The organism is Rhodococcus sp. WWJCD1 (genome assembly GCF_002258735.1).
Lineage (GTDB): Bacteria > Actinomycetota > Actinomycetes > Mycobacteriales > Mycobacteriaceae > Rhodococcoides.
On record NZ_NOXY01000020.1, the window covers coordinates 282,974 to 339,182 of the forward strand.

The 56,209-nt window shown below is 63.6% G+C and carries 61 protein-coding genes (2 of these 61 cut by a window edge); 36 read left to right on the forward strand and 25 right to left on the reverse strand.

Annotated features, from left to right (window positions below; all coding sequences use genetic code 11):
• From CH286_RS13620 to CH286_RS13660, 9 genes are all read left to right on the forward strand, one after another.
• On the forward strand, positions 1–280 hold the end of the coding sequence (locus CH286_RS13620) for an ABC transporter permease (protein WP_371828243.1). Its footprint begins 461 nt before the window's first position; 280 of the gene's 741 nt are visible here — the last part of the coding sequence; its start codon lies beyond the left edge, outside the window; it ends in the stop codon at positions 278–280.
• Between the two features lie 94 nt (positions 281–374).
• Positions 375–1,154, forward strand: a complete 780-nt coding sequence (locus CH286_RS13625; RefSeq protein ID WP_230592377.1) for an ABC transporter permease — start codon at positions 375–377, stop codon at positions 1,152–1,154.
• A gap of 2 nt (positions 1,155–1,156) precedes the next feature.
• The gene (locus CH286_RS13630; protein WP_094609458.1) at positions 1,157–2,194 is read left to right on the forward strand and encodes an MlaD family protein; all 1,038 of its coding nucleotides are present in this window, start codon (positions 1,157–1,159) and stop codon (positions 2,192–2,194) included.
• Positions 2,191–3,198: an MCE family protein gene (locus CH286_RS13635; protein ID WP_037148787.1), complete on the forward strand. Its 1,008-nt coding sequence runs from the start codon at positions 2,191–2,193 to the stop codon at positions 3,196–3,198. Before CH286_RS13630 ends, CH286_RS13635 begins: the two co-directional genes overlap by 4 nt.
• Complete coding sequence (locus CH286_RS13640) at positions 3,195–4,205, forward strand: MlaD family protein (RefSeq protein WP_094609459.1); 1,011 nt, start codon at positions 3,195–3,197, stop codon at positions 4,203–4,205. Before CH286_RS13635 ends, CH286_RS13640 begins: the two co-directional genes overlap by 4 nt.
• The gene (locus tag CH286_RS13645) at positions 4,205–5,314 is read left to right on the forward strand and encodes an MCE family protein (RefSeq protein ID WP_141215844.1); all 1,110 of its coding nucleotides are present in this window, start codon (positions 4,205–4,207) and stop codon (positions 5,312–5,314) included. The genes CH286_RS13640 and CH286_RS13645 overlap by 1 nt, the downstream gene beginning before the upstream one ends.
• Positions 5,311–6,342 carry an MlaD family protein gene (locus tag CH286_RS13650; protein ID WP_176458235.1) on the forward strand — a complete coding sequence of 344 codons (1,032 nt, stop codon included), beginning with the start codon at positions 5,311–5,313 and terminating at the stop codon, positions 6,340–6,342. Before CH286_RS13645 ends, CH286_RS13650 begins: the two co-directional genes overlap by 4 nt.
• Positions 6,339–7,283, forward strand: a complete 945-nt coding sequence (locus CH286_RS13655; RefSeq protein ID WP_094609462.1) for an MlaD family protein — start codon at positions 6,339–6,341, stop codon at positions 7,281–7,283. Before CH286_RS13650 ends, CH286_RS13655 begins: the two co-directional genes overlap by 4 nt.
• A gap of 16 nt (positions 7,284–7,299) precedes the next feature.
• Entirely contained in the window at positions 7,300–7,893 is a 594-nt protein-coding gene (locus CH286_RS13660; protein WP_094609463.1) for a hypothetical protein, read from the forward strand.
• A 10-nt stretch (positions 7,894–7,903) separates the two neighbouring features.
• Here CH286_RS13660 and CH286_RS13665 read toward each other — a convergent pair whose 3' ends face one another.
• Positions 7,904–9,028 carry a DUF4873 domain-containing protein gene (locus tag CH286_RS13665; protein ID WP_094609464.1) on the reverse strand — a complete coding sequence of 375 codons (1,125 nt, stop codon included), beginning with the start codon at positions 9,026–9,028 and terminating at the stop codon, positions 7,904–7,906.
• Complete coding sequence (locus CH286_RS13670) at positions 9,021–9,809, reverse strand: TetR/AcrR family transcriptional regulator (protein WP_242640209.1); 789 nt, start codon at positions 9,807–9,809, stop codon at positions 9,021–9,023. The genes CH286_RS13665 and CH286_RS13670 overlap by 8 nt, the downstream gene beginning before the upstream one ends.
• A gap of 131 nt (positions 9,810–9,940) precedes the next feature.
• Between CH286_RS13670 and CH286_RS13675 the strand changes: the two genes are divergently transcribed.
• The 4 genes from CH286_RS13675 to CH286_RS13690 are packed head-to-tail and all read left to right on the forward strand — an operon-like array spanning position 9,941 to position 14,086.
• Positions 9,941–10,897, forward strand: coding sequence for an AurF N-oxygenase family protein (locus CH286_RS13675; protein WP_052058266.1), 957 nt, complete (start codon positions 9,941–9,943; stop codon positions 10,895–10,897).
• Positions 10,894–11,757 carry a diiron oxygenase gene (locus CH286_RS13680; RefSeq protein WP_032401803.1) on the forward strand — a complete coding sequence of 288 codons (864 nt, stop codon included), beginning with the start codon at positions 10,894–10,896 and terminating at the stop codon, positions 11,755–11,757. Before CH286_RS13675 ends, CH286_RS13680 begins: the two co-directional genes overlap by 4 nt.
• Positions 11,754–13,241 carry a flavin-containing monooxygenase gene (locus CH286_RS13685; RefSeq protein ID WP_032401804.1) on the forward strand — a complete coding sequence of 496 codons (1,488 nt, stop codon included), beginning with the start codon at positions 11,754–11,756 and terminating at the stop codon, positions 13,239–13,241. Before CH286_RS13680 ends, CH286_RS13685 begins: the two co-directional genes overlap by 4 nt.
• Positions 13,238–14,086: an SDR family NAD(P)-dependent oxidoreductase gene (locus CH286_RS13690; RefSeq protein WP_032401805.1), complete on the forward strand. Its 849-nt coding sequence runs from the start codon at positions 13,238–13,240 to the stop codon at positions 14,084–14,086. The genes CH286_RS13685 and CH286_RS13690 overlap by 4 nt, the downstream gene beginning before the upstream one ends.
• 37 nt (positions 14,087–14,123) lie before the next feature.
• Here CH286_RS13690 and CH286_RS13695 read toward each other — a convergent pair whose 3' ends face one another.
• Positions 14,124–15,506, reverse strand: a complete 1,383-nt coding sequence (locus tag CH286_RS13695; RefSeq protein ID WP_094609465.1) for an ABC1 kinase family protein — start codon at positions 15,504–15,506, stop codon at positions 14,124–14,126.
• A 2-nt stretch (positions 15,507–15,508) separates the two neighbouring features.
• Positions 15,509–16,057, reverse strand: coding sequence for a carboxymuconolactone decarboxylase family protein (locus CH286_RS13700; RefSeq protein WP_094609466.1), 549 nt, complete (start codon positions 16,055–16,057; stop codon positions 15,509–15,511).
• Positions 16,058–16,148: 91 nt separating this feature from the next.
• Here CH286_RS13700 and CH286_RS13705 point away from each other — a divergent pair, with 91 nt between their 5' ends.
• Positions 16,149–17,078 carry an ABC transporter substrate-binding protein gene (locus CH286_RS13705; RefSeq protein WP_094609467.1) on the forward strand — a complete coding sequence of 310 codons (930 nt, stop codon included), beginning with the start codon at positions 16,149–16,151 and terminating at the stop codon, positions 17,076–17,078.
• A 5-nt stretch (positions 17,079–17,083) separates the two neighbouring features.
• Here the strand turns inward: CH286_RS13705 and CH286_RS13710 are convergent, their stop codons facing one another.
• From CH286_RS13710 to urtA, 6 genes are all read right to left on the reverse strand, one after another.
• A complete protein-coding gene (locus CH286_RS13710; RefSeq protein ID WP_032401809.1) occupies positions 17,084–17,752 on the reverse strand; it encodes a GntR family transcriptional regulator in 669 nt (222 codons plus the stop codon).
• A gap of 11 nt (positions 17,753–17,763) precedes the next feature.
• Positions 17,764–18,456, reverse strand: a complete 693-nt coding sequence (urtE, locus tag CH286_RS13715) for an urea ABC transporter ATP-binding subunit UrtE (RefSeq protein ID WP_032401810.1) — start codon at positions 18,454–18,456, stop codon at positions 17,764–17,766.
• Entirely contained in the window at positions 18,449–19,279 is an 831-nt protein-coding gene (gene urtD / locus CH286_RS13720; RefSeq protein WP_032380315.1) for an urea ABC transporter ATP-binding protein UrtD, read from the reverse strand. Before urtD ends, urtE begins: the two co-directional genes overlap by 8 nt.
• On the reverse strand, positions 19,276–20,367 hold the full coding sequence (urtC, locus tag CH286_RS13725; RefSeq protein ID WP_032380316.1) for an urea ABC transporter permease subunit UrtC: 1,092 nt from the start codon (positions 20,365–20,367) through the stop codon (positions 19,276–19,278). Before urtC ends, urtD begins: the two co-directional genes overlap by 4 nt.
• On the reverse strand, positions 20,364–21,248 hold the full coding sequence (urtB, locus tag CH286_RS13730; RefSeq protein WP_094609468.1) for an urea ABC transporter permease subunit UrtB: 885 nt from the start codon (positions 21,246–21,248) through the stop codon (positions 20,364–20,366). The genes urtC and urtB overlap by 4 nt, the downstream gene beginning before the upstream one ends.
• A gap of 71 nt (positions 21,249–21,319) precedes the next feature.
• A complete protein-coding gene (gene urtA / locus CH286_RS13735; protein ID WP_032401813.1) occupies positions 21,320–22,597 on the reverse strand; it encodes an urea ABC transporter substrate-binding protein in 1,278 nt (425 codons plus the stop codon).
• Between the two features lie 207 nt (positions 22,598–22,804).
• On the opposite strand from urtA, the gene CH286_RS13740 reads away from it, so the two are divergent.
• Both CH286_RS13740 and CH286_RS13745 read left to right on the forward strand, forming a co-directional pair.
• Positions 22,805–23,326, forward strand: coding sequence for a hypothetical protein (locus CH286_RS13740; protein ID WP_094609469.1), 522 nt, complete (start codon positions 22,805–22,807; stop codon positions 23,324–23,326).
• 334 nt (positions 23,327–23,660) lie between these two features.
• Positions 23,661–23,987, forward strand: a complete 327-nt coding sequence (locus CH286_RS13745; protein WP_141215845.1) for a hypothetical protein — start codon at positions 23,661–23,663, stop codon at positions 23,985–23,987.
• 19 nt (positions 23,988–24,006) lie between these two features.
• Here CH286_RS13745 and CH286_RS13750 read toward each other — a convergent pair whose 3' ends face one another.
• Entirely contained in the window at positions 24,007–25,026 is a 1,020-nt protein-coding gene (locus CH286_RS13750) for an agmatine deiminase family protein (RefSeq protein WP_094609617.1), read from the reverse strand.
• A gap of 23 nt (positions 25,027–25,049) precedes the next feature.
• Complete coding sequence (locus CH286_RS13755) at positions 25,050–26,036, reverse strand: nitrilase-related carbon-nitrogen hydrolase (RefSeq protein WP_094609471.1); 987 nt, start codon at positions 26,034–26,036, stop codon at positions 25,050–25,052.
• Positions 26,037–26,118: 82 nt separating this feature from the next.
• Between CH286_RS13755 and CH286_RS13760 the strand changes: the two genes are divergently transcribed.
• From CH286_RS13760 to CH286_RS13780, 5 genes are all read left to right on the forward strand, one after another.
• Positions 26,119–26,715: a TetR/AcrR family transcriptional regulator C-terminal domain-containing protein gene (locus CH286_RS13760; RefSeq protein WP_032401816.1), complete on the forward strand. Its 597-nt coding sequence runs from the start codon at positions 26,119–26,121 to the stop codon at positions 26,713–26,715.
• Between the two features lie 67 nt (positions 26,716–26,782).
• On the forward strand, positions 26,783–26,992 hold the full coding sequence (locus tag CH286_RS13765; protein WP_032380321.1) for a helix-turn-helix transcriptional regulator: 210 nt from the start codon (positions 26,783–26,785) through the stop codon (positions 26,990–26,992).
• A 1-nt stretch (position 26,993) separates the two neighbouring features.
• A complete protein-coding gene (locus tag CH286_RS13770) occupies positions 26,994–27,476 on the forward strand; it encodes a hypothetical protein (RefSeq protein ID WP_032401817.1) in 483 nt (160 codons plus the stop codon).
• 138 nt (positions 27,477–27,614) lie between these two features.
• The gene (locus CH286_RS13775) at positions 27,615–28,826 is read left to right on the forward strand and encodes an MFS transporter (protein WP_094609472.1); all 1,212 of its coding nucleotides are present in this window, start codon (positions 27,615–27,617) and stop codon (positions 28,824–28,826) included.
• Positions 28,827–28,844: 18 nt separating this feature from the next.
• On the forward strand, positions 28,845–29,612 hold the full coding sequence (locus CH286_RS13780) for a MerR family transcriptional regulator (RefSeq protein WP_165430231.1): 768 nt from the start codon (positions 28,845–28,847) through the stop codon (positions 29,610–29,612).
• 18 nt (positions 29,613–29,630) lie between these two features.
• Here the strand turns inward: CH286_RS13780 and CH286_RS13785 are convergent, their stop codons facing one another.
• From CH286_RS13785 to CH286_RS13805, 5 genes are all read right to left on the reverse strand, one after another.
• Positions 29,631–31,148: an APC family permease gene (locus CH286_RS13785; RefSeq protein WP_094609473.1), complete on the reverse strand. Its 1,518-nt coding sequence runs from the start codon at positions 31,146–31,148 to the stop codon at positions 29,631–29,633.
• Complete coding sequence (locus CH286_RS13790; RefSeq protein WP_032401819.1) at positions 31,141–31,995, reverse strand: universal stress protein; 855 nt, start codon at positions 31,993–31,995, stop codon at positions 31,141–31,143. Before CH286_RS13790 ends, CH286_RS13785 begins: the two co-directional genes overlap by 8 nt.
• Before the next feature lie 28 nt (positions 31,996–32,023).
• Positions 32,024–33,961, reverse strand: a complete 1,938-nt coding sequence (locus CH286_RS13795; protein ID WP_032401820.1) for a primary-amine oxidase — start codon at positions 33,959–33,961, stop codon at positions 32,024–32,026.
• Positions 33,958–35,397, reverse strand: coding sequence for a gamma-aminobutyraldehyde dehydrogenase (locus CH286_RS13800; RefSeq protein ID WP_094609474.1), 1,440 nt, complete (start codon positions 35,395–35,397; stop codon positions 33,958–33,960). The genes CH286_RS13795 and CH286_RS13800 overlap by 4 nt, the downstream gene beginning before the upstream one ends.
• Positions 35,398–35,504: 107 nt before the next feature.
• Entirely contained in the window at positions 35,505–36,167 is a 663-nt protein-coding gene (locus CH286_RS13805; RefSeq protein WP_176458236.1) for a TetR family transcriptional regulator, read from the reverse strand.
• Positions 36,168–36,237: 70 nt separating this feature from the next.
• Here CH286_RS13805 and mqo point away from each other — a divergent pair, with 70 nt between their 5' ends.
• The 4 genes from mqo (at position 36,238) to CH286_RS13825 (ending at position 40,545) form a co-directional block, all read left to right on the forward strand.
• Entirely contained in the window at positions 36,238–37,560 is a 1,323-nt protein-coding gene (gene mqo / locus CH286_RS13810) for a malate dehydrogenase (quinone) (protein ID WP_217902925.1), read from the forward strand.
• Between the two features lie 9 nt (positions 37,561–37,569).
• Positions 37,570–38,565, forward strand: a complete 996-nt coding sequence (locus CH286_RS13815) for an MBL fold metallo-hydrolase (RefSeq protein WP_242640207.1) — start codon at positions 37,570–37,572, stop codon at positions 38,563–38,565.
• Positions 38,566–38,627: 62 nt separating this feature from the next.
• A complete protein-coding gene (locus CH286_RS13820; protein ID WP_037148749.1) occupies positions 38,628–39,443 on the forward strand; it encodes an NADPH-dependent oxidoreductase in 816 nt (271 codons plus the stop codon).
• 4 nt (positions 39,444–39,447) lie between these two features.
• Positions 39,448–40,545: an LLM class flavin-dependent oxidoreductase gene (locus CH286_RS13825; RefSeq protein WP_094609477.1), complete on the forward strand. Its 1,098-nt coding sequence runs from the start codon at positions 39,448–39,450 to the stop codon at positions 40,543–40,545.
• Here CH286_RS13825 and CH286_RS13830 read toward each other — a convergent pair.
• Complete coding sequence (locus CH286_RS13830) at positions 40,532–41,305, reverse strand: LLM class flavin-dependent oxidoreductase (RefSeq protein ID WP_094609478.1); 774 nt, start codon at positions 41,303–41,305, stop codon at positions 40,532–40,534. The two genes, CH286_RS13825 and CH286_RS13830, sit on opposite strands and share 14 nt — an antisense overlap.
• A gap of 17 nt (positions 41,306–41,322) precedes the next feature.
• Complete coding sequence (gene ramB, locus CH286_RS13835; protein WP_094609479.1) at positions 41,323–42,735, reverse strand: acetate metabolism transcriptional regulator RamB; 1,413 nt, start codon at positions 42,733–42,735, stop codon at positions 41,323–41,325.
• Between the two features lie 147 nt (positions 42,736–42,882).
• Between ramB and CH286_RS13840 the strand changes: the two genes are divergently transcribed.
• Positions 42,883–43,287 (forward strand): SPW repeat domain-containing protein, encoded by a 405-nt coding sequence (locus CH286_RS13840; protein WP_032401826.1) that lies wholly within the window; start codon positions 42,883–42,885, stop codon positions 43,285–43,287.
• Positions 43,288–43,474: 187 nt separating this feature from the next.
• On the opposite strand, the gene CH286_RS13845 is transcribed toward CH286_RS13840, so the two are convergent.
• Entirely contained in the window at positions 43,475–43,798 is a 324-nt protein-coding gene (locus tag CH286_RS13845) for an endonuclease domain-containing protein (protein ID WP_052058181.1), read from the reverse strand.
• Between the two features lie 566 nt (positions 43,799–44,364).
• Between CH286_RS13845 and aceA the strand changes: the two genes are divergently transcribed.
• The 4 genes from aceA (at position 44,365) to CH286_RS13870 (ending at position 48,171) form a co-directional block, all read left to right on the forward strand.
• A complete protein-coding gene (gene aceA, locus CH286_RS13855) occupies positions 44,365–45,654 on the forward strand; it encodes an isocitrate lyase (RefSeq protein ID WP_027498404.1) in 1,290 nt (429 codons plus the stop codon).
• A gap of 163 nt (positions 45,655–45,817) precedes the next feature.
• Positions 45,818–46,693 (forward strand): 3-hydroxybutyryl-CoA dehydrogenase, encoded by an 876-nt coding sequence (locus CH286_RS13860; protein ID WP_032401827.1) that lies wholly within the window; start codon positions 45,818–45,820, stop codon positions 46,691–46,693.
• 65 nt (positions 46,694–46,758) lie between these two features.
• A complete protein-coding gene (locus CH286_RS13865; RefSeq protein WP_032401828.1) occupies positions 46,759–47,034 on the forward strand; it encodes a hypothetical protein in 276 nt (91 codons plus the stop codon).
• Between the two features lie 96 nt (positions 47,035–47,130).
• Positions 47,131–48,171 carry an NAD(P)-dependent alcohol dehydrogenase gene (locus CH286_RS13870; RefSeq protein WP_032401829.1) on the forward strand — a complete coding sequence of 347 codons (1,041 nt, stop codon included), beginning with the start codon at positions 47,131–47,133 and terminating at the stop codon, positions 48,169–48,171.
• 66 nt (positions 48,172–48,237) lie between these two features.
• Here the strand turns inward: CH286_RS13870 and CH286_RS13875 are convergent, their stop codons facing one another.
• A complete protein-coding gene (locus CH286_RS13875) occupies positions 48,238–49,095 on the reverse strand; it encodes a polyphosphate kinase 2 family protein (protein WP_032401830.1) in 858 nt (285 codons plus the stop codon).
• Between the two features lie 33 nt (positions 49,096–49,128).
• On the opposite strand from CH286_RS13875, the gene CH286_RS13880 reads away from it, so the two are divergent.
• Positions 49,129–49,590, forward strand: coding sequence for a PPOX class F420-dependent oxidoreductase (locus CH286_RS13880; RefSeq protein WP_094609620.1), 462 nt, complete (start codon positions 49,129–49,131; stop codon positions 49,588–49,590).
• Between the two features lie 68 nt (positions 49,591–49,658).
• On the opposite strand, the gene CH286_RS13885 is transcribed toward CH286_RS13880, so the two are convergent.
• The 3 genes from CH286_RS13885 to CH286_RS13895 are packed head-to-tail and all read right to left on the reverse strand — an operon-like array spanning position 49,659 to position 51,993.
• Positions 49,659–50,648, reverse strand: a complete 990-nt coding sequence (locus CH286_RS13885; protein WP_094609481.1) for an iron-siderophore ABC transporter substrate-binding protein — start codon at positions 50,646–50,648, stop codon at positions 49,659–49,661.
• Between the two features lie 16 nt (positions 50,649–50,664).
• Positions 50,665–51,210, reverse strand: coding sequence for a type 1 glutamine amidotransferase domain-containing protein (locus tag CH286_RS13890; RefSeq protein ID WP_094609482.1), 546 nt, complete (start codon positions 51,208–51,210; stop codon positions 50,665–50,667).
• Positions 51,211–51,255: 45 nt separating this feature from the next.
• Entirely contained in the window at positions 51,256–51,993 is a 738-nt protein-coding gene (locus CH286_RS13895) for a TetR/AcrR family transcriptional regulator (protein WP_052058179.1), read from the reverse strand.
• Positions 51,994–52,066: 73 nt separating this feature from the next.
• On the opposite strand from CH286_RS13895, the gene CH286_RS13900 reads away from it, so the two are divergent.
• From CH286_RS13900 to CH286_RS13920, 5 genes are all read left to right on the forward strand, one after another.
• Complete coding sequence (locus tag CH286_RS13900; protein WP_032380340.1) at positions 52,067–53,341, forward strand: DUF445 domain-containing protein; 1,275 nt, start codon at positions 52,067–52,069, stop codon at positions 53,339–53,341.
• A 73-nt stretch (positions 53,342–53,414) separates the two neighbouring features.
• On the forward strand, positions 53,415–53,882 hold the full coding sequence (locus tag CH286_RS13905) for a helix-turn-helix domain-containing protein (protein ID WP_052058177.1): 468 nt from the start codon (positions 53,415–53,417) through the stop codon (positions 53,880–53,882).
• On the forward strand, positions 53,875–54,663 hold the full coding sequence (locus CH286_RS13910; RefSeq protein ID WP_032401833.1) for a heparin-binding hemagglutinin: 789 nt from the start codon (positions 53,875–53,877) through the stop codon (positions 54,661–54,663). The genes CH286_RS13905 and CH286_RS13910 overlap by 8 nt, the downstream gene beginning before the upstream one ends.
• A gap of 72 nt (positions 54,664–54,735) precedes the next feature.
• Complete coding sequence (locus CH286_RS13915; protein WP_371828244.1) at positions 54,736–55,023, forward strand: DUF2516 family protein; 288 nt, start codon at positions 54,736–54,738, stop codon at positions 55,021–55,023.
• A gap of 80 nt (positions 55,024–55,103) precedes the next feature.
• Positions 55,104–56,129, forward strand: a complete 1,026-nt coding sequence (locus CH286_RS13920; RefSeq protein ID WP_094609483.1) for an alpha/beta fold hydrolase — start codon at positions 55,104–55,106, stop codon at positions 56,127–56,129.
• Here the strand turns inward: CH286_RS13920 and purU are convergent.
• A protein-coding gene (purU, locus tag CH286_RS13925; RefSeq protein ID WP_032401836.1) for a formyltetrahydrofolate deformylase crosses the window boundary here: on the reverse strand, positions 56,126–56,209 show its final stretch. It continues 801 nt past the right edge of the window; only the last 84 of its 885 coding nucleotides appear in the window; its start codon lies off the right edge, out of view; the stop codon is at positions 56,126–56,128. The genes CH286_RS13920 and purU overlap by 4 nt on opposite strands.

Consider the following 56,209-nt stretch of genomic DNA (forward strand, 5'->3'; position numbering starts at 1 on the left):
CAACGTCGGCTTTCAGAGTGGGACGCCCGGCAGCTACATCAGCTCGTTTGCGTCCTTCGCTTCGGTGGCAGACCTCGTCGTAGCTCTGGTGAAGACCGAGATTTTCGGAGTCATCGTCATCATCGTCGCCTGCCACCGCGGGTTGTCCGCCGCCCACGGACCGCGAGGCGTCGCCAACGCGGTCAACGCCTCCGTGGTTCTCGGTGTGGTGTCCGCATTCACCGTCAACGTCGTCATCACTCAATTGGTTGCGATGTTCATGCCACAGAAGTTGGGCTGAGATGGCAACTCCTTCTCGGTACACAGTGCACGGCACCGCCCATCTCACGCGTGGCGTCAGATATCTCGGGCGCAAGCCGTTCGATGTCCTCGAAATGCTGGGTCATCAGCTCACGTTCTGCGTCAAGGTGCTGGCGGCCATCCCCCACACCGTTCGCTCCTACCAGCGTCAGATGCTGCTCATCCTCAGTGATATCACCTGGGGCAGTGGCAAATTGATCGTCGGTGGCGGAACGGTCTCGGTTCTGGTGGTGTTGGGTGTCGCGGTGGGTGCATCCGTGGGAATCGAAGGATTCAATTCCCTCGGCATGGTGGGCATGGAGCCGTTGACCGGTTTCATCTCGGCGTACGCCAGCACTCGCGAACTGGCCCCGATGATCGCGGCCATCGGATTCGCGACGCAGGCAGGATGTCGGATGACGGCCGAGATCGGTGCGATGCGTATCTCGGAAGAGATCGACGCCCTCGAAGCTCAAGGCATACAGTCGATGCCGTTCGTCGTCACCACCCGAGTGATCGCGGGAATCGTCACGATCGTGCCGCTCTACCTGCTGACACTCATTCTCAGCTACGTATCGTGCGCCGTGGTGGTTCGCGTGGTCGGCGGACAGTCGTCCGGCACGTACGACCACTACTTCAGTGCATTCCTGCAGCCGACGGATGTGCTGTTCTCACTGCTCAAGGCGGCTGTTTTCGTCGTGACGATCATCCTGATCCACGGTTATCAGGGGTACTACGCCTCGGGTGGTCCGGAAGGTGTGGGGCGTGCATCCGGACGTGCCATCAGAGCCAGCCTCGTCGCTGTGGTGGTGCTGGACATGATCATGACGTTGGTTCTGTGGGGATTCGACTCGGGCATAAGGATTTCGGGGTAGAGATGGCAGTGTTCGACGATCTGACCGGTCGATCGGCCGGTCCCGCTACGCTCCGTCTGCGGGGCCTGGCGGTTGCGGTTGCCGCGGCTGTTCTGGCCGGCGGCCTCACGGCGTATGCGCAGGGTGCCTTCGACTCGCCGTTCGGGCTGACTCTGGACGCAGCGTCGGTCGGGGACGGTCTGACGTCCGGGTCGGAGGTGAAGTTCCGTGGTGTGTCGATCGGAACGGTGGACAACATCGAGACCGTCGGGTTCGGACGTCAGAGACTGCAATTGGAGATCGATCCGAGTCAGGCGGGTGAGCTGACCGACACCATGCAGGCGCAGTTCTCGTCGTCGAATGTGTTCGGTTCCACTGCAATCGAATTGGTGTCGGACGGGACGGGAAGTCCCCTCGCCGCGAACTCGACGCTCGAGATATCCGGGAACCAGCGGGGTGCAACTGTCACCGGTGTGTTCCGGCGAGTCGCCGACCTCACCGCAGTTCTCGACACCGATCAAGTGCAGCACCTGCTGGACGTCATCTCCAACACCTCTGTCGAGGTGAGTCGAAATCTGAAGCCGTACTTCGATACTGCACAGATGATGGCGGACCACCAGATCGATCCGTTGGCCTGGAAGCTGCACCGAGGGGCAGAACTGGGTGATGGAATCGCGAACCTGATTCCGCCCCTGCTCGACCTGGTGGTGGGAGTGGTGGACAAGAGCGTGTACGTGGAGGCCCCCGAAGATCGGGCCAGGACCATCGCCGCCAACGACGGCCTGAGCGATCAGTTGATGGTTCCCGTGGGCGACTTGCTGAAGAAGAACAATCCGGACCTGACCCAACTGCTGTCGACGACGCTCGATCTTCTCGTGCCCATCACGGCATCGATCGGCACCTTCGCGCCCAGCTACAACCGGGTGCCACAGGTGCTCGACGGCATCTCCGACGCATTCCCCATCGTCGACGGCAAGCCGCAGTTGCAACTCGATCTGATTGTCGAGACCATGCCCAATCTGGCCGGAGCCGTTGCCGCACACGAGGAGGCGAACAGGTGAAGAACGTAGCCGGCCCAGCGATCAAACTGCTCGTCTTCTTCACGGTGACCGCGCTGTGTGCGGTGATCATCGTTGCCGCCCTTCGTACCCCGGTCACCGGGCCGCTGTCGTCCTACGGTGCCGAATTCGAAGACGTATCGGGGTTGTACGCCGGTGACGACGTGCGCATGTCCGGGGTACAGATCGGCAAGGTCTCGTCGGTCGAACTCGACGGAGGCATCGCGCGAGTCGAGTTCGAGATCGAAGGCCAGCGGCCGATCTTCGCCAACACACAAGCCGCTGTCCGCTATCAGAACCTCCTCGGGCAGCGGTATGTCGAGCTGATCCAGAAGGACGCCGCCGCAGGTGCCCCGCTGGCGGACGACGAGACGATACCGCTGGATCACTCGATTCCGTCGTTCGATATCTCCACACTGTTCAACGGTTTCAAACCGATCTTCGACACCCTCGACACCGCGCAGCTCAATCAGTTCACGGAGAATATTCTCCGCATGGTCCAGGGTGATGGTTCCGGCCTGGGGCCGGTGCTCCGGGACGTGGACCGCATCACCCAGTTCGCGGTTCAGCGCGAGTCGATCATCGGACTGCTGATCGACAATCTCGGCCAGATCTCCGATTCGATCGGTGGTCAGTCCTCTTCCGTTGCCGACCTTCTCGAACAGCTGCACGGTTTGGTGTCGAAGCTCAGCACCCAGATGGACGGGGTACTGGCCTCGTTGGACCAGGCCAACTACGGGCTCGCCCCGTTCGTCGGTCTGCTGGAGAGTTTGCAAGATGCGTACGACAACAGTTACGCACCGGTCGATGGTGCGCTGCGTCGGTTGCTTCCTCAGACCGATCAGGTCACCGAGTTGCTCGCGCTCACACCGTCCCTGTTGACGGGACTGAACGCAAGCATCCCCAAGCCGGGCAGCCGGACCTACACCTGCAGTCATGGGCAACAAGACATCCCGGGCATCGGCCAGATAGTGCTCGGCGGGCAAAATTTGGTGGTGTGCAAATGACACGGGTGGTTCGCAAGGGTGTTCGCGACGAGCAATCGGAGAACAAGACCCATTTCTTCTGGGGCACAGTCGGTGTCGCGTTCGCTGTGGTGCTCCTCCTCGCCGCGGCTGCGCTGTACACGATCCCGTTCGGTGAGCGGACCTACACTGCGGAGTTCGGTTCGGCAGCAGGGGTGAAGCCCGGTGACGAAATTCGAATCGCCGGTATCTCCGTCGGTTCGGTGCGCTCGGTCGAGCTGGCTGGTGATCATGTCGACGTCGACTTCAGCGTTCGATCGGACGTGTTCGTCGGGGATGCGTCGACGATGACCGTGAAGTTGCTGACACCGATCGGTGGTCACTACGTCATGCTCACCTCGCACGGTGACGGCGAGCTCGGCTCGACGCCGATCCCTCCGGAACGAGTCGAACTTCCGTACGAGCTGTCCGACGCGATCCAGCAAGCAACACCGCTGGTTCGAGATATCGACGGGTCGACGCTGCGCCAGACCGTGGCCGAGTTGGACGAGGCCGTCAGCACGCAGCCACAGTCGACCCGGGCCATCGTGGACAATCTGTCCTCGCTGACCGACGTGATCGCCACCCGCTCGGATCAGCTCGAACGTGGACTCGTCGTATCGGACGAGTACGTCGGCGCGTTGGCCGCCGATCGTGTGATGCTCACCGAGCTGGTACGTGAACTCGGCACCCTGACAAAGGGATTCGGTGACAAGCGCGCAGACGTCGTCAGCGCCTTCGACCTTCTGGGACGAATGTTCAAGCTCTTCCATCGACCCGTGGTCGCGTTCGAAAAGGGGCTGGAGCCGTCGATCGTCCAACTCGAAGAGATCACCCAGAAGCTCTTCGCACAGCTCGGTGACTTCGACGGAGCGATCACGACCATGCAGCAAAGCACGGACGGCCTCGCCGCCCTGATCGGCGGGGGCGAAGGTCCCGTGATCGATCAGTCACAGGACACGGTCGTCGGTGTCGGCGTGTGTATTCCATTGCCGGGGAGAGTGTGCTGATGAGACGCAGAACCGTGCGGATCGCCGTGGCGGCAGCAGTGGTGGTCACGCTCGTCGGTTCGGTCGCATCGGCGACCGCGGTCATCGACACCGCCCCGACCAGTTCCTCACTGTGTGCCGAGTTCGGCGACACGGTCGGGTTGTACGAGGGCAATTCGGTGACGATGCTCGGCGTGACCGTCGGAACGGTGAAAAATATCGAGAACACCGACGGCTCAGTGGTGGTCACGATGGATGTCGACGACGGTCTCAGGCTCCCCGCCGACGTCGGAGCCGTGACACTGTCGAGCTCGATCGTCACCGATCGGCACGTGGAATTCACGAAGCCGTACACCGACGGGCCCGAACTCGATCGTGCGAACTGTATTCCGTTGGAACGCACTCGAACCCCGCTGGGGATCAGCGACACCCTCGATGCCGTATCGGGGCTGGCGTCGGACCTGCTGGGTCCGGCAGACGCCGACGGCAAGCACGAGGAAATCCTGGGCGACACACTTCGTTCGGTCGATGGTTCGCTGCGAGGATCCGGTGCCCAGCTCAACGACAGCCTGCGCCAACTGGCCCAACTGGTCGGCGATCCGGCCGACCGTGACACGACCGTGCGGCGACTGATCGACAACCTCGACGGTCTGATCGATACGTTCGTGGTGAGCTGGCCCGAGGTGGCGAAGCTGCTCGACAACCTCAAACGAGGAATGATCACGCTGTCGGAGTTCACCCAGTCGTTCGGCACCACCGTCGCCCTCACGACCGAATTCATTCCGCCACTTGCGCGCAACGTCGCCAAGTACGACGACAAGGTCTACGCATTTCTCGACCAGGCGGCCCCCGTGGTCGATGTGCTGCTCGGACGGGTGGGCGATATCAAGGACATTCTGGAACAGGTGCCGACCATAGGGCAGAACTTGATGACGATGTACGACAACGACTCCAAGAGTGGTCGCGTGATCTATCACCCGCCGCAGTTCGAGATCGACACCAACTCGCCCAACGAGGTCTGTGCGCTGCTCAACAAGTACGCACCGACGTGTTCGGCGAACCAGCAGCGCGGCGATGTCATCGACGTCGGACTGGTGCAGCTGGTACTCGGTTCGGCGGGATGGCGATGAGGCGCGTCGCCGCCGGGCTGTGCTGTGTTGCGCTGCTGTCGGCGTGCAGCGTCGACCCGGCAGACCTTCCGATTCCCGGTAGCTACGTGTCCGGAGACAAGTACTCTCTGAAGATCGAATTCGCCAGTGTCCTCAATCTTCCCGAGAAGGCGAAGGTCATCGTCGAAGGCGTCGATGCGGGCGTTCTCGACAAGGTCGACCTCGTGGGTTCCACTGCTGTGGCGACGGTCGACCTGTCCGCCGACGTTCAGCTACCCACCGACACCGTCGCCGAGCTTCGGCAGTCGTCGATTCTGGGAGAGATCTACATCTCGCTGCAGCCACCGGCCGATCCCGCGGTGAGCTCGGGCTCGGGCTCGGAGGGACCGTACCTTGGAGATGGTGACGTGATTCCCATGGAGCGGACGGTGCCGGCCGACAACGTCGAGGACGTGCTGCGAGGACTGTCGAACATCGTGACCGGCGGTCATTACGTGCAATTGCAGGAGGCGGTCGACAACGTCAACGCCGCTGTTCCTCCGGATCCGGCCGAGGTCGACAAGATCAATCTGGCCGCTCGGACTGCGCTGACCGATATCGGTGACAACACCGGCGAGATCGATCGGATACTCGCAGCTGCGGAGGGAGTCTCGAATACCGTTGTGTCGCAGCGCGACGGTGTCGAACGCGTGCTCGAGCTCGGTCCGAAGCGATCGGAGGGCCTGTCCGAGGTCCTGTTCAGTGTTGTACACATGATCTTCATGCTGGGATACATGTCGCAGAACATCGGTGACGTTCTCGCGGGCCCATATCCGGAACTCGAGGATGCCGTCGACATCATCGCGCCGGCTCTGATCACGATCTCGAACGCCGACACCACGGTGCCGATGAACGTGGACAAGGTCAATACCCTGTTGCGAGAGCGCTTGATTCCGTACTTCGAGTCCACGCCCAACATTGCAGTTCGGTCGGTGTCGACCGACCAAGGTCCGAGCGCCCTCGCCGACAACATGATCGGGATTCTGCGCGGCATCGGGATCGTCCGATGAAGCCGGGCACAGTGGTCTCGCTCGTTGCGCTGGTGGTGATGACGGTGGCCAGCGTGGGGTACCTGGTTGTCGGTGTACTCGACATCGATCCGACCCGAACGACCGACCACGTGGTGGTCCACATGGAGACTTCCGGCGGACTGATGGATACCTCGCAGGTGACATCCCGCGGAATCCAGGTCGGCCGGGTCGAGTCGATCGCCGTGGTGCCGAGTGGTTTGGACGTCACGCTCGCGCTCGACGCCGCCCACCGCATTCCGAAGGACTCGGAGGTGGTCGTCGCAAACCTGTCTGCCGCGGGCGAGCAATACATGGATCTACGCCCACGAGGGACGGGCGGGCCGTACCTCACGGACGGGGACGTGATCGGCAGCGATCACGTACGCGCGTCCGTCACCGTCAGCGAAGCACTGAGCCTGGGTGATTCCCTTGCATCACAACTGGATACGAACGCGTTGACGGGATTGACGGAGACCGCATCGGCTGCGATCGACGGTCGTGAAGGCGATGTCGACCGTCTGGTGGAAGCCTTCCGATTCCTGGCGGCGACCCTGCGCGACAAGAGCGGCGAAATTCGACGCCTGTACGACAATGCTCAGCAGGCGGGACGCAACGCGTACGGATACGGCCCGGTGATGACCGACGCCGCACCGTACGTGGGTGCGACGGGCGCGGGTGTCGCGAATCTGCTCGAGGGCTTCAACCAGTATTCCTACGTCGGCGCGGACGTCTGGGACGATCCGCTCGGAAAGATCGGACCGAAGATCGACGAATATCTCACGCCTCTGTCGCCCGACTTGGCTCTGATCGCAACGCTTCTCAAGCCGTACACCGAACCCATCAAGCCGATGCGGGTAGATGCGGGGTCCATCGTGGACGTATTGCAGACGTTGTTTCCTCCCGGCGGCCCGGCGAAACTCTCCGTAGAAATTCCGAACTGACAGGAGTCACCCCCTCATGGTCGAAACAGAAGCATCCGAGGCGAAGGCAGCAGTGCCCGATGAGAACACGGCAATGCCCGAGGAGAAGGCGGCAGTGCCCGAGAACTCCACCCGACGCCGGCGAATTCGGTGGTCCGTGGTCGCTGCCGCGGTACCGGGCATTGCGCTCGCGGTGGTGTTCGGTGTGCTGTGGCGTTCGGCAGCAGGCGATCTGGCCGACGAGCGTACCCATGATCAGGACCGGCAGATGGCGTTGAACACGGCGACCGAATACACCGCGCGGTCGTTGACGTACGACTACCGCAATCTCGACGCCTTCTTCGAGGGTGTCGATCAGGGGGCGTCGCAGTCCCTGCAAGACAGGTACGACGGTGTCCGCGAGGCGCTCACGGCGATCATGAACGAGTCCCAGGTGGTGGCGACCGGCGAAGTTCTGTCGGCAGCAATCGATTCCGAGTCCGGAGGCGAGTACAAGGTTGCGGTGTTCGCTCAGCAGACGACGCAGAACGTGCAACAGCCCGACCCCGGCAAGGTGCCCAACCTTCTGTTGGTGACGGTCACCGATCAGGACGGGCAGTGGATCGTGAGTGACTACGGACCCAAGACTTAGGTCCGTCGGTTCAGCGGGCGTTGGTAGCGCTGTTGGTAGCGCTGACGAACTGCGCGAGGCCGCGCACCTCCTGCTCGATCTCGGTCATGCCGTGTGTCTCGAAGATCGACGTGAACTGATTCTTGTCGAACATGCGGATCCCGATGTGTCCCGACACCGCACCCAGAATCGACTTCACCGGCGCGGCACTGCGGCCGTAACTCGTCATGATTGCAATCCGGCCGCCGGGGCGAAGGACGCGGATCAGTTCATCGACGACTGTCAGCGGGTTGGGCATCAGGTAGAGAGCCGCGTAGCAGCAGACGGCGTCGAACGTGTTGTCGGCGAAGGGAAGTGATTGCGCATCACCTCGCATGTAGGCGGCGTGAGGACCGCGATTGTCGCGGACGGCACGCCTGATCATCTGCTCGGAAATGTCGAACCCGATGGCGATGCCATCACCGCTCAGGTGGTCGGAGAGGTACCTGGTGAAATTTCCCGGTCCTGATGCCACGTCCAACACACTCATGGCTCCGGACAGGCGCAGGTCTGCGACGGCCTTTGCCCGTTCGGCGGACATGGACAGTCCGCCGACTCCCATCATCGCGACGCCGGCGGGCCGCCAGAGCTTTTCGTAGATAGACGCCACCAGCGGGTTGTTCATGGCCCGGCTGGCCGCCGTGGGTGACGGTGCAGGCGTGCCGCCGAGCAGTTCCACATAGCCGTCGGTGGTGACGGCACCCGCGCGAAATTCGGGTTCGAGCAGCGCCGCGGCGCGTTCGAGAGCCCGACTCTCGAGTTTCGGCGCAACGACGCCGTCGGCCCCGCTGTCCGGGTCTTCTTCCTCGGGTTCGAGCGGATACGGCGGCATCCCGTTGCCCTGCAAGCGGTATCGGCCCCATGGGTCCACGTCGCTCACCAGGACGGGCACGTCACCGCTGTCGGTGCTGAGTCTGCCCTTGCGGCTGCTGCCTGCGGCCTCCATGAACCCCTGGAGTGCTTCGTGTGGCCGTACTCGTCCGTACCAACGGAAGACGCCGTCGATGGGTTGGGAGTGCCCCCGTAGATCGATCTGAACATCGAACTCCGCGGCCGGATTGTCGAAGGTCAGCATGGCCGGGCCGCGGTAGTCGGGCTTGCCGGATAGATCACTCACGGGTTACTTCCTCCTGGTCGCGAACGAATGCGAGATGCATGGGGCGATCGGATTCGATGCGAATTTCGAGGAGCGCACTCGAGGACTCGACGAGTCCGCGCACGATGGCCGCCAGATGGGCGGTGAATCGTTCGATCGTCATGGCGGGTTCGTGCTGGTCGGAGCTACCCAGCCACCAGTCCGTCGCGGTCGCCACCGCTCCGAACGTCGAATAGGACACCATCTCGACGGTCGAATTGTCCACTGCCGGTACCTGTATGGCGTCGGCCAGCACGCGGGCGACCATGTTCGACGCGGTTCGCGCGGAATCCAGGGCCGGGTCACCCGCGGAGCCGTCTGCGGTCCGGCGGTCGCCGGTCCGGGTCAGGAAGTGGCCGTGCACGAGAAACCGAAACAGATTGGGGTGATCGGTGACCACTGCCGCGTACGCGGCAACGCCATGATCGATCAGATCGGCAACCGAATCCTCGAAGAGGTTGACGGTGCCCATGATTCGGTCCCACAGCAGGTCCTGGACGTGCTGGACGATCGCGGCATGCAGATCCGATCGGTCGGCGAAATGCCGGTAAAGCTTGGGCTTGGCCGTACCGGCGACCTTCGCGATGTCGCCCATGCTCACGTTCGGACCGTGAACCTCGATTGCCACCAGAGCAGCGGCGACCAGGTCTTTGCGCACCTGAAGTCGGTGCTCCCGCCAGCGCTCGGTACGCGCATCGATTTTCTTGCAGTGGGACGAGTGACGACCATGTTCGGGGTTGACACGTCCGGTGACTTGAACCACACTCGTCATATTACCTACTACCGCCGGTACTGGCTACCGCGAGTTTCGGTTACAAGAAGTCGCGGGGGCGTCATCGATCACGAGGGGGATCGGTTGTGAAGCGAGCAAGTGTCGATGAACGGGTGAGTGGCGTGGGGGCCGCGGGGCGCACGGTGCTGACGACCGAGGACCTGTCCGCCACCCGGGCGCGGGCCGTCGGGCCTCGTGAGAAAACCGCGAATCGCTTGCTGAAGTCGACTGCCAACAAGTTCTACGATGGCGAAATCGACATCGACTGGGCTGCTCCGGTAGTCGACGGTATGCGGTGGATGCCGGAGCATCGAGTCTCGCTCTACCGAACCAAGCTGTGGGACAAGCTCTCCGAAGAGCAGCGTCGCGAACTGGGTAGGCACGAGATCGTCAGCATTCTCTCGTTCGGTATCTACGCCGAGGGTTTTCTCAGCGCAAACCTGTTACGGGTGTTCGGAAAAGGGACTTTCTCCGACCATTCGATGTACTCGATAGCCGAGGTGGGCGAGGAATCGCGCCACTCGATCATGTTCGGAAAGCTGATCGAGAAGGCGGGCCTGAAGCCGTACCTCATGCCGAGAGCGGGTCTGATCATCGCGAAGATCGGTCAGTTTCTTCCTCTCGGGCCGGCGACCTACGGCGGGACGCTTCTCATCGAGGAGGTACTCGATCGGGCGCAGCGAGAAGCTCAGAACGATCCCGAAATGCAGCCGCACCTGCGGCAGATGATGCGCATTCACGTGATCGAGGAATCCCGGCACATCACCTACGCCCGTGAGGAAATGGTGCGGGCGATGAAATCGACCAATCGGGTCAACCGTGCGGTCCACCGCGTCATCCTTGCGACGATCGCCAACTTCACGTACCTCGCACTGATCAATCCGCGCGTGTACAGATCCGTCGGTATCAATCCGATTCGCGGGATCGTCACCGCAATGGCCAGCCCCACCTACAAGACCAACATGCAGTTCTTCTCCGAACCCATGATTCGGTTCTTCGCCGATGCCGGCATGTGCGAGGGCGTTGTGACCCGTCGCCTGTGGAAAATGACGCGGGCAATGCCGGACGATCTGGCATGAGCCCACGCTCGTCGGCGGTTCAGTACGATCCGCACGTCGACATCGACTGGGAATCACCCTGGCAGAGTGAGGCGTCGGCGTTGCCGCGAGACTCGGTGACGTTGTACGGGACCCGCCTGTGGGGCAGGTTGGCCGAGCAGGACCGGCGTACCTTGGCTCTGCACGAGGCAGTGAGCAGATGGAGCACGGTGTCGTATCTGTCGGCCATGCTGATCGGAACCCAGCTCAGGCGAGTAGCGGAGGAGGGGCTCAACAGCGCCGATTCTCGCAATGCTCTCGACGAGGTTGCGGGCGGTTCGCGGACCACGATCACTTTCGGACGGCTGGTTCGCGCCACGGAAGTGGCACCCTACAAGCCGCCGCGGGGCACGACCACAGCCGTCAAGCTGTTGGGCTTTCTACCGCTGGGTGCAGCATCGCATGCGTCCATCTTGTTGGTCGAGGAGACCTTCGCTCGGTCGATGGCCGGTGCGGTGACCGACCCCGGTATCGAGCCCCACGTTCGACAGGCCGTGAAGATCCATGGGCTCGGGAGCGCCGATCGTTTTGCGTCCGCTCGATCGGAAGTGGTTGCTGCTCAGAGCAACTCGAATGCGGTGGCTCGCGCGTACAACCGTGTGCTGCTCGCTCTGCTGGCCAACGTGATTCTTCGTCTCGGAGTGTCGTTCGAGGTGTACCGATCCATCGGCATCAGTCCTGCTCGGGGCGCGTTCGCATCGCGGCGTCGGCGATCCGAGATCAGGCGGCGGGATGCGGAGAACACCGTTGCCTTCCTCGATTCGGCCGGGATGCTCGACGGCACTATCACCGCAGCGCTGTGGAGACTGACCGGTGTAGTGCCATCGAACGGTCGACGATGACGGTGCACCGCACGGGTGTGCTGATCGTCGGGACGGGGTTCTCCGGGCTCGGCATGGCGATCGAACTCCGTAAGCGCGGGCGCGAGGACTTCCTGGTGCTGGAGAAGGCAGACGAGGTCGGCGGAACCTGGCGCGAGAACACCTACCCCGGATGCGCCTGCGATGTGCCGTCGCACCTGTATTCGCTGTCGGGAGAGCCGAATCCGTACTGGTCGAAGATGTGGTCGGGTCAGCCCGAAATTTTCGCGTACCTGAGGTCCCTCGCCGACAAGTACGACGTGCGCCGGAGCGTCCGTTTCGGCAGCACCTGCTCCGGCGGGTACTGGGACGAGAGACAGGCGCGCTGGCACGTGAGCACCGCCGAGGGAGACGAGTACATCGCACAGTTCCTGGTCTCGGGCGTCGGTGCGCTCCACATACCGAACATCCCGACGCTCCCCGGCATCGAGAACTTCACCGGCAAGGCGTTCCACTCGGCCAGGTGGGACCACGAGGTCGATCTCACGGGCAAGCGAGTGGCCGTGATCGGAACCGGTGCGAGCGCAGTGCAATTCGTGCCGCAAATCGCCGGACGAGTGGCGCAGTTGCAGTTGTATCAACGCACACCGGCGTGGGTACTGCCGCGTCGGAACTTCTCGGTGCCGACGGTGGTGCAACGAGTGTTCGCACGGGTACCGCTGCTACGGAGAGCTTTTCGGAACTCGGTGTACTGGAGCGCGGAGGCGTTGGCCATCGGCCTCAACGGCCACTCCTCGCTGTTGCGTCCCGTCGAATTCGCAGGCAGACGCTTCATCCGCAGAGAGATCTCGGACCCGACACTGCGCGAGAAGCTCACCCCGAGCTACCGAATCGGCTGTAAGCGAATCCTCGGCTCCAACACGTACTACAAGGCGCTGAATTCCACACGTGCCGAGGTGATCACCGGCGGCATCGCCGAGGTACGCGAACGCTCGATCGTCGACCGTGACGGCACCGAACGCGAGGTCGACGTCATCGTCTATGCGACGGGCTTCCACGTCACCGACGGCTTCGACAGCATGAACGTCGCCGGCGTCGGCGGTCGAAAGCTTGTGCAGCACTGGCAGAAAAACGGCATTGCAACCCACCTGGGTATCACCGCAGCGGGATATCCCAACGCGTTCTTCCTACTCGGGCCGAACACCGGCCTCGGTCACAACTCGGTGGTGTTCATGATCGAGCAACAGATCAAGTACGTGCTGCGGGCAGTGCAAATGGTCGAGCAGAGCGACGCGGATGCGATCGCCGTTCGTGAGCAGGTACAGGACCGCTTCGACACAGAGATACAGCGCAAGCTGAGAAACGGGGTGTGGAGCACCGGCGGTTGCACCAGTTGGTATCTCGACAGCACCGGGGTGAACCGAACCGTCTGGCCGGGTTTCACCTGGCAGTACTGGCTGCGTACCCGCACGATCGATCCCGCCGAATACGAACTGCTGCAAGCGAAAGAGAACGTGAACGTATGAAGAATCTCGGAAACAAAGTCGCCGTCGTCACCGGAGCCGGCTCGGGCATCGGACGAGCACTGGCGATCGACCTGGCCGGCCGGGGTGCGCAACTCGCGCTGTCCGATGTCGACGCAAGCGGACTCGCCGACACGGTGGCTGCGTGCGAGAAGGCCGGGGCCAAGACCCGTTCGTACGAGTTGGACGTGTCCGACCGCGCCGCGATGTACTTCCACGCAGACTCGGTTGTGAGCGACTTCGGCCGGGTCGACCTCGTGGTCAACAACGCCGGAGTCGCGCTGAATGCGGACGTGCTCGACATGAGTTGGGACGACTTCGAGTGGGTCATGAACGTCGACTTCTGGGGAGTTGCCAACGGCACCAAGGCCTTCCTGCCCGCGTTGATCGACTCCGGCGAGGGGCATCTGGTGAACATCTCGAGCGTGTTCGGTCTGATGGGTATCCCGGGCCAAAGTGCCTACAATTCCGCCAAGTTCGCTGTTCGCGGATTCACCGAGGCCTTGCGTCAGGAGATGAAGATCGGGCGACACCCCGTCGGCGTGACGTGCGTGCACCCGGGCGGCATCAAGACCAACATCGTGGCCAACGCCCGAGGCATGGACAGCCTGGGCGACGCCGACAAGGTGTCCGAAGCGTTCCAGCGGATCGCCAGAACAACACCCACTCGCGCAGCACAGGTCATTCTCGCGGGCGTGGAGAAGAACAAGCCACGAGTGCTCATCGGCCCGGACGCACGTGGTTTCGACGCCATTCCTCGCATCATCGGCCCGCGCTATCAAGACATCATGGCGCCGCTCAATCGACTCGGCACCGCAGCGGGCAAGAAGTTTCGCGTCACCCAGTAGCGGATCATCTATTCCGGGAGTGGAGCCTGCGGAACGACTATTGGGCCCGGTCTCGCCACTGTTGCTCGGCGACGCCGAGTTCGGTGGCGGGGGAGTCTCCGTAGATCCATTCCCGAGCGATCCTGTGCCAGTTGGCCGTTGCTCCCAGCTGGCCGAGAACGCCGAACGTCAGAAAATCTGCGCGACGTGAGAACAGGTGCTCGGGAGGCAGGTTCTGTCGCTTCATACCGGTGAATTGACCGCCGCGCGGATCGATCGCGAGCATCAGACCACTCGACGCCAGCGACGGTGTCACTGTCATCGCCCGGTCCACGAGGTTCCATTCGGACGCCGCGTAGACGTACTCGAGACACTCGTCGGGGGTGACCCCGGAGGACGCGTCGACGATGCCGCGGGCGATCATTGTGGCGAGCAGATCCTCACCGCGTTCCTCCGAAGCCATCCGTAAGCAGTCGATCTCGAACGCGACGTGTTCTGCTCGCATGCGGTTGAACAGACCGAAGTCGATGAATCCCACGCGGCCGTCGGTGCCGAGCAGGAGGTTTCCCGGATGTGGGTCCCCGCAGAATTCGTCGTACAGGTAGAGCGAACCGATGTAGAAGCGGTAGACGATCTCGCCGATGCGATCACGCTCGGCAACCGGTAGCGAGCGGATGTGATCGAACGAGACGCCGTCGAAGAACTCGGTGACGAGAACTCGCCGCGTGCACAGTTCCTCGATCGCGTCGGGAACGGCGACGAACGGGTGACCGCGAAATCGTCGAGCCAAGACCGATTGGGTGCGGGCTTCTTCGATGTAGTCGAGCTCCCGCTCGAGATTCTGCCGTAGTTCTTCGATCAGCTCCGGTGCCGCCACTGCAGGCAATGCGTTGCGCCAGAACTCGAGGAACAGTGCCAGGTTCTTCAGGTCCGCGCGCACGGCCGCGTCGACTCCGGGGTATTGGATCTTGACGGCGACGGCTCGGCCGTCGGGCAGGTGGGCGCGATAGACCTGGCCGATCGAGGCTGCGGCAAAGGGCTGTCGATCGAAGTCTGCGAAGAGGTTCTCCACGGTCTCGCCCAGGTCGTCCTCGATGACGGACAGCATCACCTCGACATCGACTTCCGGTGCGCGATCGCGCAGAGCGGCGAGCTTGTCCTGGAAGCGTTGTCGATGCTGCTCGGGTACCAGGGCGAGGTCGAGTACCGAGAGCATCTGGCCCAGCTTCATCGCCGCGCCCTTCATGCTGCCGAGCACTGTCACGAGTTGATCGGCTGCCTGAAGCGATCGTTTCTCCGAGATCCGTTCTCGCAGTTCCTCGGACCGACCGATCATCGACATCCGGGCCCCGGCACCGCGGATGGCCTGACCGGCCACCGCGCGGCCGAGGGCGCTTCCCCGCGCGGCCCGCGAGGTGGGTATCGGACGATCGGTGGGCATCTTCAGCGTTCGGTGTAGTCGCGTTCGACGCGCAGGGTGCCGAGAGTGGTTGCCAGGCCGTCGTATTGGGTGACCAACAGCATGAACTCGAGGAGTCGACGTTCGTCGAACTGCGTCGCGAGCTCCGCCCAGGTGGCGTCGGCGAGGGTCTTGGTGGCAACGAGCTCGTCGACGGCGGTCAGAATTGCGCGGTAGCGCGAAGACAGACCCGGTGCATCGGGTCCGGTCTTGATCGACTCCAGCAGGTCGCGGTCGATGCCTGCGCGCCTGCCGAGCCGAACGTGGTGGTCCATCTCGTACGCGGATTCTCGGAGGTGCGCCACGCGCAGGATCACCATCTCGGATTCCTTGCGCGAGATCTTGCCGCCGGGCATCAGGTGCCCGCTGTAGAACAGCCACGCTCGGAACAGGCCGCCGGTGCGCCCGAGGGTGGTGAACAGGTGGGGATTGGGCACCCCCGCACCTTTGGCGATCACCTTGCAGATGACCCAGTTGATGGGCCCGAGAGTTGTGGCGGTACCGGACGGAATGCGTGGTGTGGTCACAGCCACACCGTACCGACTGCCCGGCCGGACGTCACCGGGACGTAGAAGGGTAGGCTAACCTCCTTGTTATCCAGCACAACTTTCCCTCGGAGGACCCTTGACGAAGTCCCATGCCCGCATCACGGCCCTCGCCCTCACCGTCGCCGCCTTCGGTATGACTGCGACGGCGTGTTCGTCCACCGAGGCCACCTCCGACGGGGCAGGCAGCGCAACGCGATCGATCGAGACCGTCCGCGGAACGGTCGACGTTCCGGAAACCCCACTGCGCGTGGTCACACTCGAGCCGGTCGAGCTCGACACTTCCGTCGCGCTCGGCGTCGTACCCGTCGGCACCGCGGTGCTCAGTGAGGTGAGCGGTGTGCCGTCGTATCTCGGTGCCGAAGCGGCAGGCATCGCGACCGTCGGCACGGTGGCCGAACCGACCATCGAGGACATCGCGGCCCTGCAACCCGACCTCATTCTCGGCACCGAGACTCGGCACGCCGAGTACTACGATCAACTCTCCGCCCTTGCGCCGACGGTATTCATCGCCTCCCAGTCCGATCCGTGGCGTGAGAGTGTCCGGTTCGTCGGGCGCATTCTCGGCAGGGAGTCGAAGGCGGAGGAATTGCTCACCGCATACGACGACCGGTGCGGTGAGATCGCCGAAGAGTTCGGAACCGAAGGGAAGACAGCGCAACTCATCCGGCCTCGTAGCGGCGAGCTGACCCTGTACGGACCGTCCTCGTTCGCCGGCAGCACCCTCGAGTGCGCAGGGTTCACCACGCCGCCGCGGCCGGAGTGGGCCGACGAGATCTCGGTCGACCTCTCACCCGAGCTGGCAGCCCAGGCGGCAGCGGACTTGATCGTCGTCACCGCCACCGATCCGTCGGACCCGGCGGCGATCCCGGCGTCGATCACCGACAATGCAGCCGCGCTGCCCAATCCGCATGCGGTGGATCTGTCCTACTGGATCACCGGCGTCGGACCCAAGGGCGGACAGGCCGTACTCGACGACATCGATCGAATCCTGTCGGGGCGCGGTTGACACTGTCAGATCCGTACGGCACCCGCCAGGGCCGCGGCCTGCTGGGCTCGCTCGACCACTCGATCGCGCGAGGAATCGATGTGGGCGAGAAGTAGTTCCAGAGCCGTATCGAGGGTCCCCGCCAATACGTGCTCGACGATGTCGATGTGCTGATCGATCGCCGAGACGACGGCCGATGCATCGAGTCCGCCGAGTATCCGTACCGGACGTACCTTGGCATTGACGGCGCACAGCGCCTCGGTGAGTGCCGAATTGCCGGACGCCGCAAGCAATGTGACGTGGAAGTTCTCGTCCAGCGCCACCAGGTCGTCGGTGGTGTCCGGTGGGTCGGTGCGTAGCGCGACCCAGGTGTCCAGCAGAGTCGACAGTGCTGCCCGATCGAAGGACTGCGACGTCGAACGTGTGATGCCGCGGGCCTCGAGTGTGGCCCGTAACTCGTAAAGATCGGGCAGGTCGCCGAGTCGGGGTCGATAGGCGTGCAGGCCGGCCTCGTCGCGGGTGACGAGGCCGTCGGCCTGCAACCGTGCCAGGGCCTCCCGCACGGGAGTGCGTGAGACCCCGTACAACTCGGCGAGACGCTCCTCGCCGAGCCGCTCGGTGGAGCTGATGGCACCGGAGATCAGATCCCGGCGCAGTGACGAATAGACCTTCTCGCGAAGGTCACTGCGCGGCACGATTCGTCCGGTCAGATCGCCATGGCTGCGCGCACGTCGGCCTCGGACTCGCTACCGCCGACGCCGGTCGAGGTGATGCGGCCGGCCTCGAGGATATAATAGTTCTGCGCCGACTCGAGGGCGAAGCCGATGTGCTGCTCCACCAGTAGCACTCCGAGACCACCGCGGCGAGTGAGCTCGAGGATGGTGCGTTCGATCTCGGCGACCACCGACGGCTGGATACCCTCGGTCGGCTCGTCGAGAATCAGCATCCGAGGTTCGGTGATCAATGCCCGCGCGATGGCGAGTTGCTGGCGCTGCCCGCCCGAGAGCAATCCCGCTCTGCGGCCGAGCAATTCCTTCAGCGCCGGAAAGAGATCCAGTGCCTCGTCGATCAATGCCTTCCCGCGCTTTCGCCCGTCGGCCACCACCTGCAGGTTCTCGGCCGTCGTCAACTGGCCGAACGACTGCTGACCCTGCGGCACGTAGGCAAGGCCACGGGCGACGCGAGCGCTGGGTCGCAACGCACTGACGTCCTCACCGTCGAACATGACCTTGCCGGAGTTCACTTTCAACAATCCGACCGCTGCGCGCAGCAGTGTTGTCTTGCCTGCACCGTTGTGGCCCATCACCGCGGCGACACCGTCGGCCGGAACCGTCAGCGACGCACCGTGAATCACCTCGCTGCGGCCGTAACCGGTACGCACGTCGACCAGTTCAAGCATGACCGGCTCCCTCTTCTGCGATCTGTTCGAGTTCCTCGCCCGCCGCTGCGGTGCCGAGGTAGACCTCCTGGACCTTCGGGTCGGCCTGTACCTCGGCCACTGTGCCCTCGGCCAGAACGCGTCCGGCAGCCAACACCGTCACCGAGGTGGCGAACATGCGCATGAAGTCCATGTCGTGCTCGACCACCACCACGGTCCGCTCACCGCCGATGCGCTGCAGGAGCTGGCCCGTCTCCTCGCGTTCCTCGTGGCTCATGCCTGCCACCGGTTCGTCGAGCAGAAGCACGTCGGCGTTCTGCACCAACAGCATCCCGATCTCGAGCCACTGCTTCTGACCGTGCGCGAGGATTCCGGCCGCCTTGTCCCTTTCGGCCGTCAGACCGATGGTCTCGAGGGCCTCCTCGATGGCAGGCAGCACCGATCCGCGACGACGCAACATCGTCAGTACCGATCGTCCGGATCCGGCGGCGATGTCCAGGTTCTGCAGCACCGTCAGATTCTCGAAGATGCTGGCGGTCTGGAAGGTTCGGCCGATGCCGAGCCTGGCGATCTGATGCACCTTCTTGCCCAGCAGTTCGACGCCGGACTTGGTGACCGAGCCGGTGGCCGGAACGAGACCGGTGATGGCGTCGATCAGCGTGGTCTTGCCGGCACCGTTGGGTCCGATGAGAAAGCGCAGATCGCCCTGCATCAGCGTCAGATCGACGTTCGTGTTGGCCTTGAAACCGTCGAAACTGACCGTCAGATCGCGGACTTCGAGGTACTGACTGGACATGCCGGCGTTGCCGCCGAACGTGGGCTGCGGGCCTTCGACATGAATCATCGTGCGAGTTCCTTCTCTGGTTCTGCGCTCGACTCGGGGACCGATTCGGCTTCCTGCTTTCGCTTGCGCAGTGCGAAGAGTCCGGCGATGCCTGCGGGGAAGAATCCGACGACCACCACGAACAGCAGACCCTGCGCGTACGTCCAACCGGACGGGAACTGCTCGGACAGCGTGGTCTGAGCCCACGCGACTCCGAGGGCACCGAGGACTGGGCCGAGAAGGGTGGTGCGGCCGCCGATGGCGACGCCGATGAGGAACGCGATGGACGGGACGATGCCGACGTCGTTGGGAGAGATGATGCCGACGATCGGAACGAACAGTGCCCCGGCCAGACCGGCGAAGAACGCCGCGGCCACGTATGCCACGATCTTGACGTTGGCCGGGTCGTAACCGAGGAACCGCACCCGCTCCTCCTGATCGCGCACCGCCACCAACAGTTCGCCGTAGCGCGAGTACATCAGCTGGCGGGTGATGGCGACGACGACGAGCAGTACGCCTGCGGCGATGAAGAACAGCATCTGCTTGTTGGCAGGGTCGTTGAGGTTGAACCCGAAGAACGTGCGGAACCTGTTGAGCCCGTTGGATCCGCCGGTGCTCTGCTGTCCGATGAGCAGGATGGCGAAGGCCGCGGCCAGGGCCTGGCTCAGGATCGCGAAGTACGCGCCCTTGACTCGGCGCTTGAACACGCCGAGTCCCAGAACGAGTGCCACCAGGGCCGGCACGAACAGGATGCCCAGGATCGTCGAGATGGGTGAGGTGAACGGCACCCAATACGAAGGCAATTCACGGATACCGGCGATGGACATGAAGTCCGGTACGTCGTCGCCGCGTAGATCTGCATCGGAAATCTTCAGGTGCATGGCCATGATGTAGGCACCGATACCGAAGAACACGCCCTGGCCGAGAGTGAGCATTCCGCCACGACCCCAAGCCAATCCGATTCCGACGGCCACGATCGCGTAGCAGATGAACTTGCCCAGCAAATTCAACCGGAAGTCGCTGAGGACGGCCGGAGCAACGGCGAACAGCAGGATCGCGGCGAGGGCGAATCCCAGTAGAGCGCCGCGCTTGGCGATGAACTCGCTCATACCAGGCTCCTTGTCTTGACGGCGAACAAGCCCTGCGGGCGGGCCTGCAGGAAGATCACGATGAGGACGAACACGATGACCTTGGCGATCGAGGCCGTGGTGCTGTATTCGATGAACGAGTTGAGGATTCCGAGGGCGAAGGCGGCGATCACCGCGCCCTTGATCTGGCCGAGTCCGCCGACGACGACCACGAGGAAGGCGTCGATCAGATAGCTCTGTCCAACAGTGGAACTGGTGGATCCGATCAGAGTCAGTGCCACGCCCGCGACTCCCGCCAAACCGGAGCCGAGGAAGAACGTCGAGATGTCGGTCGTGCGGCTCGAGATGCCCGAGGTCTCCGCGAGGTCGCGGTTCTGCACCACCGCGCGGATGCGTCGACCCATTGCGGTCTTCTTCAGTGCGATCGACAGTGCGACCACGGCGACGACCGCGAGGACGAGAATGAAGATTCTGGTCTTGGGCACCACGGCACCGAGAATGTCGACGCCGCCGCTCAGCCATTCCGGGGAGACGACGTTGACCGCCGGAGCGCCGAAGATATCGCGGGCGAGCTGCTGCAGGATGAGCCCGACGCCGAACGTGACGAGCAGGGTGTCCAGTGGACGGTGGTACATGCGCTGGATCAGCGTCACCTCGAGCAGCACACCCATCGCGCCGCCGACGAGGAAGCCGACGATCAGCGAGATGAACAGTGATGCGCCGCCGGTCGAGACGATCTGCTGCACAACGTAGGCCGTGTACGAGCCGGCCATGATGAACTCGCCGTGCGCCATGTTGATGACGCCCATCTGACCGAACGTCAGTGAGAGCCCGAGGGCGGCGAGCAGAAGAATGGATCCGATCGACAGGCCGGTGAACAACTGTCCGATCACGACGTCCATGGGGAGCTCCTTCGGAGCATGTGAGTGGAACCTCGTAGCAGGCTACGAAGTTCCACTCACATGGGTGGTGGTCAGTTGAGGTCGGAAGCCCAGTCGTAGGTCTCGAGGAACGGGTCGGGTGCAATTGCTTCGGGGGACTCCCACACCGTGTAGATCAGTCCGTCGGGGCGGATCTCACCGATGCGGGCGGTCTTGGAGATGTGGTGGTTGTCGCCGTCGATGACGACCTCACCCTCGGGAGCGGCGAAGCTGACGCCGTCGGCCGCGGCCTGAATGTCGGCCACCGCAAAGGAATCGGCCTTCTCGACAGTGTTCTTCCAGAGGTAGACCGACGTGTAGGCGGCTTCCATGGGATCCGAGGTGGGCTTGTCGGCACCGTACTTCGCCTTGTAGTCGGCGACGAACTTGGTGTTCTCCGGGGAGTCGACGGTCTGGTAGTAGTTCCAGGCGGTCAGCTGGCCCTCGATGTTGGCTGCTCCGATGCCCGCCACTTCCTCCTCGGCGATGGACACCGAGATGACCGGCATGTCAGCAGCTTTGAGGCCGGCGTTGGTGTACTCGCGGAAGAACGCGACGTTGGAGTCGCCGTTGAGGGTGTTGAACACCGCGTCGGCGTCGGCGGAGCGCACCTTGTTGACGATGGTGGAGAAGTCGGTCGAGCCGAGCGGGGTGTAGTCCTCGCCCTTGATCTCGATTCCGTTGGCCGCGGCGTAGGCCTTGATCTCGCGGTTGGCCGTCTGCGGGAAGACGTAGTCGCTACCGACCAGGTAGAGCGACTTGACGCCCTTCTCTTTCAGGTAGTCCAGGGCCGGAATGATCTGCTGATTGGTGGTGGCACCGGTGTAGAAGATGTTCTTGGACGCCTCGAGGCCCTCGTACTGCACGGGGTAGTAGAGGAGAGCGTCGTTGTCCTCGAACACGGGCAGCATCGCCTTGCGCGACGACGAGGTCCAACCGCCGAAAACTGCTGCGACACAATCGCTGCTGATCAGCTTCTCGGCCTTCTCGGCGAACACAGTGGGCTCGGACGCGCCGTCCTCGGCGACGACCTCGATCTGCTTGCCGTTGACGCCGCCGGCTGCGTTGATCTGCTCGACGGCCAGCGCGATCGAATCACGCACCGTCACTTCGCTGATCGCCATGGTGCCGGACAGGGAGTTGAGCGAGCCCACCTTGATGGTGTCACCCGAGGTGTCCACGCACGAGGTGGCTGTGCTGCCGCCGCCGTCCGCGGAGGTGGTGTCGCTCGCCTTGCTGCCGCAGGCGGTGGCGACCAGGCTCAATGCAGCCAGAGCTGCGGGAACGACCATGACGCGCTTGACGGACATGCGCTTCGAGACAGCAGGCATCTACGGCCCTTTCGGAGTTTGTATACAGAGTTGTATTCGCGATTGCGAACAGTAAAGGGAAGTTATTGCGCCGGTATGTTGCGCGGTGACGAGTCTGTTTCCCGCGTTACGTCGACGTAAAAGCAGTCGAGTGACAATCATCCTTGACATTTTTTGACAAGCAGAGTTGACTTTTGGGTAATCCGTAGCCCAAAGGAAGGGTCGATCATGAGTGCATTCGTCACAGCAGCCCGATTCGTCGGAGACCTCGACGACGAGTTCTATGCCGACGAGCTGCAACGCGACATCTGGAACGAGGCCTCGGCCGTCGGATTTCAGTCTCTACTGTGGATCGGACTGATCGGTGGCGCGGTCCTGCCCTACGCCGCGGGTGTCACCGGAGCGTGGATGGCGCTCGGCCTGTTCTTCGTGCTGATCTGCGTGTCCTTCGTGGTGTTGGGATACGCCAGGGAGCGAGGGATCGACATGTACGCCTCGCAGAAACTTCGACGCTCGCGGATAGCGTTCGCCGGACTGCTCTTCTTTCTCGCCGGTGCAGGAGCGGCCCTTCGCCTCCTGGCTCACTACGGCGGCGGCAATCTTCAGTCCTTGTGGATCGGGGCTGCGATCGGTGCGCCGGTGGGGCTCGCCGCTGGAGTGATGGGTATCAAGAATCGGCGGCGTCGGGTGCAGGAGGCCGAGCGCGCCGCCGAGAAGGCCGAACTGCTCGGGTTCGGCCCGAACAAGTGACGTGCATTCTGTGAACCGTCCCTAGACCTGGGGTTACAGGATGTAAGGATACGTAAAGGTATCGGTTTCGATCAGTCCGTTCGCAGATCCGCCGTCCGGGAGGTATGTTCTGTCCGATGACATCACGATTGTCCGGTGTCAGCGGCTGTTGCAGGGCTGGTCGGACGCGGGTTCGTAACGTGGCCGAGCGTGCGCCCGATGATAAGAGAGGCTCGGTTCGAGGCCGATGACGATGTGCACTACCAATCCGCCCTTCGTCGCGCCACGAAGTACCAACGAGACCACGTCGGACGTTCACCTCACGGTGGAGCACGCTAACAGGGAAGTCGAGGCCGTGCGCAGAGACAAGAGCTACCTCAGACTCGTTGGATCGAGCACGCCGCAGCCCACCATCGAGGTTCACGGCGGACCCAAGACCATCACAGTTCACGTCGACAACGTCCTGCCGGGTCAGATGTGCGAGATTCTGCACAACGGCATGCTGTCGCTGAGCCACCGCGTCACCGTCGGCGACAACATCTCCAGCATCGACATCATCACGTTCGCCCTCAAGCCGGGCGAATACAGCGTGTCACTCCGTCTCGACGGACGCTTGGACTGCGTCACCGAGGCGCAGACCGTCGTCGTCGGCGAGCAGTTGGAAGTTCGACGCAGCTCGTAGGACTTCCGAACGCCGACCGTCAGCCGCGATCGCGCGCCGACGGTTGGTGCTGGGTGATGCAGTGGATGCCACCGCCTCTCTCGAACAGTGGTCTCGCGTCCACGCTCACCACCTTTCTTCCTGGATAGGCGTCTCGCAATACCGCCGCTGCCTCACGGTCGGCCGGGTCGTCGTAGCTGCAGGCAATCACGCCGCCGTTGACGACGAGATGATTGATGTAGCTGTAGTCGACGAATCCATCCGCATCCCGCAACGTCTGCGGAGCGGGCACCTCGACGATGTTCCACTCTTCACCCGAGCCACTGTGAGTGGCGCGCAGAGTGTCGATGATCAGCGCGCTGACCTCGTGATCGGGGTGAGCCCGGTCTCGTTGACTGTGCACCAGAACGGTTCCAGGAGACGGGATGGCCGCGACGATGTCGACGTGGCCACGGGTGCCGAACCGCATGGAATCTCGCGTCAATCCGCGTGGCAGCCAGATGACATGCTGCGCACCGATGGTCCGCGCCAGCTCCGCCTCGATGTCGGCCTTCGTCAGGCTCGGATTGCGACCGGGATCGAGTTGCACGGTTTCGGTGACCAGTACGGTGCCTGCGCCGTCGACCGCGATGCCGCCGCCCTCGTTGACGATGGGTGACGTAATCCTCTGTACTGCAGCCTGATCGGCGACGAACTCGCCTATGCGGCAGTCCTTGTCCCACTGCGCCCAGTCCTGTGCGCCCCAGCCGTTGAAGATCCAGTCGACGGCAGCAACCGAACCGTCGTCCGAATGAACGAATGTCGGGCCGATGTCGCGCATCCATGCGTCGTTCAGCGGTGCTTCGACGATGTCGATATCGCGAGAAAGGTACGTCGCGGCCACCGCGCGCTCGGCCGGATCGACGACGACGGTCACCGGCTCGAACTCCGCTACCGCATGCGCGACGGCCGCCCAGGTGGAGCGGGCCTCGTGCTTGGCTTCCGGATCGTCGCCGAGGGAGTAGCCCTCGCACGGGAACGCCATCCACACCTTGTCCTGCGGTGCCGTCTCGGACGGCATCGTGTATTGCGTTGCGGTCGTGGTCACTTGATCACCGGCGTCGCAGCGTGTCCGTCGCCGTAGGGGGCGTCCGAGCGCACCGGCTCGGTCAGGCGTGAGTAGGTGTCCGGTCTGCGGGTGAGCAGAAAAGGAAAGAGCTCCAACCATTCTCGACGCTGATCGAGGTCGAGATCCGCGACGAGCACGGCTGGTTCGTCGCGCGGTGCCTGAACCAGGATGCGGCCGTAGGGATCGGAGATGAACGACGATCCGTAGAACGTGATCTCGCCTTCGTCGCCGCACCGGTTGGGCACCACCATGAACAGGCCGTTGGAAATTCCGTGTCCGACGATGACGTGCTGCCACAGCGGCTGGGTGTCGAACGCCGGGAACGACGGCTCGGACCCGATGGCCGTCGGATAGGCGAGTATCTCGGCGCCGCCGAGTGCGTAGCTGCGTGCGACCTCGGGAAACCACTCGTCCCAGCAGGTGGGTAGACCCACCCGGGCACCACCGAGTTGCTCCGGTGAGTAGACGGGGTACGGGTCGTCGGCCGGGCCGGGGCGGAAGTAGGTGTCTTCGTAGTAGCCGGCCGAGATGGGGATGTGCAGCTTGCGGGTTCTGGCCAGTAGTTCGCCGGAGGGCGAGACCATGATGGAGGTGTTGAAGCCCAATCCGTCTGCTGCCTCGGACTTCTCGTACAGCGAGGCATGGACCACGATGCCGTTGGCGGCGGCGGCCTCGGCGGCCAGACCGAATGTGGGCCCGGTCGTCAGATCCTCGGCCGCGCTGCCGGGGTTCGCACCGGCGGGGGTGTCGGCCGGGTAGCGCAGCAGGGTGATCTCGGGCAGGAAGACGACCTGCGCCCCGAGGCCTGCGGCTGTGGAAATGGCCTCGAGCAGTTCGCCTTTCGATGCGGCTGCATCGGGATTCCAACGATGCTGCACCAGACCGACCCGCAGTGGCGGCCGATCGGTCGCGGTGGTCCGGGTCAGCGCCTCGGGTGGCGTGAGGTTCGTGAGGGTCAGCATGCCGATCTCCTGTTAAAACGAATGTGATTCGTTAAGTATCGTTGATGTCTGCCCCGAACGCAACGGATACGGGAGAAATGCTGTGGGAAGACCGTCGGCACCCCTTCTCGACGTCGATCGCATCACGACGGCGGCCCTGACTCTCGTCGAAGAGTCGGGTGGATTCACCATGCCTCAGCTGGCCAAGAAGCTGAAGGTCAGTCCGTCCTCGCTCTACAACCACGTGTCCGGACGTGACGAGATCATCGAATTGCTGCGGGGTCGGGCGATGTCCGAGGTGGAGATGCCGGACGCCGGTATGCCGTGGCGTGAGGCGCTCGCCTGGATCGCGCGCGGGTATCGAAACAGCTACGGGCGCTACCCACGGTTGATCCCATTGCTGACGGCTCAGGCCGTGAACAGCAGCGCTGCGTTCGGGATGTACAACACGTTGGCGCGGGTGCTGACAGATGCTGGCTTCGCGCCTGCCGACGTGCTCCGCATCATCACCGTGCTCGACAGTTACGTGTTGGGTTCGGCCTTGGATCTGGCAGCTCCCGAAGCACCGTGGCTCAGTAGCCGCGACGTGGAACCGGAACTGAAAGCTGCACTGGACGCTGCGGGGGAACTGCACGAGCGGTCCGAGGATGCCTTCGAGTTCGGGCTGCAGGCTCTTCTGATGGGCCTCGAGCCGCGGTAGCGACGCCGCATCGTTGTTGATGACAAGAGGGGTTGACATTTTTTGACAAGTCCGCTTGACTTCTGTCATGAACAACGCGCTGAAAACCAATGCGGTGCGTGAACACCGGAAGGCTGCGCGGCTGACCCAGGCGGAGCTCGGTAAGGCCTGCGGGGTTTCCCGGCAGAGCATCGTCTCCGTCGAAGGGGGCGACTACGCACCGAGCGTCTACCTGGCACTGAAGCTGGCCGGGGCGCTGAACACCACTGTCGAAACATTGTTCGGAAACGAGGAGTGACATGAGCACATTCACCAAGACCATGCGAATCGTCGGCGATCTGGACGATGAGTTCTACGACGACGAACGCCAGCGTGATGTGTGGAACGAAGCCTCCGCCATCGGTTTTCAACTGTTCCTCTGGGCCGGCCTCATCGGCGGTGCAATTCTGCCATGGGCGGCGAACACGACCGGAGCGTGGATTGCGCTCGGGATTCTCGTCGTCTCCACGTTGATCAGCTTCGCGACGATCGGCTATTCGGCGGTCCGCGGGGTGAACATCTACACCGCAGCAAACGCCGGACGGCTCCGAGGGATCATTGTCGGTGTGATCGCAGCAGTCGGCTACGTCGGAGTCCTCGTCAGGCTGCAACCGGACGTCTACTCGCAGGTGAGCTCGTGGGCAGGCGCAGCCGTGGGTGCGGTGGTCGGGGGCGGTGTCGTCGCACTGATCATCTGGCAGATGCGTAAGCGCAACGCGCGTTTCGAGGCCGAGGAAATCTGAGCAGCAGTCCTGGGTCGGTCGTCGACGGGTCGCGACTCAGCGTCGAGGTCCGTCACGCGCTGCCCTCGTGTCGGCATCGTGGCCCGATGTGCACGCACAGCTTGACCTTGACGCAACGTCAATGCAGATCATCGAAGCATGAGTCGTATCCGTCTTGCTGTTCCGCTGTACATCGGTGGCGCGTCGTTGTCGCTTTTCGGCAACTCGGCCATCACTGTCGTCCTGCCCTGGTTGGTGCTGGCCACGACAGGAAGCCTGGCGTCGGCAGGTCTGATCGCTGCGGCAGCGGGCATCGCAGCGGTGCCGGCAACGTTCGCCGGTGGTCGACTGATCGACCGATTCGGGGCACGCAACGTGGCCGTCGTCTCCGATCTCGGTAGCGCGACTGCGGTATTCGGCCTGATCGTGGTGAGTGCGACGGTGGGGTTGTCGGTGCCATGGTTCGTGGTGCTCGGAGTGGCAGGCGCTGTCTTCGATGTGCCGGGGATGACGGCTCGTCAGGCGATGCTCGCCGACGTCGCGTCGATCTCGGGGACGTCGGTCACGGCGGTGGCCGGGTTCTTTCAGACCGGTTTCTCGCTGGCGTTCCTGGCCGGACCGGCTCTGGCGGGTCTGCTGTTGAGCATGCTGGATCCGATCGACGTCGTGGCCGTCACGGCCGCCTCGTCGGCGGCCGCTGCGGTGCTGACTGCGTTGGTTCCGGTTGTGGGGCAGGCGTTCGCGGCCGGTGCCGCGGGGTCGGGGAGTGCGCTGGACCTGATCCGTCGCACACCCGCGCTGCGCGCGATGCTGCTGTTCGCGTTTCTCGCGAGTCTGGTCACCCCGCCGATGATCAGCCTGCTGCTGCCCGGTCACTTCAACGAGATCGGCGAACCCGGGCAGCTCGGCCTGGCCATGTCGGCGTACGCCGTCGGTGCCTTGGCGGGGTCGGCCTTGTTCGCTTTTGTGGCCGCCCGATCGCGACGGGCCACGTTCGTGACGGGAATGGCTGCGATGACGATCGGTATCTGGCTGTTCGCACAGCTGCATGGGTTCTGGATCGTCGCGGCCGGGATGCTCGTGATGGGTCTCGGATCCGGGCTGTTCGGTCCGATCTGGAATGTCTACGTGGCCGAACAGGTCCCCGCAGATGTTCGGGGGCGCGTCCTCGGCTGGTTGAACATGAGCGGGCTCGTGGCCGGTCCGATGGGGTTGGGACTGATGTCGGTGGTGCTCCTCGGCGGCGATCTCGGTCTCGGGGCCGTCGTCATGGGAGTCGGATGGACAGCTGTTGCTGCCTATGCGGTGCTGAGTCCGGGTGCGCGTGAGCTGACCGAACCGGTGCAGCACTCTGCCGGAGTGGACGGTTGATCGGCAACAATGGTCGCCATGCTGCGTATCGGTGAGCTGGCTTCCTATGTGGGAGTGACGACCCGAACCGTGCGGTTCTACCACCAGCAGGGGCTGTTGGACGAGCCACGACGCGACACGTCGGGTTACCGTCTGTACGACGGGGAGGCCGTGCTGCGGCTGTCACGTGTTGTTGCTCTTGCCTCGGCCGGTGTGCCACTGGCGCGCGTCCACGAGCTACTCGACGCCTCGCAGGAAACACTCGACCTCGCCTTGCTCGAGATCCACGCCGACCTGAACAGCAGGATCGAACGTCTGGAGAAAGATCGCGACAGACTGGGGCTGTTGCGCGCGGGCGACGCGCTGGTCCTTCCCGATCTGATCGTCGGCCTGATCCAGCACCTGCGCGACGCGGGCATCGATACCGGAGTGGTCGATCACTATCGCGACGCCTGGATACTGACGTATGCCGTCTACCGGCCCCGGCTCGATCCCTGGCTGAAGGAGTTCGGTGCCGTCATGCTCAGGGACCCGGGCTATCTGGCACTCATGGTGCGCTCTTTTCGAGCAGCCGAGCTCGAACCCGAGGACCCACGGATCCAGGAGCTCGCGGACGACACGGTCGAATGGATGATCGACACCTGGGCCAGTAACGCCCGCGAATGGTCGTTCGAGCGCGGTCTCGACGACCCTGCGGCCAACGCACTACTCGCGGAGCAGTGGGCCGACCGGCCTGCCTGGGTGCGCGTCACCGAGCTGATCATGCAAGGTCTGCAGGAGCGTGGCATCGAGCATTCCCCACCCTGACGAAGGCCAGGGGGATCGTCAGTCTTCGACGATCAGTGAAGGAGTATCGCGGCGGAGAATGTCGCCCTTGAAGAAATCCGGCTTGCGCAGTGCCACCACCAACATGATGACGATGCCGAGGACGATGATCCCCACGCCGATGAGGAAGACCATCCCGATGCCGAACAGTGATGAGCCGCTACCGAACTCGGGATCCCACGCATCGACCGAGGTCTGCACGAACACCACGGCCATCCCGACCCCGCCGAGTAGCGGCGCGAGGAACTTGAAGAACACGTTGCGCGTGCTGGTGAACAATTCCTCGCGGAAGTACCAGACGCAGGCGAACGCCGTGATGCCGTAGTAGAAGCAGATCATCAGTCCGAGTGCGGCGATGGTGTCGGTGAGTACGTTGTCGCTCACCACTCGCATCACGGCGTAGAAGCCGGCCGACGCGCCGCCCGCCACCAGCGTCGCGAAGCCTGGAGTGCTGAATCGCGGCGTGATGGAAGCGAACCGCTTCGGTAGTGCCTGATAGTGGCCCATCGCCAGCAGAGTGCGCGCCGGTGAGATGAAGGTGGCCTGCAACGAACTGGCCGAGCTGCTCAGCACGGCGAGCGAGAGCAGAACCGCGAACGGTCCCATCACCGGCCCAGCGAGAGCCGCGAACACGTTGTCGGTGGTGTCGGGATTCTGCAGTCCGTTCCCGGTATCCCCGGTGCCGGCGAACAGCAGGGTGGCGACCGCGGTGAGCAAGTACAAAACGATGATGAAGAACACCGTCACCAGAGCGGCGCGGCCGGGAATCTTTGCGCTACCGGACGTTTCCTCGTTGACCGTCAGACAGACGTCCCAGCCCCAGTACATGAAGATCGACAGCGACAGGCCGGCCGTGAATGCAGAGAAGCTCGGAATGCCGAACGGATCGAACCAATCCAGGCTGAACGAGATGTCGTCGGCCCCGTCGCCTGCCCCGACCTTCACGAACGCGGCAACGATGAACCACGCCATCACCAGCAACTGGAAGCCGAGCATCGTGTATTGAACGCGCTTGGTCTCCTGCATGCCGCGATAACACAGCCACGCCGACAGCGCCATGAACACCAGGCACGTGACGATGTTGACGAGCTTGTTGCCGGTGAGGTCGGCCACCGAATCGTTGCTGGTGACCTGCGCGAGAAAGAGATAGAAGAAGTCGACGGCCACCCCGGCGAGGTTGGAGAGCACGATGATGGTGGCCGCGATCAGACCCCACCCGCCCATCCAGCCGACGTAGGGGCCGAAGGCCTTGGACGCCCACGTGAAGGACGTACCGCTGTCGGGTTCGGCCGCGTTGAGCTCTCGATAGCCCAAGGCCACCAACAACATCGGGATGAAGCCCACGATGAAGATCGCAGGCAGGTGCACCCCGACCTCGGTGACCGTCGGCCCGAGCGATGCCGTCAATGCGTACGCGGGTGCGATGGTCGAAATGCCCAGCACGACACTCGCGAGCAGCCCGAGCTGGCCGGCCGACAGGCCCTTGGACTCGACGTCCACTACCTTGTGCTCATTCATCGCCGGCCTCTCTCGGAACAACGATCATCGGAACGGGGACGACCCGAAGCATCTTGGCGGCAACCGATCCCAGGAAGAGCCGGTGAGGCTGCGCGAGTCGAGACGAGCCCACCATCAACACGTCACCGCCGTGCCAGTCCAGGGAGGAGGCGGCCTTCTCGATGCCGGAACCCTCGGCCACCGTCAACTGCACCTCCGAACCGTCGGGCAGTCCGGCTTGTACGGTGCGCAGCACGTCCTCGGCCTTGGCGAGACCTCCTGGCCCCGGTGCTGATCGCTCATCTGCGGAAACGAGGGAGAGCAGGCGCAGTGGCAATTCGGCGGTGGCAGACAGGTCGGTGGCCGCCTCGACGAGTTCGGCTGCCCCCGGACGATTTCCGATGGCGCAGGTGATCTCGCGAATGCGCTGCGGGGGAGAGTGCCGATACCCGCGCGGTGCCAGCGCGAGTGGCACGTGCGCGACGTGCAACAAATCGCTGGTGACGGTGCCGATCGAGTGGCGTCCGAGCAAACCGTCACCGGCCGCGCCGACGACGATCATGTAGGCGTCACACTCGTCCACACAGTCGAGCAGGCCCTGTGCGAACGACTCGTCGAACAGCAGGTGAGTACGAGCCTCGACGTCCTCGGGCACCAATTTCAGTGCCTCGTCCAGCCAATCGGTGGCCTGGTCGATCAAGATGTCGTCGTAGGCCGCCTCGACCGGCGCCTTGGACGGCACCGGACGCTCCTGAGGCAGCACCAGGCAGATGTCCAGCGAGGCCTGCAGCGAACGCGCGAGCGTTGCGCCCAGGGCGATTCCGTCCGCGCCACTCGGTGTTGCCTGGTACCCCACGATCAGACGCATGGGCGGACCTTCCCTGAGTTCGGGCGAGCTAATGACAGGTGCTACCGGGATCGGTATGGCACGACTTCTGCTCCGACGCCACAACGTCGAGAGAAGGGTTTCGATCGAAGAACCCGAAGGGTTTGAGCCAGAACGAGACCGTGTCCGCGGGCATCACCGGCCAGTCCTCCGGCCGGGTGATGTGGTGGATGCCGAAGGTGTACCAGACGACTACATCGGTGTTCTCGATGCTGCGATCCTTTTCGGTCCACTCCGGCAGGCCGTGATCGATACCGCTCTGGTTGACGAATTCACCACTGGGCCAACGCTCGTCGGGCGAGTTGGGGGTGACCCACACGGTGTGGCCGATCACCTGGGCGCGCTGGAAGATCGGCGACGCCGGATCGAACATCGACGGAATCGCCGCGCCCGGAACCAACTTGTAGGCGGGACGGGTGCCGAGACCGTTGGTGACGTTGTCGTTGACGACCTTCCATGCCTTCTGGGTGTTCCAGTCGTAATCCTGCTTGCCCTCGGACTCGGTGGTCAGAGGAGTGTTGACCTGAGTGAGTGCGAGGCCGTACGGATTGTCGGGGCCCATCGGAACCCGTTGCGTCTCACTGGCATACACGGTGTTCTCGGTGCCGTCGATGTCCAGATCGAGCCGGGCGACGAGAAAGTGCTGGTGATACGGCGCGTACGTACGGTTGTCGACCAGCGTGCCCGACGGGTGGGCGGTGCCCTCGTCGAAGTGCGTGACGACCATGATGCCCGTCGCGCGCACCTCGCACTCGATATTGCCGTCCTGGTAGAACCGCCAGTAGACGAGGTACTCGTAGTTGGCGACCGTTGCGTGGAAGCTGACCGTGAGGCGGCGCATGCGCCGTACTTCGGCTCCGGCGTCGTGATCGACGTGCTTCCACAGCACGGCGTTGTCTTCCTCGTGGATGCAGATCGCATTGGTGATCGTGTACGGCTCACCCTTGCTGTTGTGCAGCACCGCGTCGAGGTAGCGGATCTCGCCGAGGCAGTCGCAACCGAGCTCGAGCGAGGTGGTCATGAAACCCAAGCCCCACTCGCCGATGTCGAACGCGGTGCGCCGATAGTGATCCTCGGTGTGATCGCGATAGGGAACGACCATCTCCGCGAACGACATTCGATTCGCAACGGAGCGCACATTTCCGTTGTCGTTGTAGCTGACGGCATGCAGTGTCATGCCCTCGCGGTAGTTGAACCCCACGCGCAACGACCAGTTCTGCCACGTCAACTTGTTGCCGTCGAGCTCGAACGACGGTCCGTCGGATTGAGTGATCTCGAGGGGCTTCAGCGGCGGACGCGTACTGGCGTTCCTGATTCGCTCCGGGATGTGGCGAGGGACGTACTCGCCCATGATCTCCGGCCGCTCGACGCGATACGTGTCCTCGATCTCGAGCAATTCCATCGTGTTCACGTCGATGACGCAGTGGAATCCACCCACCGGTCCGGCGTAGGGATTGGCACCCGCTGCGGCCTTCACCCAGGTATCCGACCAGCCGAGGCGTCGACCCTTGTACTTCTCGGGAGTCACCGCCTCGCCGTAGGTCCAGGTGTCCATGAACACCAGATCCAGATCGGTGATGCCTCTATCGGCAAGGGCGGCAATCACATCGGGGTGGGCGCGTAGGGCCGCGTCGGCCTCCTCCCACTCGTCGACGGTGAAGTTGGGCTGCACGTCCGGAATGTGCGTCCACGATTCGGTGGTGCGATCGTCCAGCGATACGACGGCCTTGAAGGTCGTGTTCTCGTTGCGGTTCAGCACCACTGACACCGCCCGACGCGCAGGCACGGTCCCATCCGCGTCGAACGCGGCGATCTCGGGCTTGGCCGGTTCGATCATCTCGATGGAGGCGTAACGCCAACCGTCGCCGACGCCGTGATCGCGGCCGAGAATCTCGGCTACGGTGGCGAATTCGTCGCTGGACAGGGGATCGAGGGGGTGAGAGGTCATGCGATGGTCTCCGTCGAGCTCATGACGTGCTTGATGCGGGTGTAGTCCTCGACACCATAGGCGGAGAGGTCCTTGCCGTAGCCGGAGTACTTGAATCCGCCGTGCGGCATTTCCGCGACCAACGGGATGTGGCAGTTGACCCAGACGGCACCGAAGTCCAGAGCTGCCGAGATACGCAGTGTGCGTGCGTGATCAGAGGTCCACACGCTCGATGCGAGGCCGAAGTCCACATCGTTGGCGAGAGCGATCGCCTCGGCCTCGTCGGTGAACTTCTGCACCGTGAGCACCGGGCCGAACGTCTCCTCCTGCACGATGGGATCGGACTGCTGCACGCCCGTGATGATGGTGGGCTCGAAGAAGAAACCCTTGTCGCCGATGCGCTTGCCGCCGGTGACGATGGTGGCATGTGCGCCGATGCCGTCGACCTTGGCGCTGACCTGACCGAAGTGGTTGACGTTGTTCAGTGGCCCGAGGAAGGTATCGGGGTCGTCGGGGAGGCCGACTTTCAGTGTCTTCACCTTGGCCACAAGGGCATCGACGAGGGTGTCGTGTACCGACTCGTGCACCAGTACGCGGGTGACAGCGGTGCAGTCCTGACCGGCGTTGAAGAACGCGGCCTCCGCGATGCCGTCGGCTGCCTTGGTGATGTCGACGTCGTCGAAGACGATCGCCGGTGCCTTACCGCCGAGTTCGAGGTGCGCGCGCTTGAGCTGCTTGGCGGCGGCCACCGCCACCGCGATGCCGGCGCGGACGGATCCGGTGATCGACACCAGTCCGGGAGTCTTGTGCTCGACGATCGCCGCACCGGTGCCGCCGTTGCCGAGGACGACATTGAGCACGCCGTCCGGAACGATGCCCTTGGAGAGCCTGGCCAACACCAACGTGCTCTCGGGGGTGGTGTCACTGGGCTTGAGCACGATCGTGTTGCCGGCGGCCAGTGCGGGCCCGATCTTCCAGATCGCCATCATGAACGGGTAGTTCCACGGGGTCACCTGGCCGACGACGCCGATCGGTTCGCGGCGCACGTACGAGGTGAAGCCGTCCATGTATTCGCCCGCGGACTTGCCCTCGAGCATCCGGGCGGCGCCGGCGAAGAAGCGGATCTGATCCGCGCCGACCGTCACCTCCTCGGCGGCGATGGTGGCCTTGGGCTGGCCGGTGTTGCGGCTCTGCGCTTCGACGATCTCGTCGCTGTGCGCCTCGATGGCGTCGGCGAGCTTCAGCAGCACCTTCTGTCGCTCACTCGGCGTCGTCTTGCCCCAGGTCTCGAATGCACTGGCGGCGGCCGACATTGCGGCCTCGACGTCGGCCGCGTCGGAGATGGGGGAGTGGGCGACGACCGTCTCGTCCACCGGACTGATCACCTCGAGCATCTCGGTGCCCGAGGGCGTGACGAACGCCCCGTCGATGTAGTTCTGCAGGACAGGCACCGTCATCTCACAACCCCTAGCGTCGTCACTCCACCAATATTTCGGTTCTGCAAAGCCTGCACCTACGGACGAGACTTCGCCACCCGACAACATGTCCAACATTCGCCGAAGGATCAGGACGAAATGTCACCGTTGTCGGCAAGAGCTCTGACGCCGGCGATATACGTCTCGAGACCGAGCTTCTCGAACGCCGGACGGGAGGTGGGATCGCCGAGATGTTCGGCCGACGCCAGGATGTGTGGGAACTCCTCGGGATCGAGTGAGTCCATCGTCGACGCCACCTCCCGCTCGACGTGTGCCCGACGCTCTGGCTCGACCTCGACACCGGTGAACAAGGGCTCGGTGATGAGCGAGATGGCGACCCGGACGCCATGGCGGGCGAGTTGGGTGGCATCGGGAAGGGAGAAGCCGGCCTCGCCGAGAGCCTTCAGTGCCAACTCCATGGCCTCCCTACTGTTGGGAGAGAACAACATTCGAGGAACAACGATGTCGGCTGCGCCCGGGTGGGCGCGCAAGGCGCGCATGAAGTCCTCGAGCACGGTGCGTAGCTGCTGCCACCACGGGGCAGCGGGATCGACGGTGAGCTCTAGGTCTTGGCACACGCGGTCGCCCATAGCGTCGAGCAGCTCGTCCTTGTTCTTCACATGCCAGTAGATCGCCATGGGGGAGACGCCGAGTTCGGTGGCGATCTTGCGGATGGTGAGCGAGTCCAGGCCATGGCGGTATGCGACGTCGAGAGCGGCGTCGACGACGGCAGTCCTGCTCAGGCGCGGCATCGATCGAACTATACAGGCGTACGAGTCGGTGCTAGCGTGATTTGTACTTAGTACGAGAAAGGGGCGGACGGTGGACGACGTCATTCTTGTCGGCGGCGGAATCATGAGCGCAACGCTCGGGACGCTGCTGCAGAAACTGGAACCGACCTGGTCCATTCGGGTGCTCGAGCGCCTTCCTCGGGTGGCCGCGGAAGCATCCGACGGGTGGAACAACGCCGGGACCGGACATGCCGGTCTGTGCGAAACCAACTACACGACAATACGATCCGACGGTTCCGTCGACATCGACCGTGCCGTGCGGATCGCCGAGCAGTTCGCAACGACTCGGCGTTTCTGGGCGACGTTGCCCCAGGCCGACTTCGTGCGCCCCGTGCCGCACATGACTCTGGTCCAAGGTTCCGACAACGTCGAGTTTCTCCGCGCTCGGCATCACGCGCTGAGCAGTCACCCGATGTTCGAGGCGATGGAGTACACCGAAGACGCTGCGGTGCTGCAGCAGTGGTCACCGCTGGTTGCGGAGGGCCGCACCGGCAGCTGGGCTGCGACCCGAGACGTGACGGGTACCGACGTCGACTTCGGCGCAGCGACGCGGCAGCTGTTCGACGCCATGACTTCGGCAGGGGCCAGCGTGGAGACCGGACGGGAAGTACGTGGTCTTTCGCAGGATCGGGATGGATCCTGGCGACTCTTCGTCCGAGGTGGTCGACCGGTGGAGCGCGCCCGATTCGTGTTCCTCGGTGCCGGGGGTTGGGCCCTGAAGTTACTGCGCAGAGCCGGAATTCCCGATGCGCGTGGCTTCGGGCTGTTGCCGATCAGTGGACAATTTCTGCGCTGCGACCGGAGCGAGGTGGTCGATCGCCACGACGCCAAGGTGTACGGGACGCCGCCCATCGGCGCGCCACCGATGTCGGTTCCGCACCTGGACACTCGCATCGTCGACGGGCAGCGCTCCATCCTTTTCGGCCCGTACGCAGGCGCGAACCCGAAATTCCTGAAACACGGTTCTTTGATGGACCTTCCGCGTTCGATCAGCCGAGACAATGTTGGATCGCTGTTGTCGATGGCCTGGGCCAACACGCCGCTGATCAGGCTGCTGCTCTCCGAGTTGACCGCCACCAGAGGGAAGAAGATTGCCGCGTTACGCGAGTTCGTGCCGAGTGCCGATTCGGCAGACTGGTTGATCGTCAGTGCCGGTCAGCGTGCCCAGATCGTGAAAAACGGCGAACTGCGGTTCGGCACCGAAGTGGTCGCCTCGCAGGACGGCACGATCGCATCTGTACTCGGTGCGTCACCGGGCGCATCGACGGCCGTACCCATCATGATCGAGGTGCTGAACAGATGCTTCCCCGAACGACAGTGGGACTCGCGCTTACGCGAGTGGCTCACCGGCTAGCCTGAGGCGGTGACGGACACAGAGGTGGGATACCGGCAGATCGCCGACGGGACCTGGGCTTTCATGCGGCCGCCCGGCAGTTGGGGACAGACCAACACCGGACTGATCGTGGGCCCCGGTGGCGCGTCGATGTTGATCGACACCGTCTGGGACACGAATTGGGCAGCGCGCGTTGCCGCCGATACTGCCGAACTGATCGTCGATGCGCCGATCACCGAAGTGCTCAACACCCATTCCGACGGCGATCACTGGTGGGGAAACGACTCGGTTCCCGCCTCTGCGCGCATCACCACCAGCGCCGCGTCGTTGCACGCAATGAAGGAAGAGACACCACCCAAAGGGGTGGACGCGTTCGCCTCCTTCGGCGGCAAGATCGGGTGGATACCCGGACCGGTCGGAGCAATGGGCTCGTACATGAACCGAGTCCGGGGTGATGCCACCTTCCCCAGCGCACTGCCGCGGCTGCCCGACCACACCTTCGAAACCACCGAAACCATCGACGTCGCAGGGCGATCTGTCCACCTGCGCTACCTGGGACCGGCGCACACCGAGGGCGACCTCATCGCTCACCTACCCGATGTGGGAGTCGTGTTCGCCGGCGATCTGCTGTTCATCGACGCCACACCGGTGCTCTGGCACGGACCGCTGCAGAACTGGATCGATGCCCTCGACCACCTCCTCGAACTCGATGCAGCCGTCTACGTTCCCGGCCACGGCCCTCTGTGCGGCACCGACGAGATCCGCGCCGTCCGCAACTATTGGACCTGGGTGGGGGAGGCCGGACGTAGCTGCTTCGACGCCGGGCTCGGATCCACCGAAGCTGCCCTGAACCTGCTGAAATCAGGCGAATTCGGGCAGTACGCCCACTGGGACTCGCCGGAACGACTCATCCTGAGCATGAGCACCCTCTACCGCCTGTGGCGAGGCGAGCCGCCAGCGCCACCCACGCTGACGCGTCGAGCACGGGCGTTCGCGGATGCGGGGCGGTTCTTGCGGGAGCGGTAGCTTTCGAATCATGCCGAGCGCAACTGTGGCGCGTCGGCGATGGCAGGGGCACTCTGGAGTCCGTGACCTCCTCTTCGGCCTCGTGGGTTCAGCAGCGCTACCGCGATCCTGCTCTGACAGCGTTGGCGCACACGAACGAGACCATCGACGTTCTGCTGTCGCATCATTCGGTGCGGACGTTCACCGGGGATCCGATCGACAACGCGACGATCGAGACGATCGTCGCTGCAGCCCAATCCGCGCCGACGTCGTCGAACCTGCAGGCCTGGAGCGTCATCGCAGTACAGGACCCGGCGCGCAAGAAGCGCCTTGCGGCGCTGGCGGCGAATCAGGCGTTCATCGCCGATGCGGCGGTGTTCCTGGTGTTCGTGGCCGATCTCGGGCGGGCCCGACGCCTCGCCGCCGGGCACGACGCCGAGCTCGGTGGTGCCGACTACTTCGACAGCACGATTCTCGGTGCCATCGATGCTGCACTCGCGGCGCAGAACGCCGTCGTCGCCGCGGAGTCGCTCGGATGGGGCACCGTATACGTCGGGGCGGTGCGCAACGCACCCGACGAGATTGCTGCCGAGTTGGGGCTGGCCGAACAGTCGATCCCGGTAGTGGGCTTGGCCATCGGCCGGGCGGGCGACGAGACCGCCGGGGTGAAGCCGCGTTTGCCCATCTCCTCGGTGCTCCACCACGAACTGTACGACCCCCAGTCAGCGGACGCGGCCGTGCCCGTCTACGAGCAACGACTTGCGGAATACTATGCAACGCAGGGCCGTACGGCATCCTGGACCGCGTCGGTGTTGTCCCGCTTGCGGAGCGGCGAGGCGATCGGCCCGCGCGTGACACTCAGAGAGTCGTTCGAATCGCTCGGCTGGAAGTCTCGGTAGCACTATGCGCTTTCAGGTCCTCGACATCGTGTTCAACCCTCCCCATCCGGTCACCGGTGCAGTGGTGACTCCGGCCGACAGATTCGATCGGTTGATCGAACTTGCCGTTCTCGCAGAAGAACTGGGGATCGACTCGTTTTCGGTGGGAGAACGGCACGCGGGAGACGTGCTCTCGTCCTCCCCGACGGTCATTCTCGGCGCGCTCGCCCAGGCCACGCAACGCATCCTGTTGTCCACCGGCGTCACCGTACTGCCGGTATTGGATCCGATCCGCGTTGCCGAAGACCTCGGCACCATCGACCAACTGAGTCGAGGTCGCCTCGAAGTCGTCATCGGCAAAGGCAACGAAGTCCTGCAATACCCGCTGTTCGGACTCGACATCGCGCGCCAGTACGAGTATCTCACCGAAAACTACGAACTGCTCCGCAGACTCATCCGCGAGGAGCACGTGGATTGGACCGGCCGGCATCGACATCCGTTGTCCGACGCCACGACACTGCCCAGACCTTTCGACGGCCCCTTCCGGATCTGGCACGGCTCGGCCACCTCGGTGGAGGCGGTCGATCTGGCCGCCGAGTGGGGGGATCCCATCTTCACGGCAAATGCATTGCAGCCCAGGGAGAACTACAAGACTCTGATCGACCGCTACCGCGAGCAGTACCTTCATCACGGGCACGACCCGGACAAGGCCTACGTGGGTTCGGGCTCCGGAGGACTGTTCCTCGGTGCGACGACCGAGGCTGCCGTTGCCGAATATCGGCCGATCTACGAGGGCATCGTCGCGCAGCAAGACAAGCGCACCCACGACCCGGCGGCCAAAGGTAAGGTGACGAGCTTTCGGACCATCGACGACGCCGTCGCGAGGGGGCCGGCCCTGGTGGGTTCCTCGGAACGGGTCGCCGCGAAGATCCTCGATTATCACGATGCGTACGGGCATGACCTGCAGTCGGTTTCGATCAACCACGTCCTGGACTTCGAGCGTCAGAAGGACACGTTACGACAGTTCGCCGAGGAAGTGATTCCGTTGGTGCGGGCCGAGGTGACGACCACGCTGTGGACGACCGAGGACAAGGACCGCGCCCGGGGATTCACTGCGACCTGAACCGCGCCGTCGCAGTCGCCGCGTGAGCGAACAACGTGGTCGGATCCGCTGCGTCCGCGGAGGGTTCGAGTACGACGGTGGTGGCACCGGCATCGACCCAGCGTTGGATATCGATCGTGGCTGCATCCGAATCGGATCCGACCGACACGTAGACAACCACGTCGTGGTCGGGCCCACCGTCGATGTGGTCGATGGCTGTACGAACCTGTTCCGGTGTCGTCTCGCTGGTGAGAATTGTTCCAACACTGTGTCGACCGCTCAGGGCGAGCGTCTTCGGCCCGGTCGCACCGACGAGAAGGGGCGGTGGTTGCAGCGGCGGCCAGTTCAACTTCACCTGATCGAGCGAGACGTAGCGGCCCTGCACAGTGACCATGTCGCCCGCCAGCAGACTCGTCAGCGCGGTCATCTGCTCGCTCAGCAACGTCAGAGGAGACTGCACTCGCGCGCCGATCTGGCCCATCCACGACTGGACGCCGTGACCTAGTCCCACACGGAGCCGACCCGGGTGGACCCGAGCAATGGTGGCGATCTCCATCGCGGTCGACGCGACGTTCCGCATCGGAGTGGGTAGCACCCCGATGCCGACGTTCACGCGATCGGTGCTCGCGAGAATCAGTGCAGCAGTGGACAGTCCGCCGGAGAAGAAGCAGTCCTCCCACAACCACACTTCGTCGACGCCCGCGGCGTCGGCCGCGCTGGCCGCTTCGACCAATGCGTCCGGAGCAATTTCCGGTCTGAGTACAACGCCGATTCGCGTCATGGGAATTCTCCTTCTTCTCAGCGAACGAGGTACGGGGACACCGAACTTCGGTGCTCGTCGATGTCGAGGTCCTTGCCCAGCGGCGGGAAGGCGCGTTGTGGGCAGTTCGAGCGTTCGCAGACCCGGCAGCCCGCTCCGATCGGCGTGGCAGCCGCCGAGCCCTGCACGTCCAGCCCATCGGCGTACACCAGCCTCCCGGCGTGGCGGAGTTCGCAACCGAGGCCGATGGCGAAGGTCTTGCCCGGCTGGCCGTAACGCGCGGCTCGACGCTCCACGGTGCGTGCGATCCACAAATAGCTGCGGCCGTCGGGCATCTCGGCGATCTGTGTCATGATCTTGCCGGGATAGGCGAACGTCTCGTACACATTCCACAGAGGGCATGTGCCACCGCTCGACGAGAAGTGAAAGCCGGTGGCGGACTGCCGTTTCGACATATTGCCCGCGCGATCCACCCGGACGAACGAGAACGGCACACCCCGCAACTCCGGTCTCTGCAAGGTGGAGAGTCGATGGCAGATGGTCTCGTAACTGACCGAGAAAAACGCCGAGAGCCGCTCGATGTCGTACCGGAAATCCTCGGCTACGTCGTGGAAGTGGTGGTACGGCAACACCGTCGCGGCAGCGAAGTAGTTCGCGAAACCGAGCACCGCCAGCTTCTTCGACGACTCGCTGGAGAAATTGCCTTCCTCGGCCATCCTGTTCAGCAGATCTCCGCATTCGAGGTAGGCCAGTTCGGCGGCGTACCTGAACACCTTCTGCCCACCGGACAGATGTGGTGAAATCTCCAGCACTCTGGTCTGCGGGTCGAAACGGTGCAGCACGTTCTCGCCGAGGTCGATGCGATTGACTATCTGCACGTCGTGCACCGTTCGGAGCCGCTTGGCGATCTCACCGCCCACGTCGGCGCGATGGAATCGAATCCTAGATGTCAGTGCCTCCGCCGCAGTGTCCAGATCGTGTAGATAGTTCTGTCGCTGATAGAAGTAGTCGCGCACTTCTTCGTGAGGCTTGCTGATCGAACCACTGCCACTGCCGTCGGAGAAGCGTTCCTCGGTCGCGGCCAGCAGCTGAGCCGTCGTATTGCGGTATCGGCGGTGCATGTTGACCATTGCCCGCGCCAACTGTGGGTGCGAGCTGACCATCTGGGCAATCTCGTGTGCGTCGGCGTCGATGCCCATGTCCTGATCGAGCGCTACTTCACGGAGTTCGGCAACCAACCTGGTGTCGTCCTCGGAGGAGAAGAACGACGTGTCGACGCCGAACACCTCGGAGATCCGGAGTAGCACCGGTACCGTCAGCGGGCGCACATCGTGCTCGATCTGGTTGAGGTAGCTGGCGGAGATCCCCAGCTTCTGTGCCAGCGATACCTGACTCATGCTGCGTTCGCTGCGGAGCTGCCGTAGCCGCACACCGACGAAGGTCTTGGACACATCGCCAGGCTACGCCTGCGAAGAAATGCCTTAACACCGTTCGCAACTAGCTGCTGGATCACAATTCGGTGATCATCGGGAACATTAGCCGAAGTAAAGGCGTATACCGGTATACGAGCTATTCACCACGCACCTCGAGGAGCGGTCATGTCCAACCGTCAACGCACATCGGAAATCGTCAGGGACGTCGTCGTCTTCGTCACCGGAGCAGTTCTCGTCGCATCCACCGTCTGGCTCCCGGTTCAGGGAGACCAAGAAGTCACCGGTGCCATCCTCGTACTCGGCATACTCGCGGCATCGTCCGCTCTGTGGGCCATCGGATCCTCGTCGAGGCAGAGCCACTGGACCCACGTGGGCCTCGGTCTGCTGCTCGCGGTGTCTCCCGCATTGATGGTGTTCCCGTCCGGACTGTTGGCAGCGGACCTGTTCGCCATCGTCGGCGGACTCGTGATCGCAGCCATGGGCGCGCTCGGAGTGGTTGCGTCGCGTCGGGCCCCGATCACCTCGCGGGTGGTCGCGTCCAGCGACGAGCACACCGGCGTCCGCATCTGATCCTTCCCTGCAACTGATGCTCCACTCCCGTGGGCGCGTGCGATGAATCTCGTACGCGGGCATGGGAGTGGAGCATTTTCTGCTCTGTGGGTTCATCGCGGCGCCTGATGCAATGGGTGCTCCACTCGGCGCGGTGGATCCGGTAAATCCCTCGTGCGGCCCGGCGAGTGAAGCACGGTGTGCTCTCTCATCGCCGCGATTCCCGACGCCGCCTGACAACCGACGCGATTTCGGCAGCCACCACGTCCGGCGCGGCAAGCACATCGAACGCCGAGTAGCGCAGCATCAACCGGCCACCGAGTACCAGGGCGTTCTGTCTACGTCGATCCTTGCTGAACACCTCTCCTGCACTGTGGAATTCGCGTCCGTCCACCTCGATGATCGTTCGGCTGCGACGGTCGACGAGGTCGCAGACGAACGAGCCGACTGTCGCATTCATCTCCAGATACGGGCCGATCCGATGCAATGCCCGGCCGAGGGCCCGCTCCGGTTCCGAGGCGAACCTCGTCACTGCCAACCGGACCTGACGGGCCAACTCTCCGTTGCCGCATCGCGTCGGCGATGGCGTGGGTGGTCTTCGACGCTCGACCTGGGGAAATCGAAAGCCCTGTGGACAGGTGCCAGCCTGCGGATGAGTGCAATTTCTGCTCCACTCGGTGGCGTCGGTCGGGGGATCCCCGCGAAAGTGGTGTCGAGTGGAGCAACCCGTGCCATGCTCACATCGTGGGACGAGACAGCTGTGATGTCGATCACATCACGCTGCAGTTCTGACTCGATTCAGACGCCGTCGCCAAACCGTACAAGCGTCCTGTATGAGTTTTTGTGCATTGCGTTCATCAACTGGGGATTCGTCGCTACCGGCGAGTAACACAGCCGTCCGATCGGCGAGGTTTGTGGCAGTCGAAAATTTGCAAACTTAGCAAGGGTGCCGGGAAAGCTAGCCAAGATTGGCACTAACAACTGGTAGACGCATGTTTTCGGTTGTGCCATTGTTTTGGAGTACACCAGAAGGGCCTGGCAACGATGTGAAGATTCGTCTCGAGGCAGGCCGAGAAGCAGAAGAGACTGGAGCTGAAGATGTCGACCACCGGCACCCCGAAGACCACCGCCGAGATCCAGCAGGATTGGGACACCAACCCCCGTTGGAAGGGCGTCACCCGTAACTTCACCGCACAGCAGGTCTCCGACCTCCAGGGCACCGTCGTCGAAGAAGCGACACTCGCTCGCCGCGGCAGCGAGATCCTCTGGGACCTCGTGAACAACGAGGACTACATCAACTCGCTCGGTGCCCTCACCGGCAACCAGGCCGTGCAGCAGATTCGCGCCGGCCTCCAGGCGATCTACCTCTCCGGCTGGCAGGTTGCCGGCGACGCGAACCTCTCGGGCCACACGTACCCGGACCAGAGCCTCTACCCGGCCAACTCGGTGCCGTCGGTCGTCCGCCGCATCAACAACGCACTCCTGCGCGCCGACGAGATCGCCAAGATCGAGGGCGACACGTCCGTCAAGAACTGGGTCGCACCGATCGTCGCCGACGCCGAAGCCGGCTTCGGTGGCGCACTGAACGCCTACGAGCTGCAGAAGGCCATGATCGTGGCCGGCGCCGCAGGTGTGCACTGGGAAGATCAGCTCGCGTCGGAGAAGAAGTGCGGCCACCTCGGCGGCAAGGTGCTCATCCCCACCCAGCAGCACATCCGCACCCTGACCTCCGCACGTCTGGCATCGGACGTCGCAGACGTGCCGTCCGTCATCATCGCCCGCACCGACGCCGAGGCAGCCACGCTGATCACCTCCGACGTCGACGAGCGCGACCGTGAGTTCCTCGACGGAACCCGCACCGCAGAAGGATTCTTCGGCGTCAAGAACGGCATCGAGCCCTGCATCGCTCGCGCCAAGGCCTACGCACCGTACGCAGACCTCATCTGGATGGAGACCGGCGTGCCGGACCTCGAGGTCGCCAAGAAGTTCTCCGAGTCGGTTCGCAGCGAGTTCCCGGACCAGCTCCTCGCCTACAACTGCTCGCCTTCGTTCAACTGGAAGGCACACCTGGACGACGCCACCATCGCGAAGTTCCAGAAGGAGCTCGGCGCGATGGGCTTCAAGTTCCAGTTCATCACCCTCGCAGGCTTCCACTCGCTCAACTACGGCATGTTCGACCTGGCACACGGCTACGCCCGCGAAGGCATGACCGCATTCGTTGACCTGCAGGAGCGCGAGTTCAAGGCTGCCGAAGAGCGCGGCTTCACCGCCATCAAGCACCAGCGTGAGGTTGGCGCAGGCTACTTCGACCGCATCGCCACCACCGTCGACCCCAACACCTCGACGGCAGCACTGAAGGGCTCCACCGAAGAAGGCCAGTTCCACTAAGTAGTTCCGCCTCTCCGGATCTTCAGCGCACTAGTCAGGCGGCCCCAGCGTTTCGTTGCGGGCCGCCTGACTCGTATCTGGGCACGTTTGCTCGTACCCCATCAGAGTTACCCTCATCTCGCCTAAAGCTGTTGTTGTGCAATGCATTTCAAAGGAGTTTGCCTTGACGGTCGAGAGGGTGGGGATCGTCGGAGCCGGGCAGATGGGGGCAGGAATCGCGGAGGTCTGCGCCCGCGCACACGTCGACGTGTTGGTGTACGAGCAGACTCGCGAACTCGCGACAGCCGGTCGCAGCCGTATCCTGCAATCGCTCGACCGCGGTGTCAGCAGCGGCAAGATCACCGAACGCGAGCGTGAGCAAGCAGCATGCAGCCTGCGTTTCACCTCCGATCTCGCAGACTTCGCCGACCGTCAACTCGTCGTCGAAGCGGTACTCGAGGACGAAAAGGTCAAGGCCGACATTTTCGCCGAGCTCGACGCCGTTGTGATCGACCCCGGTGCCGTACTTGCCTCGAACACCTCCTCCATTCCCATCACGACGCTCGGATCTGCCACCACGGCCCCGGACCGAATTGTCGGACTGCATTTCTTCAACCCGGTGCCGGTACTGCCGCTCGTCGAGCTCGTCACCACCGATGCGACCTCCGAGGCAGTTGCCGACCGCGCCGAGAGGTTCGCAGGCGACATTCTCGGCAAGCAGGTGGTGCGCTCCGCAGACCGCTCGGGCTTCGTCGTCAACGCGCTGCTGGTGCCGTATCTGCTCTCGGCCATTCGGATGGTCGAATCCGGATTCGCCACCAAGGAAGACGTCGACAAGGCAACAGTGCTGGGACTCGCACACCCGATGGGGCCGCTTGCACTCGCCGATCTGATCGGCCTCGACACCGTGAAAGCCATTGCGGATTCGATGCACTCCGAGTTCGCGGAGCCGTTGTTCGCCGCCCCTTCGCTGCTGTTGCGCATGGTGGAGGCCGGGCAGGTGGGCAAGAAGTCCGGAGCCGGGTTCTATCGCTACGAGAACGGCCGGGTCGCAAAGTAGCCGCCGTCTCGTAGCGCTATTGTCGTTTTGCCAGTTCAACCACGTCGATCGCAGGGAGCGCGTCAGTGAGCAAGTCCAAGAAGTCGAACGGTCTGGTCACCAAGGCATTCGGAATCGGATTGGCCGCCACCGGCGCCGCCCACTTCGTGGTCCCCGAGGCCTTCGAGGGAATCACCAAGCTCCCGTTCCCGAAGGACACGCGAACCTGGATCAGTCGCAACGGTGCCACCGAATTGGCAGTCGGCATCGCGATCGCGTACCCCAAGACTCGCAAGATCGGACTGGTCGGTCTGGGTGCGTACGGCCTGTGGCTCGGAGCGAACATCGCCAAGAACGGCTGACGTTACTGTTGCGAACGACTCGTTTAGCCCAGGAATAGCCTGGTCGAAGCGGTAGCTGTGTTGCGCTTACACAGATGCGTAGGTAGCAATGTAGTTATGACTTCAGCTACCGCTTACCAGGCCACCGCTCCTGACGCTCCGCTCGAGAAGGCGACGATCGAGCGACGCGCTCTCGGCCCCAACGACATCCTCATCGACGTCAAGTTCGCCGGCATCTGCCACTCCGACATCCACACCGCCCGCAACGAGTGGGGCGGCACCACGTACCCGGTCGTTCCCGGACACGAGATCGCCGGCATCGTTGCCGAGGTCGGCACCGATGTGACCAGCCGCAAGGTGGGCGACCGCGTCGGCGTCGGCTGTTTCGTGGACTCGTGCGGCGAGTGCGAGGCATGCAAGGACGGCGACGAGCAGTACTGCACCAAGGGCGTCGTCCAGACCTACAACTCGACGACCTACGAGGGTGAGTTCACCAACGGCGGTTACTCCACCCAGATCGTCGTCACGGAGAAGTTCGTGCTCGGCATCCCCGAGGGCGTCGAGCTCGATGTCGCGGCGCCACTGCTGTGCGCAGGCATCACGCTGTACTCGCCGCTCAAGCACTGGGGAGCGGGCCCCGACAAGAAGGTCGCCATCATCGGCATGGGCGGCCTCGGACACATCGGGGTCAAGATCGCCCACGCCATGGGTGCACACGTCACCGTGCTGAGCCAGACGGACGCAAAGGAAGCCGACGGCAAGGCCTACGGTGCAGACGAGTACTACGCCACCAAGGACACCTCCGCGCTCAAGGATCTGCAGGGCAAGTTCGACCTGATCCTCAACACCGTGTCCGCGAACCTGCCCATGGGCAAGTACCTGGGACTGCTGGCCCGCAACGGCACTCTCGTCGAGCTCGGCGTTCCCGAGAAGCCCCTCGAGGTGCCCGCATTCAACCTGCTGGCCAACCGCCGGTCGTTCGCAGGCTCCATGGTCGGCGGCATCGCCGAGACCCAGGAAATGCTCGACTTCTGCGCCGAGCACCACATCGGTGCCGAGATCGAGGTCATTCCGGCCGAGAAGATCAACGAGGCCTACGACCGCGTCGTCAAGTCCGACGTGCGCTACCGCTTCGTGATCGACGCAGCGACGTTCTGATCCTCGTCACGCTCCACCGAGCATGAAAAGAAGGGCCCGCGACCACACGTCGCGGGCCCTTCTTTTTCAGCTCTCGGCGAGACGCTTCTTCTCGAGCTCGACGTCGAAATCGGGTGCGGGCCAATCGAGATCGAGCTGCTCGAGTGCGTCGATCAAGATCTCGGTGACAGCCAAGCGGCTGTACCACTTACGGTCGGCCGGCACGACGTACCAGGGTGCGTGATCGGTATCCGTGCGATCGAGAACCCGCTGATACGCCGTCCGGTACTGCGGTAGGAAACCACGCTCGGTGACGTCACCCGGGTTGTACTTCCAGTACTTGTCCGGCCGATCGAGCCGTTCTTGCAAACGCTTCTTCTGCTCGTCCGCCGAGACGAACAACGCGACCTTGACCACGATGGTCCCCTCGTCGGTCAACTCCTTCTCGAAGGCGTTGATCTCGTCGAACCGCTGCTCCCACACCTCTCGTGGAACCAGATCGTGGACCGCGACAACGAGTACGTCCTCGTAGTGGGAGCGATCGAACACCCCGATTCGACCGGCCCGCGGAAGTGCCTTTCGTATGCGCCACAGGTAGTGGTGTTGCTTCTCCTCCTGCGTCGGAACTCCGAACGACGCCAGGTCCACCCCCTGCGGATCGACCATGCCGATGACGTGCTTGACCATCCCGCCCTTGCCCGCGGTATCCATTCCCTGCAGCACCAGCAGAACCGATCGACTGTCACCGGTTCGGCCGTGCGCGTAGAGCTTCTCCTGTAGCGCGGCCAGGACTGCGCCGCGCTCTTCGAGGACGTCGTTGCCGTGTGCCTTCTTGCCGTCGAAACCCGGTGTAGCCGTGAAATCGATGTCCTCCACGCGTGGAGAGGCACTGGCGCGCAGCACATCGACGGGAGATTGCGTCCACAATTTCGACTTGTCGGCCATGACCGATGAGACTACTTCTCTACGATGGAATGCATGGCCCCTACGATTGCAAAAGCTGAATCCGCAACGCGTGAGCAGCTACTCGAGTTCGTCTCTCCGCGGCATAACCACACATTGATCACCCGCAAACGCGACGACGGTCTGCAGGTCTCGCCGGTGTCCGCCGGAGTGGACTCCGAAGGCCGCATCGTGATCGCCACCTACCCCGAGCGTGCGAAAGTGCTGAACATTTGCCGCAATTCGGCCGTCACGGTGCTGGTGCACAGTGACGATTGGAACGGCGACTACGTGCAGGTCGACGGTACGGCCGAGATCATCGATCTACCCGACGCCGTCGAGCCTCTGGTTGAGTACTTCCGCAGCATCGCCGGCGAGCACTCGGATTGGGACGAGTACCGCGCGGCGATGGTGAAGCAGGGAAAGTCGTTGATACGCATCGTGATCGACACCTGGGGCCCCATCGCCGCGGGTGGATTCCCACCAGGGAGGGTGTGACAAGCCCCCCGGGGAGGGTGTGACAAGCCCGCCGGGGAGAGTGTGACAAGCCCCCGGGGACTTGTGATTTAGCCCTTCAGTGGTGCTGCGAACAGTGGCACGGCGTTCTCGAGTGCGTATCGGGTGCCCGCGACCGAGGCGGCCGAGAATGCGTTGGACAGGTTCTGGTCACCGAGTACCACGAGGCGTCCGTCGCGTGCGGACGGTAGGCCCTGGATGGACGGGTTGTCGGTGATCACCTCGGGTCCGGTGCCGATGGGGAACATGACGGTGAGGTCGGCGTCGAGGGCGGCGACGTTCTCCTCGGACAGTTCGATGCTGAACGCTCCCGGCTCGGCGAGGTTCTGAACGGCCGGGGTGTTCGTCAGGCCGAGGGACTCGAGGAAGTCGACGCGGGTGTCGCCGCGCACGTAGGCGCCGATCTGTCCGCTGTAGAGCGTGCCGACGGCGACGGTCTTGTTCGCGAACTCCGGGTTGGCGGACACGGTGTCGTCGAAGAGTGCCTTGGTGTCGTCGACGAGCTTCTTGCCCTCGTCGACCTTGCCGAGCGCTTGGGCGACGATGTCGGTCTGGCCGTCCCAGGTGGTGCCGTAGGCGACGTCGGTTCCCGGTGGGGCCGCGACGGTGGGTGCGATGTCGGACAGCTGGTCGTACACGGCTTTGTCGTTCGTGCTGCGCGTCCAGAGGATCAGGTCCGGTGCCAGAGCCGCGACCGATTCCATGTCGACGTCGAAGGTGCCGACGATCGTGGGGTCGGTGTCGTAGGACTCGTCGACCCACGGCCCCAAGCCGTTTCCGCCCACACCGAGCCAGTCGCTGGCTCCGACAGGTTGTACACCCAGAGCAAGCGCTGTTTCGGCATCGGACCAACCGAGGGCCACCACGCGCTGGGGGTTTGCCGGTACTTCGACGTCGCCGAACATGTCGGTGACGACGATTCCGCCGGCCTCGGAGGGATCGGCGCTGTCGCCGTCACCGGCGTCGGAGCTGCATGCGGTCAGGGTGAGAGCGAAGGCGAGGGCTGCCGCAGGCAGAGCCAACGAACGAGAAATGCGCATAGGGCACGCTAACCTATCAAGCGGCGAAATGCTTCACGATCTTTGCGCAGAAGGCCGGCAGGTCGTCCGGGTTCCGGCTCGAGACCAGGTTGCCGTCCACGACTACTTCCTCGTCCACGACCGTCCCGCCTGCGTTGCGGATGTCGGTGCGGATGCTCGGGTAGGACGTCAACGTTCGTCCTTTCAGTACGTCGGCTTCGACGAGCGTCCAGGCTCCGTGGCAGATCACGCCCACCGGCTTGCCTGCGGCGACGAGATCACGCACGAAGGCAACCGCTTCGGCGTCGACGCGGAGTTGATCGGGGTTGGTGGTTCCGCCGGGCAGGATCAGCGCATCGAAGTCGTCGGCCGAGACGTCGGCGACGACGCGATCGACCGTGAAGGTGTCGGCGGCATGGACGTCGCTCTCCATCGCTTGGATGTCGCCGTGGTCCAACGAAACCAATGTGACTGTGGCTCCGGCATTTTCGACGGCTTCACGAGGCTGCACCAGCTCGACTTGCTCGACGCCGTCGGTAGCGAGAATGGCGATGCGGCGTCCGGTCAAGGTATCGGTAGTCATACCCGTTCGAATGTCCGACCGGGCCGATTCTCAAACTGACGAGCGTCAGGACTCGTTCGGCTCATCGACCAGCGGGTGCGGTTGTGATTTGAATTTGGCGGGGGAGCCGTCGGCCATCGCGACCCCGTGGATTCCGCCCCACATCATCATGCAGAGGTAATCGATCAGATCGTCCGCCGACATGGATTTGTTGGAAATCCACCAGTGTGTTGCCAACTGGACCGCGCCGACGATGGCGAAGGCCCACGGCACCGATCCGCCGGAATCCATCTCGCGCTGACGGAGTCGCTCACCGAGGACGGTGGAGAGCAGCTCGGCGATCATCCGTTCGGACTCGGCGACGACGTCGCGGTTGTTGCCCGCGTTGTTCGCCATGACGTAGAGGTACACCTCGGGATCGGTGGCGACGGTCTCGACGTAGGCGGTCACCACCACGCGGGTGAGCTCGTACTCGTCGAGTTCGTGCGAGATGGCGGAGTAGATCCGCGGGGCGAGCGTCGTCTCGACGTACCGCGACATGGTGGCGCTGGTCAGATCGTTCTTGTCGGTGAAGTACCGGTAGAGCACCGTCTTCGAGATACCGATCTCCGACGCGATCTCGTCCATTCCGATCTCGCGGCCGCGCAACCGGATCGCGGCCAACGTGCCGTCGACGAGTTCCTCGCGTCGAGCGATCTTGTGCTCGCGCCACCGACGTTTGCGGCCGTCCGGCTTCTCGGCCTTGGGCTTTTCCTCGTTCGGCTCGGACTCGCCCAGCTTTGCCTCCGTCGTATTTCTCGCCACAACTCCACCCTATGCGCCTTCTCCGACACCATTGCAGGCCGTGTCCGGTTGATCCGACACATTTCTGGGCACAATGTCGGTTGTGCAGCTCATGAACTTCGACGACGACACCAAGCGTCGCGACCTCCGCAAGATGAAAACGGTCGCGACGGGCTTTCTCGTCTTCGCATCCATCGTCTACCTGTTCTGCCGGTGGCAGGAGTCGACGGGTGCGGGCGCGTGGGTGGGGTACGTACGCGCGGCGTCGGAGGCGGGAATGGTGGGCGCGCTCGCGGACTGGTTCGCGGTGACCGCGCTGTTCAAGCATCCGCTGGGCATCCCGATTCCCCACACGGCGTTGATCAAGAAGAAGAAGGACCAGCTGGGTGCAAGCCTGAGCTCGTTCGTCGGCAGTAATTTCCTAGCGCCCGAGGTGGTGTCGGAGAAGGTCGCGTCGGCGCAGGTTCCGTTGCGGTTGGGTACCTGGCTCGCCCAGCCCGACAACGCCGAACGCGTCGCTGCCGAGGCGGCGACGGTGTTGCACGGTGTGGTCGATGTGCTCAACGACGAGGACATCACCGCGGTGATCGACAGCACCATCGTGCGCCGACTCGCCGATCCGCAGTGGGGGCCACCCATCGGCCGCATTCTCGACGAGTTGCTCCGCGAGAACCGCCAATTGCCACTGATCGACATGCTGGCCGAGCGGGCTCATCAATGGGCTCTGGGCAGCCAGGAAATGATCGATCGCGTCGTGGCCCGGGATTCCCCGAACTGGTCGCCGAAGTTCGTCGACACCTTGCTGGGCGAGAAGGTCTACAAGGAGCTCGTCGAGTTCACCTGGAAGATCAGGTCCAACCCCGAGCACGACGTGCGTCTTGCCGCCAACAAGTTCCTGATCGACTACGCCAACGATCTGCAGCACGACCCCACCACCATCGAGAAGGCCGAGAAGCTCAAGGCGCAGATCATGGGCCGCGAGGAGATCACCGGCCTGGCTGCGGCCACCTGGAAGGTCGCCAAGCGCCTGATCACCGAGTCGGTCGACGATCCCACGAGTACGTTGCGCACCAAGATCAAGGAGAACACCGTCAACTTCGGAATTCGTCTCCGTGATGATGACGAATTGCGCGGGAAGGCCGACGGTTGGCTGCTCGGAGGAGCGCGGTACATCGCTGCGAACTATGCGGACGAGATCACCACGATCATCGGCGACACCGTTGCTCGGTGGGATGCAGAGGAAGCGAGCAAGAAGATCGAACTGCAGGTCGGACGTGATCTTCAGTTCATTCGAATCAACGGAACCGTCGTCGGATCCATCGCCGGATTGGCCATCTACACGATCTCGGACCTGATCTTCGGACACTAGTGCTAGCAGAGTGCTTGCAATAGTTAGCACCCTTCGGTACCGTCCAGTAGGACACCGAAAACAGGAGGCCGAGATGGCCGAGAACGAGGGGGATCTGGTCGCCAAGGCGACCGAGGCGACGCAGGTTGTCGCCGAGGCGGGGGATCTTGTCGCTTCAGTCGTGACGACTGCAGCGCAGGACATCGGGAGCTACATCCGGTCGCAGCGGGAAGCCGCTCAGGTATCCATGCGGCAACTCGCCAGTCGGGCCGGAGTGAGCAACCCCTACCTGAGCCAGATCGAACGCGGACTGCGCAACCCGTCCGCAGAAGTACTAGCGCAGATAGCCAAGGGTCTGCGCGTCTCCTCGGAGGTGCTGTACGTCCGGGCCGGGATCTTGGAAGCGCGTCCCCACGGTCCGGTGCGCGAAGCTCTGCTCGGCGATGAGCACATCACCGAACGGCAGAAGCAAGTGCTGATCGAGATCTACGACTCGTTCTGTCGTGAGAACGAGTCGACGCAAGAGCCCGAACCCGACGAACAGGAGACACCCGATGTCTGATTCCAAGAACTTCGAGAACGTCAAGACCCCCATCTTTGCAGCCGTCGGTGCAGGCGACGCTGTCGTCCAGGCCGTAGCCGACGTCGTCGCTCAGGTGCGCTCGCGCGCCGAGAGCCGCACCAGCGAGGTCAACGCTCGGCTCGCCGACATCTCCGAAGAGGTCACCGAGGGCGTGGAGAACCTGCGCGAGCGCCTCGCTGCCCTGCCCGCGGAACTCCCCGACGAAATCGCCGAACTGCGTGAGCGCTTCACCCCGGAAGAGCTGCGCAAGGTTGCCGAGGCGTACCTCAAGGTTGCTTCCGACCTGTACACGTCCCTCGCCGAGCGCGGCGAAGAGGCCGTCGAGCGCATTCGCCGTACGCCCGCCGTCGAAGAGGGCCTCGAGCGTGCCAACTCGGCAGCCAACGACGTCGTCGACCTCACCGAGCAGGCTCTCGGAACCGTCGCTTCGCAGACTCGCGCAGTCGGCGAGCGCGCCGCAGCTCTGGCCGGCATCGCGTCGGACAAGGTTCGTGAGGGTGCCGAGGAGATCTCCGACGCAGCCGACGAGCTCGCCGAGAACATCGACGAAGCAGGCGACGAGGCCAAGGACAAGGCCATCGAGGCTTCCGACAAGGTGAGCGGTGTCGCGGGCACGGTCGAGGCCAAGACTCGCAGCAACGCGAACTCGCCCATCAAGAAGACCCCGGCTCCGGCCAAGAAGACGGCACCGGCGCCGGCTGCGAAGAAGGCCACCCCGGCTCCGGCCAAGAAGGCTCCGGCGAAGAAGACCACTCGCTAAAGCATTCGTAAAGAAAACGACCCCTGCGCCGCGCGGTGCGGGGGTCGTTTCTCGTACACTGACCGCGTGAGCATCGCCGGCAGCTTCAGCTACTACATCCTTACCTTTCTGCAGATCCTCGGAGTGGTAGGCGCAGGATTCGCGATCTTCCACGCGCTGCGTCAGCGCGCCGACGCCTTTCCTGCCGTGGACAAGCTCACCAAGACCGCCTGGCTGGCCATCCTGTTCGTGGGTCTGCTCCTTATCCTGGTCTCCGGAGTGATCGGATTCCTGGGCATCATCGGCGTCGTCGCGGTGTGCGTTTACCTTGTCGACGTCCGACCCAAGATCGACAGCATTCAGCGCGGACCCCGCTGGTAGGCAGGCGCATCGACGCCCACGGGATTGTGGGCGTACCGTCTACCGAACCCGCCAGGGGGTCGAGGTAGAGGGGATTTTCTGTGGTTTCACGCAAGGTAGTCGAACGTGTGCTGTTCGGAATCGGCGGCGCGGCCGCGGCGGCATCGGTCGGTGCATTCGTCGTCCGGCGGCGTCGCCTGCATTCGTTCACCAAGACGACGGACGTTCGGCCGGACGAGCTTCTGCAGCACCCCACGATCGAGCCGCACATCACCGAGGTGGTCACCGACGACGGAGCTCACCTGCACGTCCGTAGCTACGGTGATGCCGATGCAGAACCGATCGTCTTCAGCCACGGGTGGACCTGCTCGGCCGACTACTGGTTTCCGCAGATCAACGCCCTCGCCGGCCGATACCGCGTCATAGCGTACGACCAGCGCGGCCACGGCCGCAGCGACGTCGGAACGCGGCCTCTGAGCCCGGACGTGCTGGCCGACGACCTCGCTGCGGTGCTCGCCGCGACTGTCGTCGAAGACAACAAGGCCGTCCTGGTGGGGCACAGCATGGGCGGTATGTCGATCATGGCGTGGGCCGGAAACTACCCCGAACAGGTCAATCGACTCGTCAGTGCCGTGCTCCTCGCCAGCACCGCGACCGACTCTCTCGTCCGAGAGACCACTGTCATCCCGTTGCCGCAGCGATTCCCGCGCGTTCCGGCGCCGGTCGGTCGAGCAGTGCTGAGCTCGGCGCTGCCGTTGCGGCCGTCGCCGGTGACGCGCCAAGCCATCAAATACATCTCGATGGCTCCCGGAGCCACCGCAGCCGAGGTGGCGTTCTGCGAGAAGATCGTGCTCGAATGCGCCCCGCGCACACGAGGCATCTGGGGCGCGGCCATCAGCGACCTCGACATCCGCGAGGCGCTGGCGAACATGTCCGTCCCCACCAGCGTCCTGGTCGGATCTGCCGACCGACTGACCCCGCCGGTGCACGCCCGCAAACTCGCCCGCGCCCTGGACGATCACGACCATCTGAGCCGATTGATCGTGATCCCCGGCATCGGACACATGAGCTCGGTGGAAGCAATCGACGAATTCAACACCGAAGTGGTTCGGCTGAGAAATCTCTAGCTGAACACCACGGTCTTGCGGCCGTGCACCAACACCCGATCCTCCAGGTGCCAACGCAGACCACGGGAGAGCACCAGCTT

Coding starts and splice junctions, on each gene's coding strand:
- CH286_RS13625 (WP_230592377.1), top strand. CDS start 375: ATGCTGGGTCATCAGCTCACGTTCTGCGTCAAGGTGCTGGCGGCCATC.
- CH286_RS13630 (WP_094609458.1), top strand. CDS start 1,157: ATGGCAGTGTTCGACGATCTGACCGGTCGATCGGCCGGTCCCGCTACG.
- CH286_RS13640 (WP_094609459.1), top strand. CDS start 3,195: ATGACACGGGTGGTTCGCAAGGGTGTTCGCGACGAGCAATCGGAGAAC.
- CH286_RS13645 (WP_141215844.1), top strand. CDS start 4,205: ATGAGACGCAGAACCGTGCGGATCGCCGTGGCGGCAGCAGTGGTGGTC.
- CH286_RS13650 (WP_176458235.1), top strand. CDS start 5,311: ATGAGGCGCGTCGCCGCCGGGCTGTGCTGTGTTGCGCTGCTGTCGGCG.
- CH286_RS13655 (WP_094609462.1), top strand. CDS start 6,339: ATGAAGCCGGGCACAGTGGTCTCGCTCGTTGCGCTGGTGGTGATGACG.
- CH286_RS13660 (WP_094609463.1), top strand. CDS start 7,300: ATGGTCGAAACAGAAGCATCCGAGGCGAAGGCAGCAGTGCCCGATGAG.
- CH286_RS13680 (WP_032401803.1), top strand. CDS start 10,894: ATGAGCCCACGCTCGTCGGCGGTTCAGTACGATCCGCACGTCGACATC.
- CH286_RS13685 (WP_032401804.1), top strand. CDS start 11,754: ATGACGGTGCACCGCACGGGTGTGCTGATCGTCGGGACGGGGTTCTCC.
- CH286_RS13690 (WP_032401805.1), top strand. CDS start 13,238: ATGAAGAATCTCGGAAACAAAGTCGCCGTCGTCACCGGAGCCGGCTCG.
- CH286_RS13695 (WP_094609465.1), bottom strand. CDS start 15,506: ATGCCCACCGATCGTCCGATACCCACCTCGCGGGCCGCGCGGGGAAGC.
- urtE (WP_032401810.1), bottom strand. CDS start 18,456: ATGCTTGAACTGGTCGACGTGCGTACCGGTTACGGCCGCAGCGAGGTG.
- urtD (WP_032380315.1), bottom strand. CDS start 19,279: ATGATTCATGTCGAAGGCCCGCAGCCCACGTTCGGCGGCAACGCCGGC.
- urtC (WP_032380316.1), bottom strand. CDS start 20,367: ATGAGCGAGTTCATCGCCAAGCGCGGCGCTCTACTGGGATTCGCCCTC.
- urtB (WP_094609468.1), bottom strand. CDS start 21,248: ATGGACGTCGTGATCGGACAGTTGTTCACCGGCCTGTCGATCGGATCC.
- urtA (WP_032401813.1), bottom strand. CDS start 22,597: ATGCCTGCTGTCTCGAAGCGCATGTCCGTCAAGCGCGTCATGGTCGTT.
- CH286_RS13740 (WP_094609469.1), top strand. CDS start 22,805: ATGAGTGCATTCGTCACAGCAGCCCGATTCGTCGGAGACCTCGACGAC.
- CH286_RS13750 (WP_094609617.1), bottom strand. CDS start 25,026: ATGCCGTCCGAGACGGCACCGCAGGACAAGGTGTGGATGGCGTTCCCG.
- CH286_RS13755 (WP_094609471.1), bottom strand. CDS start 26,036: ATGCTGACCCTCACGAACCTCACGCCACCCGAGGCGCTGACCCGGACC.
- CH286_RS13765 (WP_032380321.1), top strand. CDS start 26,783: ATGAACAACGCGCTGAAAACCAATGCGGTGCGTGAACACCGGAAGGCT.
- CH286_RS13770 (WP_032401817.1), top strand. CDS start 26,994: ATGAGCACATTCACCAAGACCATGCGAATCGTCGGCGATCTGGACGAT.
- CH286_RS13775 (WP_094609472.1), top strand. CDS start 27,615: ATGAGTCGTATCCGTCTTGCTGTTCCGCTGTACATCGGTGGCGCGTCG.
- CH286_RS13780 (WP_165430231.1), top strand. CDS start 28,845: ATGCTGCGTATCGGTGAGCTGGCTTCCTATGTGGGAGTGACGACCCGA.
- CH286_RS13785 (WP_094609473.1), bottom strand. CDS start 31,148: ATGAATGAGCACAAGGTAGTGGACGTCGAGTCCAAGGGCCTGTCGGCC.
- CH286_RS13790 (WP_032401819.1), bottom strand. CDS start 31,995: ATGCGTCTGATCGTGGGGTACCAGGCAACACCGAGTGGCGCGGACGGA.
- CH286_RS13795 (WP_032401820.1), bottom strand. CDS start 33,961: ATGACCTCTCACCCCCTCGATCCCCTGTCCAGCGACGAATTCGCCACC.
- CH286_RS13800 (WP_094609474.1), bottom strand. CDS start 35,397: ATGACGGTGCCTGTCCTGCAGAACTACATCGACGGGGCGTTCGTCACG.
- CH286_RS13805 (WP_176458236.1), bottom strand. CDS start 36,167: ATGCCGCGCCTGAGCAGGACTGCCGTCGTCGACGCCGCTCTCGACGTC.
- CH286_RS13825 (WP_094609477.1), top strand. CDS start 39,448: ATGCGCTTTCAGGTCCTCGACATCGTGTTCAACCCTCCCCATCCGGTC.
- CH286_RS13830 (WP_094609478.1), bottom strand. CDS start 41,305: ATGACGCGAATCGGCGTTGTACTCAGACCGGAAATTGCTCCGGACGCA.
- CH286_RS13840 (WP_032401826.1), top strand. CDS start 42,883: ATGTCCAACCGTCAACGCACATCGGAAATCGTCAGGGACGTCGTCGTC.
- aceA (WP_027498404.1), top strand. CDS start 44,365: ATGTCGACCACCGGCACCCCGAAGACCACCGCCGAGATCCAGCAGGAT.
- CH286_RS13870 (WP_032401829.1), top strand. CDS start 47,131: ATGACTTCAGCTACCGCTTACCAGGCCACCGCTCCTGACGCTCCGCTC.
- CH286_RS13875 (WP_032401830.1), bottom strand. CDS start 49,095: ATGGCCGACAAGTCGAAATTGTGGACGCAATCTCCCGTCGATGTGCTG.
- CH286_RS13880 (WP_094609620.1), top strand. CDS start 49,129: ATGGCCCCTACGATTGCAAAAGCTGAATCCGCAACGCGTGAGCAGCTA.
- CH286_RS13885 (WP_094609481.1), bottom strand. CDS start 50,648: ATGCGCATTTCTCGTTCGTTGGCTCTGCCTGCGGCAGCCCTCGCCTTC.
- CH286_RS13890 (WP_094609482.1), bottom strand. CDS start 51,210: ATGACTACCGATACCTTGACCGGACGCCGCATCGCCATTCTCGCTACC.
- CH286_RS13900 (WP_032380340.1), top strand. CDS start 52,067: ATGTCGGTTGTGCAGCTCATGAACTTCGACGACGACACCAAGCGTCGC.
- CH286_RS13905 (WP_052058177.1), top strand. CDS start 53,415: ATGGCCGAGAACGAGGGGGATCTGGTCGCCAAGGCGACCGAGGCGACG.
- CH286_RS13910 (WP_032401833.1), top strand. CDS start 53,875: ATGTCTGATTCCAAGAACTTCGAGAACGTCAAGACCCCCATCTTTGCA.